Consider the following 55940-nt stretch of genomic DNA (forward strand, 5'->3'; position numbering starts at 1 on the left):
CGCCGTCTCGCACCAACTGCGCCTGCTGCGCGCGCACCGCGTCGTCACCGCGCGGCGCGCCGGGCGGATGGCCTACTACCGGCTCGCCGACGCCCACGTCCGCCTGCTCCTGGACGTCACGCTCGCGCACCTCGAGCACACCGGCCCCGAAACCGCTGTGGCACCGAGTGACCCCGCGCCCGTACCCGCTTCGGCCGTGAGCGGAGGCACCGCGCGATGACCTCCGCCACCGCACCCGGCGCCCCCGGCGGGCACCGGCACGACGACGAGCACACCGACCACGCCGACCACGCCGACCAAGCGCACGAGCACGAGCGCGACCACGAGCACGAGCAGAACCAGGGCCGCAAGCGGGGCCACGGTCACAGCCACGACCACGGCTCGGGCGGTCACGCAGGCCACTCGCACGGCGTCAGCGCCGACGCGGACCGCCGCTACCTGACCGCAGCCCTCGCCCTCATCGGCCTGTACATGCTGGTCGAGGTCGTCATCGGTGTCATCGCGCAGTCCCTGGCGCTGATCACCGACGCCGGCCACATGCTCACCGACGCGGTCTCCATCGTCCTCGCGCTGGTGGCGATGCGGCTCGCCGCACGCCCCGCGCGCGGCCGCTGGACGTACGGCCTCAAGCGCGCCGAGATCCTCTCCGCACAGGTCAACGGCATCACGCTGCTCCTCCTCGTCGTCTGGTTCACGTACGAGGCGGTCCGCCGCCTGATCTCCCCGCCCGACGTCGCGGGCGGCCTGGTCGTCGTCACCGCCGTCGCCGGCATCGTGATCAACGTCGCCGCGGCCTGGCTCATCAGCCGCGCCAACCGCACCAGCCTGAACGTCGAGGGCGCCTACCAGCACATCCTCAACGACCTGTGGGCGTTCATCGCCACCGCGATCTCCGGCGTCATCGTCCTGACCACCGGCTTCGCCCGCGCCGACGCCATCGCCTCGCTCGTCGTCGCAGGCCTCATGCTCAAGGCCGGCGTCGGACTCGTCCGCGAGTCCTGGAAGATCCTCCTCGAAGCCGCCCCCGCCGGCCTCGACCCCGACCTCATCGGCGGCGAACTCGCCGCCCAGGAAGGCGTCGCCGAAGTCCACGACCTGCACATCTGGACCATCACCTCCGGCTTCCCCGCCCTGTCCGCGCACGTCCTCGTCGACCCCGGGCACGACTGCCACGCCGTCCAGGTCACCCTGCAGCGCCTGCTGCGCGCACGCTGGGACATCGACCACACCACCCTCCAGGTCGACCACGCCCCGCCCGGCGTCTGGGAGATCGCCGACGCCCCTGGAGAAGCCGACGCGCACTGCGCCGACCCCCACGGCACCGTCCACCGGCCCACCGCGCCGCGGACCGTCCCCGAGGCTTGACCAACCGCTGACCCAACGCCGAACCGCGGGCCCGCCCCCACTGCCAGCATGAGCCGCATGCCGACCACCCAGCCGACCCCGCCCGCCTCGCCGGGCGAACCGGGCGGGCCCGCCGCACCGTACGCATCACCCCGCCCCGCCGGAACCCGGCCCGGGCAGCCGTACACCCCGGCCCTCACACCGGCGTCCGGCGCGGCACCCGCCGAGAACCTCGGCCCGACGCCGCGCCGGTCGCCCGCCAAGGTGCGCGCGCACTTCTACTCCCAGCCGCTCATCGTCCTCGCGCTCATCGTCGGATTCGTCCTGGTCGCGGCCGTCTACCTCATCGGCCTGCTCGGGAACGTGGTCAACCCCGGAGGGGGAGGCGGCAGCAAGGGCGTCAACCGCACCTCGTCCAACAGCCTGTGGATGAGCCGCCGCCGGCTCCGCCACGAACTGCGCGGCACCGACGCCGAATGGCGCGCCTGGGCCGACTCCCACCTGCGCGCCGCCATCGCCAAGGTCGAGGCCACCGACGCGAAACGCCGCGCCAAGGCCGACCCGTCCAAGCCGCCGCTCCCGCCGCCCAGCGTCTGCCTCGTCGCCGCCGACCGCCGCACCCTCACGGCCGCCGACGTCGACGCCCTCGTCCGCCCGCTCGGCTGGTACGTCGAGGTGGAGCACCGCGACCGGCAGATATGGGTCACCCGCAACGACGCGTGACCCCCCGACGGCGTCCAGGGCGCCTGCGACGCGGGGGAGCAGTCCGGAAGTCCTGCCGGGTGCCGGGGGCCTGCGCCGGGGCTTGACGGCCGTCCCTGGCACTCCCTGGCCCGCCAACGTGCGCGGCCTTGCCCCTCCGCGTGCCGCGCCGCGCCGCGCGCGGACGCCGTCGAGAGCCACCCACGCGAACGACGCTGAACCCCGGCGCCCGGTTTCAGGCAGCGCAGCCCCGGTACGCCCCAGGTCAGCCTCGCAATGCCTGGGGGCGCCTGGGGTCCCGCCCCTCGCGGGTGAGTACGAACGCGGATGCCACCGCACCTGCGGCGTCACGATGCTCGGAACATGCCCTCCACGACACCGCCGCCCCCGAGGCCTTCGAAGCCCCCGACGCCGTACACGCCGCCGACACAGCTCTGGTGGGCCCGGCCCGTTCCGGATATCCCCCTCGACCGCGGCGAACGACGCGACCCGACCGCGGATTTCGCTGTTGTGCTCGCCTGCGTCGTCGGGTTCCTGAGCAGCGGGTACCCCGTCGGCCTGCTGTTCTTCTCGATGTTGCCCCCCGACTCGTGCGAGCCGGGGTCGTGCGGAGGCGGAGTACGCCCCGAAACCGTCGTCCTCGCCCTGGGGTTCCTCGCCGAGATCGGCCTGGTCCTCGCGGCCGGCCAACTCTGGCGCCGCCGTCAGCGCGTCGCGCGGTGGGCCTGCGCGCTCGTCGCGCCGGCGATGCCGTGGCTCGCGCTGGGCGTCGTGACGGGGAAGGTGTAGCCGCCGCGCCCTCGCCCGGGGGACGGCCACAGGCACCGGCCCCCGCCGCGTCACGGCGGGCGTGGGACGCTGGCGCGGACCGGGCTGAATCCTTCCGGTACCCGCGCGCCTCTCATAGGCGTGCGGACGACAGGCGTCCGCCACCGTCTCCGGGAGGACCCCATGACCGCCGTCGTCATCGCCGCCGCGGCCGCCGCAGTGCTGCTGTGCGCGTGCACCCTCACCCTGCGCCGCCGCCGGAGGCGTTCGCGTGGCTGACCGGCACACCTGGCCCGGCGCGACCCTCGTCAGCGCGGCGCAGCAGGGCGACGCCGACGCGATCACCGCGCTCGTGCACGGCTCGTACCCGCACGTGCGCCGGTTCGCGCACTCGCTGTGCGCCACGCCCCAGGACGCGGAGGACGCCGCCCAGGAGGCGCTGATCATCCTCTACCGCAAGATCGGGATGCTGCGGGCGTCCGGGGCGCTGGCGTCGTGGATGTTCCGGATCGTCCGGAACGAATGCCTGCGCCGGGCCCGCTCGGTGGTCCACCGGGAACAGGTCTACGGCGTCGGTGCCGACGGCGCGTTCGACGGCCCGGGCGGCCCCGGCGGGACCGGCGGGACCGCGCGGTCGGCGGAGGAGGACGTGCTGGTGCGGCTGGACGCCGAACGCGTCGCGGCCGCCGTCGCCGCCCTGCCCGCCGACCAGCGGCAGGTGCTGATCATGCGCGACATCCAGGGCCTTCCCGGGCGTACCGTCGCCGACCGGCTCGGGCTCAGCACCCCCGCGATGAAGTCCCGCCTGCACCGCGCGCGTTCGGCGGTACGCGAGGCCCTGCGGGAGGAACCGTGGCCGGACGGGACCGGCCCCCGCGACGGGGCACGGGCAGGCGGGGAGGCCGACCCCCGCCGCCCGCTGCGGGACTGCCTGCACGGCGAGACGGAGACGGCGACCGCGACCGGCACTGGAGGCATCGATGCGTGAAATCACACTGGACAGCCCGGCCGCGGTGTCCGCCGCGGCCCACGACCCCGGCGGGACCGGTGCCGGGACGGCCCGTGGGCCCGCCCCCGACGCGGGGCCCGCGAAGGCGGGCATGCGCGAGCGCGTGCAGGAGCTCCCGGTCAAGGCCCGTACCGTCGCCGCCGTCGAGGGCGTGGTCGGGGCCGGGGCCGAAGGCCGCGAGGCCGTCACCGGGTCCGCGGACCCCACGTCGGCCGCCGTGCCGGCCGAACGCACACCCGCGCGCGGCGGGTTCGCGAGCGCGTCCGTCCCGCGTCACCTCGCCCGGGGCGCGGTCGGGTTCGGGGCGTTGGTCGCGTCGCTCGCCCTGCTGCCCGTCGTCGGGGTCGTGAGCCTGCTGCTCGCCCCCGTCGGGCTGGTCGCGCTGCGCGGCTGCCCGATGTGCTGGGCGATCGGCCTCGTCGAGACGATCTCGGCCGGCCGGCTGCGGCGCAGCTGCGAGAACGGGACGTGCGAACTGAAGCGCGCCACACGGTAGACGGCGTACACACGGATGCGGGGCCGCGGCCCACGACGGGCCCGGCCCCGCATCCGCCTCCGTATCCGCGTCCGTGTCGCGGACACGGCGTCTATCCGTCCGCGCGCGCCATCGTGACGAGTTCGAACTCCTCGATGCTCAGCAGCGTGACGTTCGCCTTCTTGAGCCCCTCGCCGCGCACCGCCGCCTGCGGCCCCCGGGACGCGATCATCGAGGCCTTGTCGCGGAACAGCGTGCCGACCATGCCCCGGCCCGCCGACCCGTTCATGAACAGCGTCGCGCCGACCAGCCCGTCGATGGCCTCCAGGCCGGGACGGCCCATCTCGTTGAACGTCGAGACGTACAGTGCGGCGTCCGACGGGGCGAACTCCACCCGCCCGGTGCGCAGCCATCCGCCGGGCCCGACCTGCGGCTGCGGGGTGAACGAGACGGCCTCCCACGCCTCCGTGGTCACCGTCGTGGCGAACGGCTGGAGCAGCTCCATCCGGCGCTCCCGCAGCATCTTGTCGCTCTCCGCGCGGGCGCTCTCGCTCTCCCACCACGAACCCATCAGCAGCTTGCCGACCTCGCGGTCCGCGAACAGCCCGAAGCGGCGGAAGCCGGCCTGGGCACGCAGCAGGTCCGGCGCCTCGCGCGAGAGTGCGTCGAGCGCCGCGCCGAGCTGCGCCGGGTCGCCGGTCACGTAGGTGGTGCGCACGTACATGGGTTCCTGCATGGCTCGTCCTTCTGTCGGGCCGGCGCGGCGTAGCGCCGGCTGCCTTCCCATGTGACGCCCGCGCGCGGTGAGCGGCAACGCAGGTGGCCCATGCGGGTGAGCCCGTCCCGCCCGACGGCGGCGTGGTCTCTGGGAGCGGGCGGAGCGCGCCGCGGGGCGGGGCCGCGAGCTCGGCCCCGCCCCGCGGCGGACGGGGGACGGGGGACGGTCAGGCTTCCTGCATGTCCATCGCCACGATCTCGTACTCCTCCAGCCCGATCAGCGAGGCCTGCATGCGCTGGAAGCCGTCGCCGCGGACCGCCGCCTGCGGGCCCCGGGCGGAGGCCAGGGCGTCCTGGTCGCGGAAGATCGTGCTGATCATCGCGCGGCCGGCCTTCGCGTTCATGAGCAGGGTCGCGGCGACGAGGCCGTCGATGGCCTCCAGTCCCGGGCGGCCCGCGTCGACGAAGGTCCGGGCGAACGTCCCGGCGTCCTTGGGGGCGAACTCGACGCGCCCCATGCGCGCGCCCGCGTCGGGCCCGAACCGCGGCGCGTCGGTGTACGAGACGACCTGCCACGCCTCGGTGGTGACCGTGGTGGCGAACGGCTGCAGCAGCTCCGTGCGGCGGTCCCGCAGGGCGGCGTCGCTCGCGTCGCGGGCGCTCTCGCTCTCCCACCACGAGCCCATCATGATCTTGCCGACCTCGCGGTCCGCGAACAGCCCGAAGCGCTGGTAGCCGGGCTGGCCGCGCAGCAGGCCCGGGGCGTCGCGGGTGATCGCGTCGAGCGCGGTGCCGATCCGGGCGGGGTCGCCGGTCGCGTAGGTGGTGCGCACGTACATGGGGTCCTGCATGGTGGTTCCTTCCTGGGCGGTGCGGCGGCGTCCCGCCGGCTGCCTCCCATCCGAAGCCACCCGGGGGGAACCGGCAAACGCCGCTGGGCCGTTCGGGCGCCGCCGCGCCGCCGCGCCGCTCGGCCGAACCGTCCGACCTGTCGCTGCTCGGCCTGGTGCGCCACAGGGCCCGGATCGAGCAGAACTGGTTCCGACGCGTCATGGCCGGACGGGACGTGACACCGCACTACCGCACCGCCGACGACCGCGACGCGGACCCGCTACGCGGACCCGCTACGCGACCGGACCGACGGGCGGATCAGGCAGTAGCGCGGAACCCGGCGGCCATCGATCAGGAGCAGGTTCCCAAGCAGGTTCCCAAGCAGGGTCTAACGCAGACGCAGCCCGAACGACTCGTCGCCCTCTTCGGTGCCGAAACAGCCCACTGTCGAGTAGCCGTCGTGGTGCGAGACGTCGATACTGTGGAACGTCGCGGTGGCGGGCGCCGCCGCCGACAGCACCGCTGCGGCGGCGGCCAACGTGAGGAACCAGACCTTGGTGATCTTCACGCCGGGTCCAACGCCGCGCGACGCACCAGGTCACGCGCGCGACGCACTCCGCCGGAGCGGGCGATGACCGGCCACTACTTGCTCCAGTGGAACTCGAAGCCATATGCGTCCGACAGGGTCAGGTGGTGGTCGTAGCCTTCGGCCTCCGGGCTGCGGAGTGCGACGTTCGTGCCGCCGGTGTGGGCGACATCGTCAGCCTGGGCGATGCCGCAGAAGGAGAGAGCGGCCCCTGTGAGGGCCAGGACCGCCAGAACGCGCCGCTTGTTGGTCATGCTCGATCAACGACGCTCAGCGGCGGCTGTCACGGCCTTTCCCCCGTGTGCAATGCGGGGCAGTCAGGGCTTGGGCGCGGGATGCGCGGGATGCGCGGGACGGCGTGCGGTGTCCCGGGCCCGTCCCGTGCCTCGCGCGTTCCCTCCGTGCGTGCCCGGCCACCCCGGCGGCCCTCGTCGGGGCGGGCGCCTGCCTAGACTCCGAGGGTGGACCTGACCATCCCGAACACCGACACCGCTGCCAGCGCCGCTCCCGATCCGGGCCCGGGCGTGGGCCCGGAGACCGCCGCGCGGGGCGAGGAGCGGCCCGATCTGGCTGCCGCCGACGCGGCGCTGGACGCCATCGGCGCGCTTGCCGACCCGGTACGCCGCGCGCTGTACCGGTTCGTGGCCGCCGCCGGGGCGCCGGTCGGGCGTGGGGAGGCCGCGGAGGCGGTCGGCGTGCAGCGCACCCTCGCGGCGCACCACCTGGACCGGCTCGTCGAGGCGGGACTGCTGGAGACCTCGTTCGCGCGCCCCGAGGGCCGCCGCGGTCCCGGGGCCGGGCGACCGGCGAAGCTGTACGCGCGGGCGAGGGACGCCGAGGCCAGCGTGTCGGTGCCGCCCCGGGCGTACGACACCGCGGGCCTGGTGCTGGCCGGGGCGCTGGACCTGCTGCGCGCGGACGCCGCGGTGGCGGCGTCGGCGCGCGAGGAGGGGCGCCTGGTGGGGGAGGCGTACCGGTCTCCGGGGTCGGGTGCGGCGGCGGAGGGCGGGACGGGGGCGGGCGGGTCGGTGGAGGCGCAGCGCGTCCGGGTGCTGCGGGCGCTGCGGGAGCAGGGGTACGAGCCGTACGACGACCCGGCGGACAAGGCCGACCTTGCGGGCGGCCTTGCGGACGGGGGCAGCGACGCCGCCACCGCCCTTGGGGCCACGCCTGGGGGCGATGCCGGGTCCGACGCCGGGTCCGTGGGTGTCCGCGGGCGGATCCTGTTGCGGAACTGCCCGTTCCACCGCTTGGCGGCGCAGTTCCCGCCGTTGGTGTGCGGCATGAACCTGGCGTTGCTCGACGGGGTGCTCGAGGGCGCGGGCGCGACGGGGTGGCGGGCGCGGATGGACGCGGCGGCGGGGCGGTGCTGTGTGGCGCTGGAGCCGGCCGACGACTGACCATGCGAACAGGGCTCGGACCGGGGGCTGCACGGGCGGGGGCAGGCCCACTTCTAAAAACAATCTCCATTGACATATTGGTGCGGGAGCTGATGACATGACGCCCATGCCGAACACGCCCGCGCCCACGCACCCGTCTGGCCACCACCTCGCGCAGCTCAACATCGCCCGCCTGCGCGCCCCCGTCGACTCCCCGCAACTCGCCGACTTCGTCGCCGCCCTGCCCGAGATGAACGCGCTCGCCGAGTCCTCGCCCGGCTTCGTGTGGCGGCTCCAGGAAGACCCCGACGACCCCCACGCCACCGTCACCCCGGCCGCGTTCGGCCCGGAGTACATCTTCACGATGTCCGTGTGGGAGGACGCCGACAGCCTGTGGGACTACGTCTACCGCAGCGGCCACCTCGACTTCCTGCGCCGCCGCCAGGACTGGTTCGCCGAGGTCGGCGAACGCTCCCAGGTCCTGTGGTGGATCCCCGCCGGCCACCTGCCCACCGAGCACGAAGGCGCCGAACGCCTCACCCACCTGCGCGAACACGGCCCCGGCCCCGAGGCGTTCACCTTCCGCCAGCGCTACCCGGCACCCGACGCCGCCCCGGCAACCGCCCACGCGACCGCCCAGGCGTCCTAACCCCTCCGGGCCCCGCCCCGAAGCCCCCGGCGCGCACGGTCCTCCAACCCCTGCCGCACGCGCCGGCCGCCGAAAACGCCGGCGGGCGGGCAAGGATGCACCTGACGCACCCTCACCCGCCCGCCGGCGGAACCCCGTTCAACCTCGCGGCAGCGGACTCAGCCCGCCTGCGCCCGCACCGCCCGCAGCCGCTCCGACCGCAGCTGCTCGTGCCAGCGGTCCTCCAGCGGCGTGAGCGGCACACCCGTCGCCCACGTCAGCAGCAGATCCGCGAGCCCCGGGTTCCGCGACATCACCGGCCCGTGCAGGTAGGTGCCCAGCACCCGGCCCGACCACGCGCCCTCCGTGCCGTCCCCGGTCCCGTTCCCGAACCCGGCCGTCACCCGGGCCAGCGGCTTCGCCCCGGCCCCCAGGTGCGTCACACCCTGGTGGTTCTCGAACCCGGACAGCGGCTGCAGCCCCAACTGCGGGTCCACGTCCGCCAGCACCTCGCCGACACACCGCCGGCCCACCGGACCGCGGCCCGACTTCACGTCCAGCAGCCCCAGACCCGGCTCCACCCGGTCCAGGTCGTCCACGAACTCGTGCCCGATGATCTGGTAGCCCGCGCACACCGCCAGCAGCGTCGCACCCCGGGACACGGCCTGACCCAGACCCGGGTCCTTCCGCAGCCGCTCCGCCGCCAACCGCTGCGGACGGTCCTCGCCGCCACCGATCAGGTAGATGTCCCCGGACGTCGGCACCGCCTGGTCCGACCGCACGTCGACCCGCTCCACGTCGATCCCGCGCAACCGCGCCCGACGCTCCACGATCAGCGCGTTGCCCTGGTCCCCGTACGTGCTCAGCAGGTCCGGGTAGATCCACACCAGGCGCAGCTTGCTCATCCCGATCGTCACGCCTGCGCCTCCTTGATGGTCCGGCGCAGCTGCTGGAACGCCGTGTAGTTCGCGATGACCTCGATCTGCCCCGGCGGGCACGCCGCGACCGCGTCCGCCAAGTGCTCGTGCACCGTGAACGTCAGCCCCGCCACGTCCAGCCGCACCGCCAGGTCGAGGCGGCGCTGCCCCAGCACGGCCAGCGGACGACCCGCCAGCTTCGTGTAGTCCACGTCCCACAGCCAGGAGGTGTCCTTGCCGTCCGCGTCCAACGCGTTCACCGACAGGATCACCGGCGCCGGCGCCGGGTCGATCAGCGAGAACGTCTCCAGCCACCCGGCCGGGTTCTTCGCCAGCAGCAGCCGCAGGTTCCGGCCCTGGTACGGCACCACGTCGTAACGCCCGGCCACCGCCGTCACGTTCTTCATCCGCGCCAGCGCCGCCGCCGTGTCCACGCCGAACACCGACGCCACCGCGGCCGCCGTCGTCGCGTTCGCCCGGTTCGCCCGGCCCGGCAGCTGCAGCTCCAACGGCCACACCGCCCCGTCCGGGTCCACCATCTCGTCGCCCACCAGCGACCACGTCACCTGCGGACGCCGGAAGTCGCAGTCACCGCAGAACCAGTCGTCGCCCGGACGGTTCATCACACCGCCGCAACTGGGGCAGGACCACGAGTCCTCCTGCCACATCTGCCCGGCCGCGACCCACACCACGTCCTTCGCCGACGACGCCGCCCACACCACCAGCGGGTCGTCCGCGTTCGCCACCAGCACCGCCTCGGTGCCGCGCAGGCCCTCGCGCCACTTCTCCGCCAGCATCCGCGTCTCCGCGGCCCGGTCCAACTGGTCGCGCGACAGGTTCAGCAGCACGATCGCCAGCGGATCCGCGTCCCGCGCCACCCCCGCCAGGTACTTCTCGTCGACCTCGATCACGCCGTACACCGCGTCGCCCGCACCCGCGAGCGCCGACGTGATACCGGCCGGCATGTTCGCGCCCAGCGCGTTCGAGACCACCGGGCCCGCGGCCCGCATCGCCTCCGCCACCAGCCGCGTCGTGGTCGTCTTGCCGTTCGTGCCCGACACGAGCACCACCTGCAGGTGATCGGCCAGCTGAGCCAGCAGGTCCGGGGCGATCCGCAGCGCGATCTTCCCGCCGATCACCGAACCACTGCCCTTGCCCGCACGCCGCGAGATCGCAGCCGTCACCCGGCTCGCGGTCACCGCCAGCTTGGCCCTCGGCGGCAACGCCTCAGGCCCGCGCGCGGGCCCTGCGCCCTGGCCCGGGACGGGAGTACCTGTCATCGGATGTGTACCCTCCAGCGGTCTCGCCCGCCGCCCCGGACCCCCACCGGGGTCGGGCGGCCGTTCCAGCGGACCCCACGCCCGGACGCCCGCCACCGGCCCGCCGCCCGCCGGCACCGCCCCGCATGCACCGCACGCCTGGCACACCCCGAGCCCGAACCGGAACCGACGCCCCGCGCAGGATCCGTATACGTCGCGCCAGCCTACCGAGATTGCGCCCCGCCGGTGGGACCCGGCAGGCCCCACACTCCTCGACCCGCCCGACCGGACCTGCGGCGACACCCGGCACGCACCCCCACCGAGGCCCACCGAGGCCCCCGCCAGGCCGCCCCCTAGGGTCACGCTGTGACCCAACCCGACGCCCCACGCGCGCGCTCTGCCCCGCGCGGGACGGCAGGAGTTCCCCTGACAGAACGGCCCGGACGACCCACCGGGCGCAGACGGGGACAACTGGCAGTGGGTCGTGACGGCGAACGAGCGGGCGGTCCACGGCGCGCGGCGGCATACGCACCAGAGACGAGGGCGCGCACGGATGAGGCACAGGGACGGACGCGGGTGGGGCGCTCACCGGGCATGCGGCGCATGCGCGTGGGCGCAACCGCGGGGTCCCGCGCGATCATCGCGAAAGCCGCCGCCATCGAGCCGATCGGCGCCCGCATCGGATCGCCCCCAACGGGCCGGCGCGCCCCTCGACCCGCTCGGCGCGTACTGGACGGCGCGGCGGTCCGCCCCGCTGTGGTCTCCCACGTGTGCGGATGCCCGTTCACGGCGGAGACGTGCGCCGGCGGCAGCCGTGGTGGCGGGGACGGCCGTGACCGCGAAAGCGACCGGATCAGTCGGTCAGTCCTCGTCCAGGCCGCCGAGGGCGACCGCCACCGCTGTGTCCACGACGGCCAGTGCTCCCAGGGCGACGATCCATCCGCGTTCGCGGGGGTCCAAGGCTCGCCAGCGGCCCATCGTGCCGGCGCCGTCGGCCACGTCGGCGGCGACTTGCAGCCACGCCCACTCGGCGGCGTTGTGGCCGCGGTCCAGGGCCCGCCACCAGCCTGCGGCGACCACCGTGTCGCGTATGCCCAGGCCGCGGGTCAGGGTGGACGCCTCCTTGCCCGCGCCGGCCGGGCGAGCCGGCAGGAGCCGGGGTGCGGCCTGCGGGGCGATCATCTGCGCCACACCCACCGCGATCCGCCCCGCCGCCAGCATCCGCGCCGCGCGTACCGCGGCGGCATGGCCCACCACGTGTCTGCCGCCCCCCATGCCCTCCGCCCTCCCTGCCCCGAACCGACACCCCGAGGGCACCGGACCTCGCGGCCCGACCGCCGCATCCCGCCCACTCTGCCCAACACGCGGCCCCGCCCGCACCCGGTTTCCCCGCACCCCGGAAGGACCTGTTCCGCATGACCGACGCACCCACGCCCGGACACCTCGACGAGACCCGCGCCTTCTACGACGCCATCGCCGAGCCCTACGCCGACCGCTACCGCGACATCCTCGACGACACGCCCCACGACCAGCAGGTCCTGGCGACGTTCGCCGATCATGTCCACGCCGCGCACGCGGGTTCCGGTTCCCGTGACGGGTCCGCGCCGCGCGTCGCCGACGTCGGCAGCGGGCCCGGGCAGGTCACCGCCTACCTCCACGGCCTCGGGCTCGACGTCACCGGCGTCGACCTGTCCCCGCGCATGGCCGCCCTCGCCGCACGCACCTTCCCGCACGTGCCGTTCACCGTCGGCACGCTCACCGCCCTGGACATCGCCGACGGCGCTCTCGCCGGCCTGTGCGCCTGGTACTCGACGATTCACCTGCCCGACGACGAACTCCCCGCCGCGTTCGCCGAGTTCCACCGCGTCCTCGCCCCCGGCGGCCACGCCCTGGTCGCGTTCCAGGCCGGCGACGTCCCGCTGCGCCTGGCCGAACCCTTCGGCAAGCCCGTCACCCTCGACTTCCGCCGCCGCGACCCCGACCACGTCGCCCGCCTCCTGGACGCCGCAGGGCTCACCGTCCACAGCCACGAGGTCCGCCTCCACGACAGCGACCTGGTCTCCGCCGTCCCCCAGGCGTACCTGATCGCCCGCAAGAGCTCCTGACCGTCCGCCCGGCCGCGACGGCGGGCTCGTCCGCGGATGGCCGCCGCCCCGGGCCCGTACCGGACGAAGGAGCGACCCGGTCAGTGGGACGCGCCGGCGGGCCTGTCCGAACCGTCCTGGTCCGGCGCGCCTGCCGGCCCGTCGGCCGGGCGCCGCAACGCCGCGTACCGCACCAAGGCGTCCCGGGAGTCGGGCACGAAGTCCCACCGTTGGACGGCGGCGGCAAGTTCTTCGTCGGCGAGCCACGTGTGCCAGGCGATCTCCGAGGGGTCGGGCGTGATCGTGTCGCCGAGCACGGCTTCGTGGAGGCCGAGCCAGTACGGGCTGATCGCGCCGTCGCACAGGAACTTGCCGAGGAAGCGCGCGTCGGTCCGCACGCCGAGCTCTTCGCTGATCTCTCGCGCGGCCGCCGCCTCGTAGGACTCCCCGATGTCCACGGCCCCGCCGACGAGCCAGTTGTAGTGCCCGGGAAAGCGGGAGGAGCCCGCGGGCCGCCGGTGCACGAGGATCCGGCCCTCGGTGTCGCGGCACACGGTCGTCGCTATGCGGTGCAGCCACCGGTTCCGGATGGCGTCGCCGCGTTCGACCACGCCCAGCACCCGGTCGTCCTCGTCCACCCGTTCGACAAGCTCGCCCATGGTCACCACCATCTCGGAAGGGCCGCCCGGAGGCGGCGTGTGTGCAGGGTGCGGATCAGGTGCGGCACGGGCGCACTTCCAGGGGATTGGCGGGCCCGCCGGGCCCGGCAGGCGGCCCGTGCGCGGTCTTCGGGGGCGCGGCGCCAGGACGCGCGGTCACGGGCAGGGGTGTTCGCTTCGGCGCCGCCGTTCGGCGGCCGACCGAGGGCAGACCGCGCAGGTCGCGCAGCGTGCCCGCGCACACCGCGGTGGGCAGCAGCAGCCCCGCGCCGATGCCGGCGCCGAGCGTGTGGAACCCGTCACCGGTGACCGAGGTGCCGAGGACGGACGCGCCACCGGTGGCACCGGCGGCGGCCAGCGTCCACACGCCCGCCCGGAGGCGGCCTGCGCCCGACGGCACGACGGCGTCCGCGCCGGCTACGCCCGCCGCGCGCCCGCCGGGCGGTACACCACCAGGCGGCGGCCCTTCGCGATCCGCAACTGGGACGCGCCCGGACGGACTTCGCCGTCGACCGCGAGCGGGGCGCCGGCCTGGATCTCGGTCAGGCGCATCGCACGCGCCGTCGAGGCCTCGTACACGCGCGAGCGGCCCAGCGTGCCCGACAGCACCGCCGCGACCAGCCGCGTCCGGGCCGCGGGCTTCGCGGCGTCGACCAGGCGGACGTCCAGCAGCCCGTCGTGCAGGTTCGGCCGGTACGCGGGCGCGAACCCCGGCGGCGCATAGGCCCCGTTGCCCAGGAACAGCAGCCACACCGACCGGGCCCGCCCGTTCACCCGCAGCTTCACCGGCCGGGCGTCCCGCAGGACCGCGACCAGGCCGACCAGCATCGCCGGCCACTTCCCGATCCGGCCCTGCATCGCCTCACGCGCCCGCACCAGGTCCGGGTAGACCCCGATCGAGAAGGTGTTGAGGAACACCTCCGGCTCCGTCGCGCTCATCGGCCCGAAGTCGAACGTGCGGTCCCGCGCGATCTCCGCGACGTCGACCAGCACCGCCTCCCCGGCCCGCACCGCCCGCGCCGTGTCCTCCAGGCGCTGCAGCCCCAGGTCGCCCGCGAAGTGGTTGAGCGTCCCGGCGGGGAACACGGCGAGGGGACGCCCGTACTCGAGGGCGATCTTCGCCGCCGCGTTGATCGTCCCGTCGCCGCCCGCCACACCCAGCACGACGGCCTCGGACGCCGCCTGGCGCAGCATCGCCATCAGGTCCGAACCCGCGTCGGGGTGCCCGTCCGGGTCCTCGGCCGCGGCGTCGGACGGCTGCCGCGCCCCGTCAGGGGAATCACCGGCCTCGGCGCCGGGGCCGCGTTCGACGACCTTCGCCAGCGGCAGCAGCTCCCGCAGCCGCGGCGCGATCTCCCCTTCCGGGCCCGCCGACGCGTTGACCACGACCACCAGGCCGTCGCCGTCCGCCAGCAGCGGCACGGGCACCCGAGGGGCCGGCGCGAACGCCGCCTCCACCGGACGCCGCGGCCACCACCGCAGCGTCACCGCCGCCAACCCGGCGCCGAGCGCCGCGCCCGCCAGCACGTCGCCGGGGTAGTGCACGCCGGTGTAGACCCGCGACAGCGCCACCCCGCCCGCGAGCACCCCGGCCGCCGCGCCCATCGACCGCGACTCCAGCGCCACCCCGGTCGCGAACGCCGCCGCCGACGCCGCGTGCCCCGACGGGAACGACGTCGTCCACGGCTGCCGCGCCAGCCTGCGCACCTCCGGCACCAGGTCGATCACCGGCCGCGGGCGCCGCGTCCAGCTCTTCAGCACCACGTTCGTCACCGTGGACGCCAGCGCCACCGACCCCAGCCCGCGCAACGCCGCACGACGCCCCGAACGCCCGCCCGACAACGCCATCGACCCGGCCGCCACGACCCACAGCCGCGAATGGTTCGCCGACCGCGACAGCGCGGGCAACGCCCGGTTCGCCCACGGGACGTGGTGCTCCGCCAGCCACGCGAACGCCCGGTGGTCCAGCTCGTGCACCCGCCCCAGCAGACCGCCGCCGGACGCGGCCCGGCCCGGCACCGCGTGCGTCCACGGCGCGGCGACCCGCGCCACCGCCCGCTCCAGACCCGCCGGAACGCCCTTCCCCGGCCCGGGCGTCGTGGGGCGTGCCGCCGGACGTGGCGCCGGCCGCGCCGCCGTGGGGACCACGCGCCCGCCGCCCGGCGACCAGCCGTGCCGCCGCGCCCGGCGCAGCGTCCACCGCCCGGCGTGCCGCCCCGCCTCCTCGATCGCGCCGACCGCACCCGCCACCCCGGCGGCCATCCCCGCGACGCCGGCCAGCGCGTCGAGGAACACCGCGCCGTCGCCTGCGGCATGCCGCCCGTGCGCCGCCTTGCCCGCTGCTGCCGTGCCGTGTGCCATGCGCCGCCCTGTGCCCCGACCTGTCCGTGAATCCGTCACCCGTGAGTACCCCGACGCGGGGACCGAACCGACGTCCGCCCCGTGCCCGTGCCCGTGCCTGTCGCCGGGTGCCCTGACGGGCGCCGACCCGCGGCCCGGAACGCTCCCGGGCCCGGAGCGCGTCCGCGGGATCCCGCCTGACCCGTGCCGCTACCCGCGATCGGGGAGACCACCCGCACCACCCGAACCGTCCGCACCGTCACCGGCCCGGCACACCGGACAAAGCGCCCGACAGCCGCTCCAGCTCGTCCCGGTACTCGATCACCCCGGACCACTCCTGCGGCCACGCGTCCACGCCGTGCCAGACGCCCGCGAACGCCCCGGCCAGCGCCGCGATCGAGTCCGAGTCGCCGGACGTCGCGGCCGCACGGGCCACCGTGTCCACCGGGGAGTCCTCGTACAGCAGGAAGCACAGCAGCCCGGTCGCGAACGCCTCCTCGGCGATCCACCCCGCCCCCGTCGCCTGGCACGGGTCGCTGCGCCGGTCCGCGCGCAGCAGCGCCGCGTCGAGGCGGTCCAGCACACCCAGGCACTCGTCCCAGCCGCGCGCGATGAACGCCTCCGGCGTCGTCCCGAACGGGCCCCGCCACAGCTCGTCCCCGAGCCAGTCCCCGTGGTAGACCTCCCGCTGCGCCGCGGCGTGCGCGCGCAGGTAGGCCGGCAGGTCGCGCGGGCCGACCCCGGCGCGCAGCGCGTGGACGGCGGCCGCGGTCAGGTCGGACGCGGCCAGCGCCGTCGGGTGCCCGTGGGTGAGCGCGGACTGCAGCTGCGACGCGCCGCACCGGTCCGCCTCCGAGACGCCGTCCAGCAGCCCGACGGGGGTGACGCGCATGTTCGCGCCGCAGCCCTTCGAGCCGCGCACCGTGGCCTTTTCCCACGCCATCCCGGTCGCGAGATTCCGGCACGCCTTCAAACAGGTGTTGCCGGGGGCGCGGTTGTTGTCGGGGGAGTCCCACCAGGCCAGGAACCGGCCGCGCAGCCGCGGGTTCAGGCGCTGCGGGGTGAGCGCGTGGCCGTCCTCGCGCGCCGACACCAGGGCGTCGGCGACGGCGAGCGCCATCTGCGTGTCGTCGGTGACCATGGCCACGCCCCCGTGCACCGGGAGTTCGCGGGGGCCCGGCACGTCGTGGCGCCGCATGATCTCCGCGTACGACAGGAACTCCGTCGGCGCCCCCATCGCGTCCCCGTACGCCAGCCCGAACACCGAGCCCGCAACCGCCCCGTACGCCACACCGGCCCCCTTTCGGCGGCACCGCCCGGCGCCGCTCGCGGCAGCGTAACGCCCCCGGGGCCGCGCCCGGCGCGCATAACCGTGCCCGCTACGGGCGAAAAGACCAGCATGGACGTCCTGAGCAGCCGCATCCTCCTGCGGCCCACCGACCTGGAGCGCAGCCGCGCGTTCTACCGCGACGTCCTGGGACTGGCGGTGTACCGCGAGTTCGGGACGGATCCGCACCGCGGCACGGTGTTCTTCCTCGGCGGCGGCTACCTGGAGGTCTCCTCCGGCTCCGACACGGGCCCGACCCCCGCCACCCAGCTGTGGATCCAGGTCCGCGACCTGGCCGCCGCCCACAAGCACCTCGCCGAACGCGGCGCCGTGATCCTCCGCGAACCGGCCCGCGAGCCGTGGGGCCTCGACGAGATGTGGATCGCCGACCCCGACGGCCTGCGCATCTGCGTCGTCGAAGTCCCCGAAGACCACCCGATCCGCTACCGCCCGCAAACCTGACGGCCGCCACCCGGCGCGACCGCGGACCGGACACGCGTCGGCCGGGCGGGCGGGACGCGGCGGTGGCGGGGGCCCCACGTCAGGGTCCGGCCGCCACCGCGGCGCGCGGGTCACCCCCGCCGCGGCGACATCCGCCCGGCCGGGGCCGGGCCGGTCAGCCCAGCAGGCCCAGCAAACGCCCGGCCTGCCGCTCCGCGGTGCCGGGCGGGTTCCGCGGGTGGTCCGGGTCGTCGAAGGCCAGCAGGAACAGCCACACGAGCGCGAGGAGCCGCCGGCAGTCGCGCAGCCGGGCCGTCTCCGCCGCGGTGAGGTCCGCCTGTTCCAGGAACGCCGTGACGTCGAGCGGGTGGTCGACCCAGGCCGACACGTGCTCGGTGATCTCCGCCAGCTCGAACGCCCGGTCGCTGCGGCCGGACTCCTCGAAGTCGACGACGCGGACCCACGTCCCGTCCCACAGGTAGTTGGCCAGGTTGCCGTCGCCGGGGCCGAACACGGCCGGCACCGGCGGCTCCCCGCCGTGCTCCAGGCCGGAGCGGGCCAGCCACGCCAGGCCCTGCTCCTTCGCCCGGGACACGGGCCCGTCGTCCGGGCGCGGGGGCGGGCCGGTGGACCACGCGCGGACCTGCGCGGCGAGTTCGCCGGGCAGGCCGGGTCTGCGGGGGAGCCGGTGGAGGATCCGTGGCGGGACCGCCCGGTGCAGTGTGCCGACGGCGTCCGCGAACGCCGCCAGCTGCCGGGCGTCCAGGACGCGCCCGCGCAGGGGGTCGCCGGGCAGGCGGGACATGGCGATGGCGGGGACGGCGGCGTCGGGGTCCGCCCGCCGGGGTTCGGCGGCGAGGCCGGGGGCGTGCGCGTGGAGCAGGGTCAGCGCGCGCCACTCCCGCACGCACCGCTCCCGCCCGGGTTCCCGGGCGGTGTCGGTGTAGCGCTTGACCACGATCGCCGGGCCCAGGTCGACCATGTGGGTGCTCCACCGATCGGGCCGCTCGGAACTCATGGGAGGCGATCCTGCCAGGGGCCGGGCGGCGTCGGTGCTCCTGGCGGCTCGGCGCCTCGACGCCACACCCCGGCGGGGCGGGCCTGGGGGGCCGCCCCGCCGGGGTGTGGCGCGGGGGTCAGCCCCGTTGGTCCTCGGCTGCTTCCGCGGCGGCGGCGAGGGCGGTGGGGAGGGCGCCCCAGAGGAGTTCGGTGAGGTAGACGGTGAGCTCGGGGCGTTCGCAGGGGTTTTCCTCGAGCCACCAGTCGCCGCAGGCCTGGACCATGCCGACGATGGCGTGGGCCCAGGCGCGGGCCAGGACGCCGGTGCTGCCGGTGGGGTCGAAGGAGCGGGCGAGTTCCTCGCCGACGCGGCGCTGGTAGGCGGTCACGTGGCCGTGGACGTCGGCGGACTCGGCGCCGGCGCGGTGCAGGAGGAACCGGTACACCTGCGGGTTGGCCTCGATGTGGGCCAGGTAGGTGTCGATGGTCGCCTGGACGCGGGCGCGCGGGGTGTGGTGGTGCTCGGGGCTGACCGCGGCGCGGATGACGAGCGCGAGCTCCTCGGTGTGCCGTTCGGCGAGCGCCCGGTACAGGCCGTCCTTGTCGCCGAAGTGCCGGTACAGGATCGGCTTGGTGATGCCGGCCTCGGCGGCGATGGTGTTCATCGAGGCGTCGGGGCCGTCCCGCATGACGACGCGGTCTGCCGCGTCGAGGAGCTCGAGGCGGCGCAGCGCCGAGCGCCCGGTGGCCGGGGGAGCCGCGCCCGCGGCTGTCCCGGACGGTGTCACGGCTGTGGACTCGTTGTGCGTCATGCGCCCCTTCGCCGACCCTTGGATCGTGGCGTCGCGTGGCCGCGGCGCCTGGTGGTTCTCGTTCGTCATCGTGTTCGCGTGCGTGTTCGTTTTTCGTGTTCAGGATGCGTTCTACACCTTGACAGAGGTTACCAGGAGTAACACACTGCGGGTTACCCATCGGTAACAGCGTGGAGTCCGTCCCGACCCCCACGCCACACCACCGCAGCGCATCACACCACCAACCACCGCAGGGAGCCAGACCCGATGAGCGCATTCTCCCTCCAGCTCACCGACGACCAGCGCACCGTCCGCGACTGGGTCCACACCTTCGCCGCCGACGTCCTGCGCCCGGCCGCGGCGGAATGGGACGAACGCGAGGAAACCCCCTGGCCCATCCTCCAGGAGGCCGCCAAGATCGGCCTGTACTCCCTCGACTTCTTCTCCACCCAGGCCTTCGACCCCACCGGCCTCGGCATCCCCCTCACCATGGAAGAACTCTTCTGGGGCGACGCCGGCCTCGGCCTCTCCATCGTCGGCACCACCCTCGCCGCCGCCGGCGTCGTCGCCAGCGGCACCCCCGAACAGGTCGCCACCTGGGCCCCCCAGATGTTCGGCACCCCCGACGACGTCAAGGTCGCCGCCTTCTGCTCCTCCGAACCCGACGCCGGCTCCGACGTCTCCGCCATGCGCACCCGCGCCACCTGGGACGAAGCCACCGGCGAATGGGTCCTCAACGGCGTCAAGACCTGGGCCACCAACGGCGGCATCGCCCACATCCACATCGTCGTCGCCACCCTCGACCCCACCCTCGGCGCCCGCGGCCAGGCCAGCTTCGTCGTACCCCCCGGCACCCCCGGCCTCCGCCAGGGCCAGAAGTTCAAGAAACACGGCATCCGCGCCTCCCACACCGCCGAGGTCATCCTCGACAACGTCCGCGTCCCCGCCGACTGCATCCTCGGCGGCAAGGACAAGATCGACGAACGCCTCGCCCGCGCCCGCGAAGGCGGCCGCGCCGGACGCAGCAACGCCGCCATGGCCACCTTCGAGTCCTCCCGCCCCGCCGTCGGCGCCCAGGCCGTCGGCATCGCCCGCGCCGCCTACGAGTACGCCCTCGACTACGCCAAGACCCGCGAGCAGTTCGGCCGCCCCATCATCGACAACCAGGCCGTCGCCTTCACCCTCGCCGACATGCGCACCCGCATCGACGCCGCCCGCCTCCTCGTCTGGCGCGCCTCCTGGATGGCCACCACCGGACAGTCGTTCGACGCCGCCGAAGGCTCCATGTCCAAGCTCTACGCCGGCGAGACCGCCAAGTGGGTCACCACCAACGCCATGCAGATCCTCGGAGGCAACGGCTTCACCCGCGAGTACCCCGTCGAACGCATGCACCGCGACAGCGCCATCTACACGATCTTCGAAGGCACCAGCGAGATCCAGCGCCTCGTCATCGCCCGCACCATCTCCGGCGTCCCCATCCGCTGACCCGCCGGCCGACCGTCGGACACCCCGTCCGCCGACCCGCCGGCCCACCCAGCCAGCGCCGCCACACCGGGCCCCGGCCGCCACACGCGGCCGGGGCCCCCGCGCGATCCCCGTGAGATGCCCGCGCCACGGGCGGAGAGTGGCAACGACACCCCAGGGGGGACACCCGCCCCGGGAGGTGCGCGATGACCTTCGTCCAACTCATCGACTGCAAGACCGAACACCTCGACGACATGAACCGCCTGCTGGACAACTGGCTCGACCAGACCCAGGGCCGCCGCACCGCCACGCACGCCATCGTCGGCTCCGACCGCTCCGACAAGGCCCACGTCGTCGAGATCGTGGAGTTCCCCTCCTACGAGGAGGCGATGCGCAACTCCGCCCTCCCGGAGACCGACCGCATCTTCCGCGAAATGGTCGCCCTGTGCGAGGAACCGCCGACCTTCACCGACCTCGACATCGTCCGCGACGACCAGCTCAACAAGGCCCTGTGCCGCGAGATGTTCGACTGCGTCACCCGCGGCGACCTCGACGGCATGGAACGCCTGTTCGCCGAGGACTACCACGACCACGACCCCATCAACGCCACCGACACCATCGGCGCCAAGGCGATACGCGAAGAGTGCGCAGGCTGGATGGCCGCGTTCGACTTCGCCTTCACCATCGACCGCCAACTCGCCGACGGCGACGAGGTCGCCACCCGCTGGACGTGGACCGGCACCCACACCGGCGACTTCATGGGCATGCCCGCCACCGGCAGGACCGTCACGATGAGCGGCTGCACGACCTTCCGCATCGAGGACGGCAGGATCAAGGAAGGCTGGTGGGACTGGGACGCCCTCGGCATGATGCGCCAGCTCAGCGCCACGCCCGGCTGACCACCAGCGCCCGTCAGCGCCCGGGCCGACGCGAATCCGGGTCCGGCAACGGCTCGGGCGCCGGATCCGGCGGCAGCGGATCCGGATACGGATTCGGCAACGGAGCAGGCCCCGGCGCGGGACCCGGCGACGGGAACGGATCAGGCGGCCACGGCCCGGGCGGCCCCGTCGGCTCCGGCGGACTCGGCGGATGCGTCACGACAACCTCCACACACGCAGGGGACCCACCCCACGCCCGACCCGATACCCGCCAACCCGCCACCCCACCCCACCCGCTGCGCCACACGGCACCGCGGGGGAGCGCGGCACAGCCCGGACCCGTGTACAGCCTCGGCGTACGGACGCGCCGCCGCGCCCGTACACGGGTCCAGCAGCGCACCGGCCGGCGCGCCCGCCAGCAGGCCCACGGGCTCCGGCAGCGCCTACCTCACCGCGCCAGCGGCGAACGCCCCAACGCCTCCGCCGCCGCCACCACCGACGCGTCCAGGTACACCGACGTCGTCGACACGTCCCCGTGCCCCAAGATGTCCGCCACCGTCCCCACGTCCGCCCCCGCCTGACGCAACAGCACCGTCGCCGCCGTGTGCCGCAACCCGTGCGGCGTCACCGCCTGCCGCAACCCCGCCGGCATCAACCGCACATGCCGCGCCACCATCCGCTGCACGTCCCGCGGACACATCCGCCGACCCCGCACCGTCACCACCAGCGCCCGCGCCGCGTCCGCCCGCACCTCCACCGGATCCGACGCCGGGGGAGCGGGCCGCTCACCCTCCCGGTACGCCGCGAGCGCCGCCACCAGCGCCTCCGACAGCGGCACGTCCCGCGCCTTCCCGCCCTTGCCCCGCCGGATGTGCAGCACCCACCCGCCGCCGTCGCCCGACAACGGCCGCACGTCGTCCGCATTCGCCGCGCACAGCTCGGACACCCGCGGACCCGTCTCCGTCAGCAGCCGCAGGATCACCTCGTCCCGCAACGCCAGCCGCTGATCCGCCCGCACCCGGCCCGACACCGCCCCCGGCAGGGCCGGCGGCGACTCCCGCAGCGCGACCGCCTCCTCCACGGACAGGCCCAGCCGCGCGCCCTTCGCCCGCGTCGGCACCCGCACCGCCGCCACCAGCTCCATCGGGTCCGCGCGCACATACCCCGACTGCCGCGCCCACCGGAACAGCCCCCGCACCGACGCCAGCCACCGCGCCCGCGCGTGCAGCCCCCGCCCCGGCACGTCCTCCCCGTCCGCCCCGATCTTCCGCCCCCGCGAAAACCGCAGGTCCGGCGCGTTCGCGATCCGCACCACCGCCAGCTCCACATCGGACGACTCCACGTCGTCCAACACCACCGACGACCCCACCAGCCGCGCGAACTCCTCGACATCGCGCACATACGCCGACGCCGTCGACGCCGCCAACGCCCCCATGGCCACCCGTAACGCCAGCACGTCCGCGTACTCGCGCACCGCCGCGCCCACCTCGACCCGGCTCAGCTCCCTCGGCGCCGCCACACCCGTCCCTTTCCGTCCAGCCGTACCGCCCGAACCCTCCGGCGGGGGAGCTCAGTCCTCCGCGCCCGGCACCGGCGCCACGAACAACGACTGCGCCACCGACCCGAACAACCCGGCCTCGTCGAACAACCGCGTCCGCGCCACACCGACCCCGGCGTCACCCAGCTCCATCGCCGAATCCAGGCACAACCACTCCGCCACCGGCGTCCGCAGCAGATGAATGCTCAGATCCAGGTTCGGCCACACGAACCGCCGCGAATCCAACTCCGCACCGATCCCCGAACCCGTGTCCGCGACCAGCACCACCCGCTCCAACGGCCGCGGTTCCTCACCCGCCACCAACGCCCGCGGGCACCGCACCCACGCCACCGCCGGACCCGGGTACCGGAACGACCCCGACACGAACCGCCAGTCCAACGCCCGCCCGTACCCGAACCGCCGCGCCAACGGGCCCTGCGGCTCCGCCGGAACACCCGCCGGAACCGCCGCCGGCGCCAACGCGCCCGCCGGCAGGCCCGGGACCTTCGCCGCCCGTACCCGCCACAGCTGCGCCGACAGGCACACCCGCCCGTCGACACTCAGCTCCCCGGCGACCAGCTGCACACTGCGCCCGTCCCGGACCACCCGCACCCCGACCCGCACCTCACCCACCGGCACCGGCCCCAGGAACTCCACCGTGATCCGCGCCGGGACCAGCTCCGGGCGCGGCGCCAGGCGCTCCATCCGGCCGGCCAGCAACGCCGACGGCGGGCCGCCGTGCTGCTGCTCCAGGCTCCACGGCCCCTGCGTCAGCTCCGACGCCGAGAACCGCTCACCGCCCAGCGGGACGTAGAACGCCCCGTCCCCGCCGCCCTCGTCGACCGGGACCCCCGCGCTCGCACCCGCACCCGTGCCCGCGTCCGGACCCGTGTCCGCGAAGCCACCCGACACCGCCACCACCCCCGCGCACCCGCGACCAACGCCCCACCGGACGACTCACCGAGCGCATCCCATCACAACCGGACCCCACCCGGCCGTGGATCACCCGACCCGCGCGCCCCGACGCCTACCCTGACCAGAAAGCCGCAAAATCGGTTAATACGCGCAAACAAGACACCAGGCGCAGGAGACCCCCATGACCCCTCAGGTCCCCATCACCTCCAACCCGCTCCCCGGCATCGGCACCCAGTACATCCTCACCACCCAAGGCGGCCGCGCCCTCAGCATCGTCGCCGCCCGCGACGGACGCCGCAGCCTCGCCATCTTCGAAATCGACGACCCCGACGCCTGCGGACCCGGCGTACGCCTCACCCCCGCCGAAGCCACCGCCCTCGCCGAACTCCTCACCGCCGACTAGCCCCCAACGCCCCCAACGCCCTCACCGCCCGACCCCACGCCGACCCGGAGCCGCGCACCAGCCCATGCACCCCGCCACACTGCTCATCCAACTCGGCGCCGTCATCCTCGGACTCTCCGTCCTCGGCCGCCTCGCCGCCCGCATCGGCATGTCACCCATCCCGCTCTACCTCCTCGGCGGACTCGCCTTCGGCCACGGCGGCATCCTCACCCTCGCCCAGAGCGACGGCTTCATCTCCGTCGGCGCCGACATCGGCGTCATCCTCCTGCTGCTCCTCCTCGGCCTCGAGTACAACGCCGGCGAACTCGTCACCAACCTCCGCGCCGGAGCCCCCGCCGGCGCCCTCGACCTCGTCCTCAACGCCACCCCCGGCCTCCTCGCCGGACTCCTCCTCGGCCTCGGCCCCGTCGGCTCCGTCGCCCTCGGCGGCGTCACCTGGATCTCCTCCTCCGGCGTCATCGCCAAAGTCCTCGCCGACCTCGGCCGCCTCGGCAACCGCGAAACCCCCACCGTGCTCAGCGTCCTCGTCCTCGAGGACCTCGCCATGGCCCTCTACCTGCCCATCCTCACCGCACTGCTCGCGGGCGTCGGCCTCCTGGGCGGCACCGTCACCGTCCTCATCGCCCTCGCGACCATCGCCACCGTGCTCTACATCGCACTACGCCACGGACCCCTCGTGTCCAAGGCCCTCTCCAGCGACGAACCCGAGTTCCTCCTCCTCGGCGTCCTCGGGCTGACCCTCCTCGTCGCCGGACTCGCCGACAAACTCCAGGTCTCCGCCGCCGTCGGCGCGTTCCTCGTCGGCATCGCCATCTCCGACGAGGTCGCCGAACACGCCCAGAACCTCCTCACCCCGCTCCGCGACCTCTTCGCCGCCGTCTTCTTCGTCTTCTTCGGCCTCTCCACCGACCCCGCCGACCTGCCGCCCGTGCTCCTCCCCGCGACGCTCCTCGCCGTCGCCACCACGGTCACCAAGGTCGCCACCGGCTACTGGGCCGCCCGCCGCGCCGGCATCGCCAAACCCGGCAGCTACCGCGCCGGCGGCGAACTCGTCGCCCGCGGCGAGTTCTCCATCGTCATCGCCGGCCTCGCCGTCGCCGCCGGCACCGACAGCCGCCTCGGCCCCCTCGCCACCGCCTACGTCCTCATCCTCGTCACGACCGGACCCCTCGCCGCCCGGTACGCCGAACCCGCACTCCGCGCCGTCTTCGGGCCACGACCCGCCGCCCGACCCGTGCCCGTACCGGACGAACTCGACCTGCTTCCCTGAGCCTCGGGACGGCTCCCCGCGCCTCAGCCCTCGTGCGACACCACCACGCGCCCGAAGGCCCGGCCCGAGGCATGCCACGCCAACGCCCCGTCCACCTCGCCGAACCCGAACACCCGGTCCACCACCGGCCGCAGCCCGTGCACCTCCACCGCACCCATCAGCGACACCAGCTGCGCCCGACTCCCGACCGCGACACCGCGCACCCCCACGCCCGAGTCGAACAGCAGCCGCGCGTCCACCGGCGGACCCGTCACCGCGTCCCCGACCCGGTAGCCCACATACGCCACCTCACCGCCCAGCGCGCCCGCACGCAGCGACTCCGCCACCGAACCCGCCACGTCCACCACCAGCTCGGCGCCCCGGCCCCCGGTCAACTCCCGCACCTCCGCGGGCCAGTCGCCCCTCCGGTCCAGCACATGGTGCGCACCCAGCGCCCGCAGCCGCCCCGCCTTGCCCGCCACGTCACCGGACGTCACCACCACCCGCGCACCCGCGAGCGCCGCCAGCCTGACCACCGCCAGGCTCACCCCGCCCGTGCCCAGCGCGACGACCGTCTCGCCCGGCAGCACCCGCCGACCGCCCGTCAGCGCATTCCACGCCGTCAGCCAGCCCAGCGGCAGCGCCACCGCCTCCTCGTACGACAGATGCCCCGGCAGACGCACCAGCGCCGACTCCGCCACCACGGCGTACTCGGCCAGCGCACCGTCCACCGAGCCGCCCAGCTGCGCCGCGTACGCCACCGCGAACGGCCCGTCCAGCCAGTGCGGGAACACCGTCAACGCCACCCGGTCGCCCTCCGCGACCCCCGACACGCCCGCGCCGACCGCGACGACCTCGCCCACGCCCTCACAGCCCGCCACCACACCCTCCGCGAGGGGGAGGGGATAGTCGGCCTCGCGGACGAGCGTGTCGCGGAACCCGACCGCGTTGGCGCGCATCCGCACCAGCGCCTGGCCGGGGCCGGGCTCGGGCACCGCGTGCTCGCGCCGGGCCAGGCCGAAGGGGGCGGCGCCGGGGGAGAGGTGGTAGCTGCGCATGGTGGAGGCCGCCTTCCGGTCGGTGTCGGGGACGGCCGTGACCGGGGCGGCGAGGGCGCAGGACTCGCGAACAGGGCTGACAGGCATGGGAAATCCACTCCTCGGGGGAAGGGAACGTCGGGAAGAGGGGGACGGGGCCGGCGCCGGTGGGGCCGCCTCGTCGACGAACCACATCCTGCGTCCGGCACGGGACGCCCTCAATTCCCACCTGGGTATCGCCGCGCTCGACGCGCTAGAACTGTGCGGTGACCACCAGGACCTCCGTACACCCGCACGACAGGCGCGACGCACACGCTTCGCACGACACGCACGAGGCGTTCCCCGGCGAACTGCGCCGCCGCCGCGCCTCCCGCCGCCTCAGCCAGCTCGAGCTCGCACTCCGCGCGGGGACCACGCAGCGCCACGTCAGCTACATGGAACGCGGCCGCGCCCGGCCCGGGCGGGCGATGGTCATCCGCATCGCCGAGTCCCTCGAACTGCCGCTGCGCGACCGCAACCTGCTGCTGCACTCGGCCGGCTACGCGCCCGCGTACCCCGAGTCCAGGATCGACGAGCCGCTGCTGCGGCCGGTGCGGGACGCCCTCGAGGGGGTGCTGCGCGGACACATGCCGTACCCGGCGATGGTGCTGCGGCCGTACGGCGAAGTGATCGCCGCCAACCCGGCGCTCGAGGTCCTGACCGAGGGCGCGGCGGCCGAACTCCTGGAACCGCCGGTCAACATGCTGCGGCTGATGCTGCACCCCGACGGCATGGCGCGCCGGGTCGTCAACGCGGCGGAGTGGGGGAGGCACGTCACGGACAACATGCGCGCGCACGCGGCGCGGAACCCGGACCCTCGGCTGGACGCGTTCATCGAGGAGCTCAGCGGCTACCTGCCGCCGCTCGACGAACCGGGGGCGGACCACCTGGGGTTCGCGGCGCCGATGCGGCTGCGGACGGGGGGAGGGGAGCTGCGGCTGCTGACGACGCTGACGTCGTTCGCCACGTCGCTGGACATCACGCTGGCGGAACTGCACCTGGAGGCGTTCCTGCCGGCGGACGAGGAGAGCGCGGCGATCCTGCGGGAACGGGCCGAACGGCACGCACACGAAAGCCGTGTCGTGTAATCGGCATTACACGACACGGTTGCAGGGAACCTCAAAAGCCCTCCGGGGAGGGCCTGTTCGCACCATCGTGACACAGCACGGCGCGGGGCGCGCGGTGAACGCCCGGGTTGGGGGCGGGTGGTGGGCCGGACCCCTTCAAGATCGTTTCGGACGTCTCCGGGGCGGGCCGGATGAGCCAGGGGATCTGTGCGCAGGCGCGGGTCGGCGCCGGGCCGACTGTGTTGTGTGCGCCGACGCCACGCCACGCCTGCGCGCTGACGCACGCCGGAACGCGCGATCCGGTTCGCTGTTCGCTGCAGGTGCGGCCCGCACGCAACGGCCGTGCACCCAGGGCCTGCGATCCCACGCCGGAACGCATTATCGGCGAACCGCGGAAGGCGCCGAAACCCGCTCCACACCAGCCTGTTCGCGCCTTCCCCGGTTCGCCGATAATGCACATTATGTCAAGTAGTGCGGACGGAGCCCCGGACGAGCCCTCCTCCGACACCCCTCCTCGAACCCTCCTCGTGGGGGCCGGGGGCCCCCCCCGCGCCCCCGCCCCCCCCCCCCCCCCCCCCCCCCCCCGGCCCCCCCCCGGGCCCCCCCCCCCCCCGGCCCCCCCGGCGGAGCGGGCTCTCCGCCCGTCAGCCCGTCGGCAGCCCGAGCCCGTAGAACCGCACGTCGTACGGCCCCACCGACTCCGCCTCGCCGCCCACGATCAGGTCCCGCGGTTCCGCCACGCCCGCCGCCCGCGCGGTCGCCACCAGCATCTCGGCCAGTGCGCGCCCGTCGGCGGCCCCTGGCCCGCCCGCGTCGACGCGCCAGCGCGGGTCGTACGCGTCCGGCCACACCTCGTCCAGCAGCCGCGGATGGTCGGCCGGCTGCCCCCAGCCCAGCGCCCGCAGGTCGAGCTCCGGCGCGTACTCGTTGGCGAACGTCGCCAGCCCGAGGCTGCCGCGTGCGTCGATGTCGAACAGCAGCGGGGCGCCGGAGCCCGCGCCGCGCCCGTACACGGGCATGGAGATGCCGTGTCCCAGCGCGAGGGTCTCCGCCGCGACGGTGTCGAGGAACCCGCCCACCGACCGCACCACGGTGTCCCAGCTCTGCGCGTACCAGCCCCCGGGGAAGCCGAGGCCGCCGTTGCGCGGGTCGCGGTTGGCGCCGAAGTAGCCGTCGATCGAGTACTCCTCGCCCACGCCCAGCCGCCAGAACCAGTTCTCGATCGGGCCGGTGGGCATGAGCACCAGTTCCGGTCCCCCGCGCCCGGCGCGCAGTTCGAGGGAGTCCGGCTCGCCGCGCCAGCGCAGGTACGGGGCGCCCCACGGGGCGGTCGGACCGTACATCGGGCCCAGCGAGCCGTGGCTGCCGATGACGGTGGGCTCCCCCAGGACGTCGGTCAGCAGGCCGCGTACGGCGCGGAACAGCGCGGCGTCCAGGGCGGGTTCGCCCGCGGGCGAGGCCGCGAGCGGGACCGCCAGCTCGAGGTAGGTCTCCCCCGACGTGTGACGCTCCGTCAGGCGGTCGACGGGCCGCAGCCGCGCGGTGGAGCCCGGGGCGCCGCCCCAGTGGCCGGTGTCGGCGACGGGTCCGTCGGGTGTGTCGCGCCAGGTCCAGCCGAGGTCCGCGACGAGGGCGCGTGCGCCGGTGTCGGTCCAGCCTCCCGCGTCGGCGTCCGTGAGGCGCCGGGCGACCCCGGCGATGTCGATGGCGTCGTCGCCGGCGTTGTCGATGTCCGCGGCGGCGTCCGCGGGTCCCCGAGAGTCGTTCATGCGTCCATCCAAGCGTGCGCCTCTCCCCCACGCCGGGACGGCGGCCGCACGCCCCGGCCGCGCCGCGGGACCGCCGCCGTGCCGGTGCCCGTCGGTGGCGCCTCCACTGCGAGGCGTACCCGCCGCAGGTCGGGGCCGTGCCGGCCGTGAGCGGCGTGTTTGGTTGGTGCCGCGGGACCTGGCACTTTCGGGCGGATTTCAGGGCTTCGCCTACCCGAGGCCCCGGACCCGTTCTATCGTCGGCCCGATCGGTGTCACCCGACGGAAGGGGCCGGCCGTGACCCGACGAGGTATGGGTGCCGCACGGGTGGGCCAGGCTCTGGGGCTGGTCCCTCGGCAGGTCAGGCTGGCTGCGCGGGCGGGGTTGCTGGACCAGCACGAGGACGGGTCGTTCGACGCCGAGTGTGTGGCGCGGGCGGCCGCGGACCAGCGGCGGTTCCTGGACGCGCTGCACCGTGAGGAGCCGCTCAGCGCGCGGCAGGCGGCGGCGCGGTTGCACATCAGCAGGGAGCGGTTCCGGCGGGTCGCGCGTACTGCCGAACTCCCGGTCGTGGAGCGGCAGTGGCTGCGGCGGGACGGCCGGGACCTGGAGGTCTGCTACTACCGGACGGCGGACGTGGACGCGCTGCTCCCCCACGTCGTGGCGGACATCGAGCTGCGCGCGGCGGCGGCGGTCGTCGCGCGGTCGCAGGCTGCCGCGAAGGCCGCGCGTACGCGTGCCAGGAACCGTGAACGTGCTTACTCGGCGCGGCAGTTGCTGAGCATGCGCCGTCCGGGTACGGCAGGTGACCCGGTCGAAACGGTTCTGTGGGCGGTGGCGCTGGGTGCGGCGCACGGGAGTTTGGCGCCGCGGCTGCGCCGGTTCCGGGACGACACGCGGGCGTTGGCGCTGGCGGAGCTGGTGGCGCAGGCGCGGTTGAAGCCGGCCGAGGTGGAGGCGATGGCGCTGGAGGCGTTGGGCCCGGCGTTGCGTGCGCTGCCGCTGCTTGTACGTCCGGCGGAGGTCGCGGGGCGGTTGGGGGTGCCGGCGTTGCGGGTGGCGGAGCACATTCCGGCGTTGCACGGCTATATCGCGCGGACCACTCTCGAGGAGCTGGCGCAGGTGCCGCCGGGGTGGTTGCTGATGCTGCGGGGCGACCAGGAGCTGACGCGGGTGTCGGCGATGTGGGCGCGGGAGCAGGAGCGGGCGTGGGAGGTCGCGCAGGAGCGTGCGGACGCGGTGCTGCGCGACGCGGAGCGTGCGGTGGCGCGGTTGTCGGACGAGGCTGTGGCGGACCTGTTCGGGTTGGACGCGGGGTTGGTGGCGGAGTTGCGGCCGCGGCGGGGGCGGTGGGCGGCGGCGTATGTGGAGCAGTTGCTGCGGGCGCGTCCGGCGTGGTTGGCGGACGACGCGTCGGCGCGTGACGAGGTGGCGCGGCGGGCCGCGGCGCGGGAGGCGCGGCGGTTGGGGTGGCGGCGGGCGTGGGCGCATGTGTTCGGGGTGCCGGTGGAGGCGGTTCCGGAGTCGGTGGGGCGGCCGTCGCCGGCGGCGGTGCGTGCGGCGTTGGCGGCTCCTCCGGTGTGGGCGCGGCGGGGCTGATCGCAGCGCGCGCTCGGGTCAGCCGGTGACGGCGGCGATGCCGTCGAGGACGTGGCGCAGGCCGGTGTCGAAGGCGGTGGCGGGGTCGGGTGTCTTGGCGCCGGCGACGATGCGGGCGACGGCCGGGTAGCGGCCGGTGGCGAGCATGCGGGTGAGGTAGGGGCCGACGCTGGTCTGCCATTGGCGTTTGTCGAGGCCGGTGGCGCGGTGGGCGCGGCGTTCGGCGATTTCGCGGCGGACGGCTCCGGCGGTGTAGGCGTGGAGGGTGCCGACGGCGCCGAAGGCGGCGTCGGGGTCGGCGAGTCCGGGGTGCCGGGCGGCGGCGGCGAGGGCCGCGTCGAGGGTGGTGAGTGCGGCGGGGCCGAGGTGGGGGCGGCCGCCGAGCAGGTCGGCGAACCATTCGTGGCGTAGGGCGGCGTCGCGCATGTGGTGGGCGTGGGCGTGGAGGGTGGTGCGCCAGTCGGCGGCCGGGGGGTCGTGGGCGAGGGCGTCGGCGATCTCGGCGTGGACGGCTTCGGCCATGAGGTCGAGGAGTTCGTCCTTGGTGGAGAGGTAGCCGTAGAGGCGCATGGGGCCGGCGTCGAGAGCGGCGGCGACTTTGCGGACGGAGACGGCGTCGAGGCCGTCGGTGTCGGCGAGGGTCATGGCGGCGCGGACGATGCGGTCGCGGCTGAGGGGTGCGGGGCTGGGGCGTTCGGCGGGTTCGGGTCGCTCCCAGATGAGGGTGGCGGGTTCGGGCTCGGGTGTGTCGGTGCGTCTGCGTGTGGTCATGGGCCTCTCCGCTGGTGCGGTGTCGTGGTGCGGGTGCTCGCCCGCCTCGTGTGATACATCGTATCTGTCGATACAGTGTATCGATGAGTACGCCGTATCGCCGACCGAGTTCGACCGAGAGGGAGGCAGCCATGCCCGCGACCCGCCCGACTCCCCGCCCCGACCACCCCCGCATCGCGATCGCCGGCGGCGGCCCCGGCGGCCTCGTCCTCGCCCGCGTGCTGCACCTGCACGGGATCCCCGCCACCGTCTACGAGCGCGAGGCCTCGAGGGAGGCCCGCGGGCAGGGCGGCATGCTCGACCTGCACCCCGGCACCGGGCAGCGCGCCTTGGACGAGGCGGGCCTGACCGACGCGTTCCTGGCCGTCGCGCGCCGCGAGGGCCAGGACATGGCGATGGTCGACCCGTCCGGCACCGTCCTGTTCCGCCACGACACCGCCGACGACGCGCCCCTGGAACGCCCCGAGGTCGACCGCGCCGACCTGCGCCGCATCCTGCTGGACTCGCTGCCGCCCGACACCGTCGCCTGGGGCCGGCGGCTCACCCACGCGACGCCGCTCCCCCGCGGCGGACACCGCCTGCACTTCTCCGACGGCACGCACGCCGACTGCGACCTGCTGGTCGGCGCGGACGGCGCCCACTCCCGCGTCCGGCCGCTGCTCACCGACGTCCGCCCCTCGCACGGCGGCACCATCACCGTCGAGCTCGGCATCCCCGACGCCGCGCGCACCCACCCGCACCTCGCCGCGCTGGTCGGACGCGGCAACTACTGGGCGATCGGCCCGCAGAAGGTGCTGTCGGCGCAGGCCAACGGCGACGGCCGCATCCGCGTCTACGCGACGCTGCGCGGCGGCGAGGACTGGTTCACCGCCTCCGGCCTCGCCGACGCCGCCCCGGCGCGGGCGCGGCACCTCGTGGCGGACCTGTTCGCCGGCTGGGCGCCGCAGTTCGCCGAGCTCGTGCACGCGTGCGACGACACGGTCGTGCCGCGTCCGACGTACGTGCTCCCGGTGGGCCTCACCTGGGACCCGGTTCCGGGCGTGACCCTCCTCGGCGACGCCGCGCACCTGATGCCCCCGGTCGGCCAGGGCGCCAACCTCGCGATGCTGGACGGCGCCGAACTGGCCCTGGCCCTCGCCGCGACGGGCGACGTCGAGGAGGCCGTACGGCGGTACGAGCAGCCGATGTTCCCCCGCGCCGCGAAGGCCGCCCGCGAGAGCGCCGCGGCCGTGGACGCCCTGCTCTCCGACGAGGGCGCGGCGGGCATGCTCCGCTTCTTCGGCCTCGAGGCGGCTGTCTGACCAAAGTGCGGGTCAGCGCACCGAGTCGCGGGCGACGGCGAGGAGTTCGGGCAGGGTGCCGGCGAAGTCGGGGAAGAGGTGGAGGGCGACGGCCCACGCGTCGGCGTCGTCGCCGAGGTGCGTGCGGGTCAGGGCGCGCAGGCGGGCGTACAGGCGCGGGTCCGGGGATGCCTGGGGGGCGGCGTATGGCTGCTGCTGTCGGGCGAGCCGGGCGGTGTAGCGGCTCAGCCGGCGCGCGCGGGTGACGATGTCGACCGGGGCGGCGTGGAGGTGCGGCGGGCTTGGGGGGGACCACCGGTCCAGGGGTGCGCGGCTGATCTCGGCGATGCGGAACCGGGGGCTGCGTGTGCGTTCGTCGGCGAGGTATCCGACGGCGGCCTCGGGGAGCAGGTCGTCGTCGGCGGCGCGGGCCAGGGCGTCCCACGGGAGGACGAGGTGGTCGCGCACATAGTCGGAGATGAGCCGGTGCGGCGGTTCGCCGGCGCGGAGCCGGGCGATGAGGGTGGTGCCGTCGGGGTCGTTCCCGGGCGCGTGGGCGCGCAGGACGGCGGCGCGTACGGCGGGCGGGCGGTCGGGGGCCCAGTTGAGCAGCTGCTGGGCCATGAGCGGGTCGAGGTAGGGCGCGGTGGCGGCGGCCGTGGCCTCGGTGGCGCAGGCGAGGAGGGTGAGCAGTGCGCGCCGGGCGTTGCTCGGTCCGGGCAGGGCGCGTAGGGCGGGCTCCGGTGGGGTCAAGGGCCGGAGAGGTTCGGGGTGGGCGGCGACGTCGGCGACGAGTTCGCGGACGGTGCCCGGGAAGTCCGGGACGAGGCGGTAGGCGGTGAGGAGGGCTGCCGGGTCGCCGTCCCAGGGCGCGCAGGCGTCGGCGAGGGCGGCGAGGGCTTCGGTGTCGTCGACGGGGATCTCGGCGAGGACGGTCAGTGCGGGGCTTACCTCGGTGAGGACACGGTCGAGCGGCCACCAACGGCCTGGGATGCCGCGTCGCAGGAGGTGTCTGAGGAGTGCGGGTCCGCGGGCGGCGTCCGGGGTGGTAAGGGTCTCGAACGGCAGGTGGGGGGCCGCGTCGATGGTGGCGAGGGCGTCGTACCGGAGTGCTTCGGCGACGATGTGCGGCGGGCAGTCCGGGTGTGCGGCGAGGGCGGTGAGTTCCCCGCGGCGTGCCGGGTTGTGGGCGCGGGTGTAGCGCTGGTAGTCGGCCCACAGGCGGTCCCAGTCCAGGGATGGCGTGGGGCGCGGGTCAGCGCCGCCGCAGCGGAGTTGGCGGAGGAGGTCCGCTGTGCGGGGGTCTGGCCAGGCGTCGGGGTCGCGGTGGGCGGCGACGTGCGCGGCCGGGTCGGGGGCCGCGAGGGCGTCGCGGACGAGGGCGCTGATCCCGGGGTGGAGGTGCTCGACACCGGCGGCGATGCCGGGTAGGTGGCGGCCCTGGCCGTGGCGGAGGGCGGCGGTGAACAGGTCCAGCACGACCGGGGTGGGCATCAGCCGGGCGCCGTGGTCGGCGGCGAGGCGCACCGCGTGGGGGAACGGGCTGCGGGCGACGGTGATCGGGTCGGTGGGCGCGTAGGCGGCGCAGGCGTCGGCGAGTCCGCCGTCGTCGTGCCAGCCGGGGGTGTGCGGGTCGATGTGGTCGAAGATGCGGGCGACGGCGGTCGCGTCGGTGGCGGCGACGGCCTGGAGGACGGCGGCCGCGTTGTCGGGGCGGACCAGGGTGGTCAGGCGGGTGACGATGTCGGGGCGCCAGGCGCCGTGGGCGTCGAACAGCGCTGCGGTGCCGTCTTCGTCGGCGAGGGCGGCGGCCGCGGTGCGGGGGTCGAGGTGGAGTGTGTCGGCGAAGAGCGTGGTGAGTTGCGGGCGGAAGCGTGCGACGAGTGCCTTCCGGACCTCGGGTGGTGCGAGGCGTAGTGCGCAGACGAGTTCGAGCATGCGGTTCCCCCGTAGCCCGTTGGGCCGGTGTCAGGCGTCCATGAGTTCGGCGGCGACGAGGGCGGCGAGGTCGGTGCAGGCTTCGCGGTGTTGTTTGGTGACGGTGCCGATGCATTCGACGGGGGGTCGGACGCGGCGCAGGCCCATGGCCTGGGCGGCGTTCTCGACGGATTTGACGGCGCCGGCGGTGTCGTTGCCGCCGTGGACGTAGAGGCCGTAGGGCTTGTGGTGGAGGGCTCCGGTGTCGAGGTAGAGGAGCTGGTCGAACCAGTGTTTGAGGGCGCCGGACATGTAGCCGATGTTGGCGGGGGTGCCCAGGAGGTAGGCGTCGGCCTGGAGGGCTTCGACGGGTGAGCACAGGAGGGCGGGGCGGACCTGGACGTCGACGCCGGTGATGTCGGGGTCGCGGGCGCCGGTGAGGGCGGCGTCGAGGAGTTCGGCGAGGTTGGGCGAGGGGGTGTGGTGGACCACGAGCAAGACCGCCACGCGGGGTGCTCCTTCGTCGGGCCGGGTTCGGGTGGCCGCATCTTCTCAGGGTCGTGGGGGGCCGGTGGGTTCGGCGGTGGGTTGGGCCGGAGGGGTGGCGGGACTACGGCACGAGTGTGATAAGCGGCAAATACACCCTTTTGCCACTACCCCGATCGCGCTGCGGTTTGTCACGATAGATGCACTTTCTGTGATCTTCGTGATCCCGCGTCGTTCCACCGTCCCCGTTGTCCCGTTGTCCCGAAGTTGTCCCCGTCCCACATCCGCACGACGTGCGCCGGCCCGCCGGACGCACCGCACACAGGAGTTCACCGTGGTTCTGTCCATCTCCGGAGTCCTGCTGCTCGGCGTCATCGCCTTCCTGTTCTTCCGCAAGGACGGCATGAAGATCTCCCACGCCCTGGTGTGCGCGCTCTTCGGCTTCTATCTGGCCAGCACCGCGATCGCCCCGCACATCAAAGCCAGCGGGAACAGCCTCGCGAGCCTGCTCGGCGGCCTGAACTTCTGACCCGCGGCGCGCCCGGCCTCCCACGCCCGGCCCGCCCGTCCCGCACCACCACCTCCCGCACCGCAGCGGCCCCGACTCGACGACGAGCCGGGGCCTCCTGCGTACCCCCTCGCGTCGACCGCGTGCGCCTACGCGCACGCCCGCACGTTGACAGGAGCACCCCCGTGCCGTCCCCCCTGCCGCCCACCGCCCCCGCCCTGACCCGCCGCGTCGCCTCCGCGACCCGCAGCGGACTCGCCGCCACGAAGGCGACGTTCGCCTCCGGACGCAGCTCCGCGCAGCGCGTGCGCGGGCACGCCCGCGACATGTTCGCGCCGCTCATCCACCTCGGGCGCGGGCTGCGCCGCGAGGTGGCGTGGGCGCGCACCTGGTGGAAGGAGGCGCCGACGGACAAGCGGAAGGCCGCGCTGGTGGGCGTGGCGGCGTCGCTGGTGCTGCTGTACTTCCTGCCGTTCGGGCCGTTCCTGGCACTCGGCGGGGTGATGGCCGGCGCGGCGTGGATGGGCCGGGAGAAGGGGCCCGCGCCGGAGCCGGGCCCGCCGCCCGGGGACGGCCGGCTGCAGGCGATCTACAACGGCCTGGTGCCGCACCTGGCCGACGCGCACGACCCGGCGGGGCCGTTCGTGCCGGGCGGGCAGTGGAAGCAGGCGTTCGAGCACCACGAGTTCGAGGGCGACCAGCTGACCCGGCTCGAGCTGCGCTACTCGCCGTACTTCGCGGACGACGACCCCGAGGCGCGGCAGCGGATCGAGCGGGTCGTGGAGGCGAAGGCGGGGCGGGCGCGCGAGTACCTGTACGGGTGGGACACGGAGAACAACCGGCTGACGGTGGCGGCGCTGCCGCCGCTGCCGGGCCCGGTGCCGGCGCAGCACTACGCGACCGCGGTGTGCGAGATCGTGCTGGGGTTCACGGACGCGACGTCGACGGACCGGCTGATCCCGGTGGCGCTCGACCCGACGCAGCCGGGCCCGCCGTCCCACCAGCTGCCGCCGGTGATCTGGCGGACCGGGACCCGCACGAACGCGCCGCACCTGCTGGCGGTCGCCGGCCCGGCGGCGGGCAAGACGACGCTGCTGCGCACGATCGCCGTGCAGGCGCTGCGGGACGGCGACGTCATCGTGGTGGACGCGACCGGGTCCGGCGACTTCGCGTGCCTGTCGGGGCGGCGCGGGGTGCTGCGGGTGGACGCGAGCGCGCAGGGGGCGCGGGAGACGCTGACGTGGCTGCGGCACGAGGCGGCGCGGCGCGCGGAGGCGATCGGGGCGGCGAAGGCGGCGGGCACGCCGGTGCCGGAGGACGCGCGGCGGCCGCTGTGGGTGCTGCTGGACGAGCCGGCGGAGCTGCTGGGCGAGGACGGCGAGGGCGAACTGCTGGAGCTGCTGGACCTGCCGGTGCGGCTGGGGCGGACGACGCACATCAGCCTGGTGGCGACGGCGCGTCCGGGGCAGCTGGAGCGGCTCCCCTCGGGGCTGCTGGGCGAGACGCACACGCGGCTGACGCTCGGCCCGTTGGAGCCTGAGGCGCTGCACGCGGCGTTGGGGTCGGCGCCGGGGATCACGGGCGGGGACGGGATGCCGGCCGGGCGGGGGTACGCGCGGGTCGGGGCGGGCCCGGTGATCCGGATCCAGACGCCGTACACGCCGGACCCGCTCGAGGACGACACGCCGGACGGGGAGCGGGCGCGGATCCTGGCGCTGCTGCCGGAGCCGGTGGCGAGCGCGGCGGCGGGTCTCGGGGGTTCTGTGGGTTCTGTGGGGTTTGTGGGTGCCGCGGGTTCCGGCGCCGCGGGTGCGGGGGCGGGTTCCGCGGGCAGCGTCGAGGGGACGGGGGGTCCGCTGTCGCTGGCGAAGGCGCCGTGACGCGGCACTGACCCGCTGGCGGATGCTGCGTGCGGCGCGTCCGCCAGCGGCCGACCGCTTCCGCCCCGGACTGATCGGTACTGATCGGTTCGGGGCGGTCGCGTGTATACGGATCCACCCGTACGCGCCCGCGTACGCCCATCCGTGCATGAATCAGCCGAACCCGCCGCATGCGCGCGCGAGGAACGCCATGATGGTGCGGCACAGCGCGCCCCGGCCGCGGGAACCGACGGCTCCCGGGGGCGGCGCGCACGCATGCCCCGAGCCCGAAATATTCACTCGCAAGAGTGAGCCGGCACCCGGCACCGCCTGAGCACCACCTGCCCGCAACCCCGCTCGCCCGACGACAGCGCGCCGCACCGCGGCCGTTTTTTGGACGTGGACGCCCGTGTTCGACCTCGCGAACCTCACCCCCAGCGACCTGGTCGTGTGCGGTTCCGACCTGCGCCAGGCGACCGCCGCCGCCACCACGCCCGACGAGGCCGCCCGCGCGCTAGCCCACCACCTGCGCGCCGCGTTCCGCGACCCGGTCACCGAACGCGCCCAGCTGTCACTCGTCCGCGTGTACGTGACCGCGCGCGACACGGCCGCGCGGCCGGGACTCACCGGCCACGCCGCCCCCGGCGCGGAGCAGGGCACGGGCGAGGACGGCGCGGACGGCGCGGACTTAGGCGGACGCGTCCTCGAACTCCTCGGCTCCGACGGCGCGGCGCCCGGACCGGGGCACCCCGGCGCACCGGAACGCGTGCGGCTGCCGGCACCGGCTACGGCACCCGCACCGACCCCGGCTTCGTCTCCACGCGCCGACTGGACGGCGGGCCCTTCCGACGGCCCGGGCGCCGCACTCCCCCGCATCCCCGAACCCCTGTCCCCACCGGGCCCGTTCCCGCCCACCGGCACCGGCGAACCGCCGTGGGTGCACGCGGCGGCGCTGACCGAACCGCCCACCGCGGACACGGTCGACTGGACGCCGCCGGTGCCGGACGTGACCTCGAGCGGGTCGTGGGCGACGGGACCGGCGGCGGGAGCCGTACCGCAGCCGCCGGCACCCGGGGGCTTCCGCCCGGACCCGCGCGCCGCGTCCACGGAACTCCCCCAGCCGTCCCGCGACCCGGGCACCGCGGCGCCGTCCGCACAGGGCCGCCCCGCCGAGGGCACCAACGGCGTCGGCTCCCCAGGAGGCCCGCCGCACGCACAGCCGACACCCGCGCCCGTGCCCCGGCCGCCGAGCACCCCCGCCCAGGGCACCACGAACGGCGTTGCCCCACCGGGGAATTCGCCACAGGCGGGGATGACGCCCGGGTGGGGGCACGTGCCTGTCACCGCAGGCCCGACCAGCGGCGCTCCGGACACCGGGATTCCGCAGCCGCCCGCCGGCGGCTCCTCCTCGCCCGCCGCCGAAGGCCCGACGCCGGGGGCACCGCCCGGACCTGCATCCGCAGGCGTGTCGCCCGACAGCGCCGCACGGACCGACGCCGGCGAGATGGGCGTGACCGCCGCCGGCTCCGCGCCCGCTCCCGTCGGGATCCCGCAGCCGCCGTCCCTTGGCGGTTCCGCCTTGCCCGCCGTCGAAGGCCCGACGCCAGGGCCACCACCACCCGGCCACGCATCCGCAGGCACGTCGGCCGACAGCGCCGCATGGCCCGCCGCGGGCACGGTGGACATGACCATCGCCGGCTCCGGGCCCGTCCCCCTCGGGATCCCGCGGCCGCCTCGCGCAGGCGGGGATTCCGCGGCGGCCGGGCGAACGTGGGCCGAGGCACCCGCCGCCGCCGGCCCGATCGGCGATCCGTCGACGGAAAGCACCGGGTGGGGGGCCGAACACCCCACGCGCCCGGACGACGCTGCGCCTGGCGTCCCCACCCCGATCGCTCAGCCGCCACGCCCAGGCGAGGATTCCGCCCCGGTCGGGCCGACATGGGCCGATGTGCCCGCTGCGGGCCCGTCCGGGGACGCGCCTGGCGTGTCAACGACGGGGATCCCGCAGCCGCCACGCCCAGTTGGGGATGTCGACCCCGTCGGGCCGACGTCGGCCGATCTGCCGGCCGCTGCGAGCCCGATCGGCGCTGCGTCGGCGGACAGCACCGGGTGGGGGGCCGAGGACCCCACGCGCCGTGCCGACGCCGCGCCCGGCCTTCCGATCGCGGGGATTCCCCAGCCGCTCCCGCCCGCCCCTCCAGCCGCCGCAGTGTCCCCGCGCGCCGAAGTACCGGCCGCCGGGCCACGGTTCGCGCCGTCCGTGCCGTGGGCCGACGACGACGTCGTGCCGCCCACCGAGGGGGTCACCGCGTTCTCCGCGAGCGTCGGGGCGCGGCCGCTCGGTGCGGCGGGGGGCGACGGGGCGTTGCATCCCGCGTTCGAGGCCGTGTTGCGGCAGCTCGGGGTGCTGGGTGCTCCTGCCGCGCCCGGGGGTGGGGGTGGGGGCGGGCTTCCCGTGCCGGTGGCGGGTGGGGCCGGGCCGGGTGGGATGTCCGGGACCGGGGCGTATCCCGCGACCTTCGCCGGGGCTCCGCGCGTCGGCGCCGCGTCGGGAACGTCGGGCGGCCCGGCCCCGGTGGCCATCCCCGGGCCGACGCCCGGTTCGCTGCCCGGCGTGTCGGCCGTGACCGGCACCGCGACGGTCGCCGCCACCTCCGCCGACCTGGTCGCGGGAACGGTGACCGGTCTTCCGCCGGGGCTCGGGCCGGGTCCCGTCGCCGGGGGTCCGGGCGGTGGCGGGACGGTGTCCGGTGTGCCGCTGCGGGGCGCGTACGCCGTCCCCGCGCCTCCGCCGGCGGTCGTGCTGCCGGGGCCCACCTCGCCCGCGGCGTCGAGCCCGGTCGTTCCGTCGGTCCTGTCGGCTCCGTCGGGCGGGCCCGCGCCGCTCGCCGAGGCGTCGCAGGACGGGGCGTGCGACGTCGAGTCGGACCGTTACGCGATCGCGCACATCCCCGACCCGCACACCGGCCTGCACGGCGTCCGCACGGTGCTCGGCTATGCGGGCACGCTGCCGGACGGCGAGGTGTTCGCCGTGGTGCTGTTCACCGGCCGGCACATCCCGGCGCCGGCGGCGGAGCTGCTGCGTTCGCTCGCGGCGGCGTCCCGGCTGGCGCTGCTCCCGGCACCCGCGACGCCGGCGCCGACGCCGCGGGACGGCATGCTGGCGGCGGCGCGCCTGGACGCGTTGGAGCAGCTGCTCGCGGCGACGGAGGACACCACCGTCGAGCAGGCCCGCACGGTGGCGACGTACCGGGGCCGGGTGCGCACCCAGGCCGAGCAGCTGCGCCTGAAGCAGCAGCGGCTCGAGCAGGAGACGAACATCGTCGAGACCCTCTACCGCGTCGGCCAGCAGCTGACGAGTGGTCTGGACCTGGACGCGGTGGTGCAGACGGCGACCGACGCGGCGACGAAGGTGATCGTGGCGGAGCACGGGCTGCTGCTGTACCGGGACGCGGACTGCGAGGCGGGGGCGGAGGGCGCGGACGGGATCCGCTTTGCGGTGTCGTCGCGCGCGTCGGCGGCGCATCCGCTGCTGCCGGATCCGATGGTGCGGCTGACGGGCGCGCACGTGGCGGCGTCGGTGGTGCGGTGCGGGGACCTGGCGGACTATCCGGGGCGCGGGCACCAGGCGCCGGTGGCGTGGTCGCCGGACGCGTTGCCGGTGCGCAGCTACATGGCGGTGCCGGTGGTGTCGCGGGGTGGGGAGCCGCTGGGGTCGTTCGCGTTCTCGCACTCGAAGCCGGACATCTTCACGGAGCGGGACGAGCAGCTGGCGCTGGGCATCGCGGCGCAGGCGGCGTCGGCGATCGAGAACGCGCGGTTGTACCGGCGGGAGCGGGACACGGCGGTGCGGCTGCAGCGCAGTCTGCTGCCGCCGGAGCTGCCGGACATCGACACGCTGGAGGTCGCGTGCCGGTACCTGCCGGGGGCGCGGGGCACGCAGGTGGGTGGTGACTGGTTCGACGTGATCCCGTTGTCGGCGGGGCGGGTCGCGCTGGTGATCGGGGACGTGATGGGGCGCGGGCTGTCGGCGGCGGCGGTGATGGGGCAGCTGCGGGTGGCGGTGCGGGCGTACGCGGTGATGGATCTGCCGCCGGCGCAGGTGATGCGGCATCTGAACCGGTTGTTGGCGGGGATGGGGTCGGACGAGCAGATCACGACGTGCGTGTACGCGGTGTACGACCCGGGGCACGCGGCGATCCGCTGGTCGAACGCGGGGCATCTGCCGCCGGCGCTGGTGTCGGCGGACGGCGAGGTGCGGCTGCTGGACGACGACCTGGGGGTGCCGTTGGGGGTGGAGGGGACGGCGTTCGAGGACGCGGAGATCGCGTTCACGGCGGCGGACCGGCTGCTGCTGTACACGGACGGGCTGGTGGAGCGGCACGACGCGTCGTTGACGGACCGGTTGCGGGCGTTCACGGGGCACATGGCCGCGCACATGGGGGGTGCGGCGCGGCACCGGGACGGGGTGCAGGACGCGTGCGACCGGCTGCTGGGGTCGATGCTGACGGGGCGCGAGCACGACGACGTGGCGCTGCTGCTGGTGCGGGCGTGCGGGGTGCGGGAGCGTTCGGGGTCGTTGGAGCTGCCGCCGTCGCCGCGGGCGGCGCGTGAGGCGCGGTCGTTCACGCGGGGGACGTTGGCGCGGTGGGGGCTGGACGGGTTGGTGGACGCGGCCTGTTCGGTGGTGACGGAGCTGGTGGCGAACGCGGTGGAGCACGCGCGTACGCCGATGGAGCTGCGGTTGCGGCACCGGTCGGGGCGGCTGGTGGTGCAGGTGGCGGACCACGACGGGCGGCTGCCGCGGCGGATCACGGCGGCGGAGGGGGACGAGCGGCACCGGGGGCTGATGATCGTGGCGGCGTTGGCGGCGGACTGGGGGGTGCGGCCGACGGACGCGGGGAAGGTCGTGTGGGCGGAGCTGACGGACCGGGCGTGAGGGCGATCGGATCTGACCGATATGTATCCTGCACGCCGGTGGTTGTGGCGGTGTTTGCGTCCGTGAACCGACCGTTTTGCGCGGGCATTGAGGCCCAAAAAGACACAACGCGCATCCGAGATGTGATGAAAAGCCCGAATACGGGTAGTTACCTCGGCGATGCAGCGTCCCGGGTTCGTGTTGCCCGGCACAACCGGGAATCTTCGGGGCCTGCGGCACGTTGATCGAACGAACGAGGCAGCCACGGCTGTCCAGTGGACATCAAGCCCAGGAGGCACGATTTCATGAGTGAGCGAGCTCTCCGCGGCACGCGCCTCGGCGCCACCAGCTACGAGACCGACCGTGGAATCGACCTTGCCCCGCGGCGGACCGTCGAATACGCGTGTCCGCGCGGCCACCGCTTCGAGATGCCGTTCTCCGTCGAGGCGGAGATCCCCCCGGTCTGGGAGTGCCGCAGCTGCGGCATGGTCGCCCAGCTGGTGGACGGCGCCCCGCCGGAGGAGAAGAAGAACAAGCCCGCGCGTACGCACTGGGACATGCTGATGGAGCGCCGCACCCGCGAGGAGCTGGAAGAGGTCCTCGCCGAACGCCTGGCCGTCCTCCGGTCCGGCGGCATCGACCTCCACCACGACCCGCGCGACAACCGCAAGACCGCCTGACCCACCCGCCCCGCCCACGACGCGGAAAGGCCCGGGCCGCACGGAGCACGACTCCGAAGCGGCCCGGGCCTTCGTACGTCCTGGGGGCGGGCGTGGGCTGTGTCGGGGGTCCTGTCCCCCCGGCGCCCCGCTTCGCCGTGCTCGCGGCCGTGACCGTCCCCGGACAGCGGAACGGGGCCGGACGTCTCCGCCCGGCCCCGTTCTCGTTTCCGCTTTTCGTATCCGTCAGCCGGTGAGACGACCCGGCCCCGGGGCGTCGTCCTGCGGGCGCCACACGCGGGCGTCGTCCGGGTCGATGACCTCGCCCTGGACGACCTTGCCGTCCTGGGCGTGCATGCGGACCTGCTCGCGGACCTGCCACGCGGCGCCGCCGACCTTGGTGCGGCGGACGACCTGGCCCGCCACCGTGCCGCCGATCAGACGGCGGACCAGCGGCCGGGTGAACGGCAGGACGCACAGCAGGCCCAGCACATCCGAGATGAACCCGGGGATCATCAGGAGCACGCCGCCGAGGACCACCAGCCCGGCGTCCGCCGCCGCGCGTCCCGGATCGGCCGGGGTGCCGCCCGGCACCGGTGCGGGGCCCGCGCCGGACGCGGGGTAGCCGGCGGCCTGCATCGCGGCCTCGGTGGAGGCGCGCAGCTTCAGCAGCGCGCGTCGGCCCTCGTAGCGGATCGCCAGCGCGCCGGCGATCACGCCCGCGAGCAGGAGCAGCACGGTGTTGCCGACGCCGATCGCGGTGCTGACGCGGCTCATCAGGTAGATCTCGGCGATCGGGAACGCGACGAGCGGGATGAGGACGGCTGCGCGACGCATCGGGGACGGGTCTCCTTCCGGTCCGGCGGGCGCGGCGGGCGGGTGCCCGCCGCGTGGCCGGACATCCCCGTTCCCGGGGCGGGTGGGAACCGCTTCCGGGACCGGGGCCTGTTCTTTCTGCTGTATGTAGTGACGCTTCAGCCGCGCTCGGTGTTCCCGGCGGCCTTGTCACCCGCGCCACTTTGGGCGTCGGCCCCGGCGTCGCGCGGCTTGCCGATCTTCTTGACGCGCTCGGCCTGGCGGCCCGCGCCCCACGCGGTGACGCGCCACAGCGCCTCGACGAGGATCGCGCGGCTCATCTTGCTGTTGCCCCGCTCGCGCTCGACGAACGTGATCGGCACCTCGACGACGCGGAAGCCCTTCTTGACCGCGCGCCACGCCAGGTCGACCTGGAAGCAGTACCCCGCGGAGGCGACGGTGTCCATGTCGATGCCGAGCAGCGTCTCCTTGCGGAACGCGCGGAACCCGCCGGTGATGTCGCGCAGCTCCAGGCCGAGCATCGTGCGCGAGTAGAAGCTGCCGCCGCGCGAGATGAACTTGCGGCTCGCGGGCCAGTTGACGATCGCGCCGCCCGGCACCCAGCGGGAACCGAGGACCAGGTCGGCGTCGCGGACGGCCTCCAGCAGGCGCGGGAGCTGCTCGGGCTGGTGGGAGCCGTCGGCGTCCATCTCGACGAGGATGTCGTAGCCGCGGTCGATGCCCCAGTGGAACCCGGCCAGGTAGGCGGCGCCGAGGCCCTCCTTGCCCTTGCGGTGCAGGACCTGGACGTGCGGGTCGTGCTCGGCGATCCCGTCGGCGATGGCGCCGGTGCCGTCGGGGCTGTTGTCGTCCGCGATCAGGACGTCGACCTCGGGAGTGGCGGCGCGGACCCGGCCCACGATCTCGGCGATGTTCTCGGCCTCGTTGTAGGTGGGGATGATGACGAGCACCTTGCCCAGGTCCCCGAGGCTGAACGTAGCGGGCTGGTGCGGCGTGCTCACATCGTCTCCTTCATGGGATTGCGTCGGCTGCGACCGTACAACGTCGCGGGCTTGCCCGTGGTTGCGCGCCCACCCTGAGACACGAGGCGCCGGTCCCGCGCGCCGCCCCACGCTCCCTCTGTGGCCGACCCCTACCCGGCTTGCGACCCGACAGTCGCCCGTCCCCGCCGCCGCGGCACCGCAGCGCCCTCGACGACGATGCGTCACGCGAACGAGCGACCTGAACACAACGTTTCGGCACGGGCCGTCGCGCTGGGCGACCTCGGGGGGAACACCGGGCGCCGAGTGTTCGCTCTGGTGCGCCCCCACGGAGCAACCGCGCGCCGGGCCCCGCTGTCACGAAGCAGGGGTGGCGGGGGCTGGCGTTCCGACAGCATGGCCCCATGACGCGAGACACAGCGACGCACGACGAACGAATCCAGGTTCTGGAGGCGGAGGCGTTCCGCACCGGCCGTACCCTGGCCGAGTACAGCCAACAGCTCAAGACCATCAGCGAGGCACAGATCACCGGGTTCCGGAACATCGACTCCCTGGCCGACGCCATCGGCGCGCCCGGGGACCGCAGCATCGCCGAGCGCCTGGACACCGTCGAACGCGTCATGACCGAACGGCTGGATGCCGTCGACGGGCGTTTGAACGGCCTCGACGGGCGCCTTGACGACGTCAACGGGCGTCTTGACGGCCTCGACGGGCGACTTGACGGCCTCGATGGGCGTTTGAACGGCCTCGACGGTCGTCTTGACGGCGTTGAACGCCTCCTCTTCGCGCTCGCCCGCGCCCAGGGCATCGACCCGGACGACCTGGCCGGCTGACCGGCCGCGCCGCGCGGGTGTCCGGACCGGTTCGGGGCCGGCTCATGCGTGGCGTCTGTGTTCCGCTCTCTCGTCGGGCGTTCGTCGGGTGGGGCCCGGCCGTCCTTCGGGCCGGCGCCGGACCGGCTGGCTGCGCGGTCGCGGGGCCGTTGTCTACTGGGCGGCCGGGTCCCCCCGGGTCGCACCGTCCGGCGGGTCGGCGCTCGCGGGCGGCGCGGCAGGCGCACGGGTGCTGCCGCGTCGGCCCGCTCCCCCGGGGTCGTGCGCGCGGGGCCGGGTCTGGCGTCGGGCGGCCCGCGGCGGGTGCCGTGGGGCGCCGTGGGCCCGGTGGCGCGCACGGTTCCCGGGAGGTTTTCCCGGTCGGTCGTCCTGCGGTGGACGGGAGCGAACGTAGCGGGCGGGGCGGGCGGGGTGTCAACACCGCCGTGACCTGGGGTGTTGTCGTGTTCGTGCTGGTCAGGCCGGGGTGCGGGGCGGGTGCGGGCGTGGGTGGCGGCGGCGGATCGACCGCCGTTCGGCGCAGTGGTCACCCGTTCGGCCGCGCGTCGGCGCCCGTCCGGCGGACGCCGTGCGCAGCGGGGCGGGTGGGGTCAGGCGACGCAGCCGGTGAAGGCGGGGGCGAGGACGGCGTCGGTGCGGGTGCGGCCGGTCTCGGCGGCGGCGATGGCGAGGCGGCGGACGGCCTCGGTGAGGGTGGCCTGGTCGAGGGTGTAGGGCAGGCGCAGGTGGCGTTCGAAGGCGCCGGTGGTGCCGAACAGGGTGCCGGGGGCGACGCGCAGGCCGTGGCGTCCGGCGGCCTCGGCCAGGACGGTCGTGGAGAGGCTGTCGGTGTGCGCCCACAGGGACAGTCCGCCGGGCGGGGTGTGGAACGTCCAGTCGGGCAGGTGGGTGCGGAGCAGCCCGGCGAGGTGGTCGCGGGCGTCGCGGATGCCGGGGAGGCGTTCGTCGAGGATGGCGTCGGCGTGGTCGGCGATCAGGTAGTGCAGGACGAGCTGGTCGAGCACGGGGGCGGCGACGTCGAGCCCGGCGCGGGTGCTGACGAGGCGGCGGACCAGGTCGGGGGTGCCGCGGATCCAGCCGATGCGCAGGCCGCCCCAGAACGACTTGCCGGCGGAGCCGATGGTGACGACGGTGCCGCTGCGGTCGTGCGCGGCCATCGGCGCGGGGTGGTCGGGGTGCGGGAGGCGCGGGACGTCGAGCGCGAGGTCGGCGCAGGTCTCGTCGGCGACGAGGGTGGTGCCGGTGGAGCGGGCGAGGTCGATGAGGGTGCGGCGGGTGTCGGGGTCGGCGAGGTGGCCGGTGGGGTTCTGGTAGTCGGGGATGAGGTACGCGGCGCGGGGTCCGGCGGCGCGGAGGGCGTCGTGCCAGGCGGGGAGGTCCCAGCCGTGCTCGCCCATGGGGACGGGCACGGTGCGGCCGCCCTGGGCGCGGATGGCTTCGAGGGCGTTGGCGTAGGTGGGTGACTCGACGGCGACGCGGTCGCCGGGGTGCAGGAGGGTCCGCAGCACGAGCACCCAGGCGGACAGCGCGCCGCTGGTGACGATGATCTGGTCGGGCGTGGTGGGGGCGCCGCGGCGGGTGTAGCGCTCGGCGATCGTCTCGCGCAGGAGCGGCAGGCCGGCGGGGTGGTAGCCGTGCGCGGCGGTGTACGCGGGGAGCGCGTCGGCGGCGTCGGCCACGGCGCGGTGGAGGTGGCGGCCGGGCCCGGGGAGGGCGGCGACGGCGAGGTCGATGGTGCCGGTCAGGGTGGTGGGCACCAGGGCGCGGGTGGGCGGCTCGGGGTGGTGCGTGGGGAGCGCGGTCCACGAGCCGGAGCCCCGGCGGGAGATCAGGTAGCCGTCGGTGCGCAGCAGGTCGTAGGCGGCGGCGACGGTGGTGCGGGAGACGCCGAGGCGGTCGGCGAGGCCGCGTTCGGCGGGGAGCCGGGCGGTGAGCGGGAGGCGGCCGTCGAGGACGAGCGCGCGGATGCGTTCGGCGAGCGCGCGGTAGGCGGGCGTGCCGCCGGGTCCGGGCCGCGCCGCGGCGGGGAGGACGGCCGTGGCCGTGGTGGCGGGGCGCAGGAGGTCGGCCAGGCGGGCGCTGCTGACGGTGAGGTGCTGGGTGCTCATCAGTCCACTCCTGTGCGATTGGCCGTGGATTAAGGGGCCGCTTGGCGAGAGTCTCTCACCAATGGCCCCTTTTCGGGGAGCCGGGTGCGGGAGGGGCGCGGACAGGTGGACTGGTTGTTGGGGCGACGGCTCGTGCAGTTGTACGCCGGCCTGGGGCTGTACGGGTTCAGCATGGCGCTGATGATCCGCGCCGGGCTCGGCCTGGATCCGTGGGACGTGTTCCACCAGGGGCTGCAGGAGCGTACGCCGCTGAGCTTCGGCACGGTCACGGTGGTGGTGGGCGCGGCGGTGCTGCTGCTGTGGTGGCCGCTGCGGCAGTGGCCGGGCCTGGGCACGGTGTCCAACGTCGTGGTGATCGGCGTGTCCGTCGACGCGTCGCTGGCGGTCCTGCCGGACGCGGACGGGCTCGCGTGGCAGTCGGTGTTCATGGTCGCGTCGGTGGTGCTGAACGCGGTGGCGGGCGGCATGTACATCGGCGCGCGGTTCGGCGCGGGCCCCCGCGACGGGCTCATGACCGGCCTGGTGGCCCGCACCGGGCGGTCGGTGCGCCTGGTGCGGACCTGCATCGAGGTGAGCGTCCTGGCCGCCGGACTGGCACTGGGCGGGTCGGCCGGCGTGGGCACGGTGGTGTACGCGCTGGGGATCGGGCCGCTGGTGCAGATCTTCCTGCCGCTGTTCACGGTCCCGAAGCGGGACGCGGACGCGGCTCCCGCCGCGGGCCCGGTGCCGGACGCCCGGCCGGGCCCCGCCCTGGACGTGCCGGAGCCCGGCCGGGTCGCGGCCGGGCTCGCGGAGACGGGCGGTGTGGCGGTGCCGGCCGGTCAGGCGCCGGGCAGCCAGTAGGCGTGGACCTGGCTCACGACCGGCTCGGGCGCCTGGCCCCCGGGCGGCGGGGCCACGCCTACCTCGGCCGCGATGGGCATCATGCGGGCCTGGAAGGCCTCGAGCGCGTCGGTGGACTCCCACAGGTCGCTGATCTGCATGCCGCCGTCGACGGGCACGGCGACGTGCGCGAGACAGCCGGCGAAGATGCCGGGCGCGTGCTTCTGCAGCGCGGCGTTGAGGGTGTCGTACTGGTCGGTGCTCATGGGCACGGTCATCTGGAACAGGACGGCCACGGGGCCTCCGCAACGGTGAGTCGGTACGAACGGAACGGGGCGCGGCCTCCGCGGGCCGTCGGCGGCCGGGCCGTGCCCGGTCGCCGACGCCCGGCGGGGGCGCCCCGTGGTCCCACTGTCCCCCCGCCCCGGGCTGTTTTCGCGACGCAGCCCCGCACTGTCCGCCATACGGAGCACCCCGCGCCCGGGTCCCGGCGGCGGGCGCCCGCGCCGGCTCAGGCCGGCCGAACGCCGCGTCCGGCGATCAGGTCGGCGGCGAGGCGGGGCAGGGCGGTGCCGATGGGCTCGCGGACGACCGCGGTGGCGAGGTCGTCGTACGGCGTCGGGTGGGCGTTGACGACGACCAGGTCCGCGCCGGACTCGACGGCGGCCGCGCACAGGCCCGCGGCCGGTTCGACGACCAGCGACGAGCCGACCGCGAGCAGCAGGTCGCAGCCGCGGGCGAGCGCGGTGGCGTGGCCGAAGACCGCGCGGTCGAGGTGGTCGCCGAAGAACACCGCGTCGGGCACGAGGAGGCCCCCGCAGTCCCGGCAGGCCGGCTCGGGGCGGCTGGGGCCCGCGCGGCGGACGAGGGCGAGGACCTCGGGGGTGGGACGGCGGTGCCCGCAGACGCAGCGGGTGGTCGCGACGGTGCCGTGGACCTCCAGGACCGTCGCGGGTGTGGAGCCCGCCGCCTGGTGGAGGCCGTCGACGTTCTGCGTGACGACGCCCCGCAGCAGGCCCGCGTGTTCGAGGTCGACGAGGGCGCGGTGCGCGGCGTTCGGGGCGGGCGCGTGGTCGTAGGCGTCGGCGCACATGTCCCAGAACCTGCGGCGCGCGGTCGGGTCGGTCAGGAACGCCTTGCGGGTGACGCTGCGCACCGCGCCGGGGTCGCGGGCCCAGACGCCGTCGGGGCTGCGGAAGTCGGGGACGCCGGAGTCGGTCGAGATGCCGGCGCCGGTGAGGGCGACGACGCGCTGGTAGGTGTCGGGCACGGCGCCGCACGGTAGCGGGGCCGCCGCGCGGGGCGCGACCGATGAGCCGCCGGGTACGGCCGGGCGGCCCGGGACGGGCCTCGCGGCGGGGGCGGCGGCGGGGGCGGCGATCATCCACTTTGCGATGCCAGGACCGTCGTTCGGGATGTCCGCGGAGGGTGATCAAGGGGCCGCCGTATTCTGGAATTTTTCTCCCGCGGGCGCGAATTCCAAAAAGCCGGATGCCGTCTTGATCCTTTTCTTCGGCGGGCATTCGAAAGCTCAGGCGAAGCTCAAATCCCGAAATTCGATCTCGGGAATTCGCTTTCCTCGTCGCAGCACCCGGCCGGCCGCGGCCGGGGGTAACGGGAGGAGCGTAAAGATGCGCGGAAAAACCCGGTACGGAGCACTCGCGGGCGTGCTCGCCCTCGGCGCCGGCCTGCTGCTCGCCCCGTCGGCGAGCGCGAGCGAGCAGTCGCCGACGGGCTGCCCGCCGGACACCTGGTACAAGGTGACCCAGGTCAAGCTCTCCTACGAGGCGGTCGGCAACACGGCCGGCAAGTACAACTCGAGCGGCAGCAACGCGATCCTGCGCTACGACCTGACCACCACGAAGTCCAAGACCACGGGCTGGGAGTTCTCCGGCGGCGGGTCGCTGAGCTGGGGCATCGGCCAGGTCGAGGCCAAGACCAGCTACAACGTGCAGTGGAGCACCACCACCGGCGTGACGGTGGCCAACACCATCAACGTGCCGGGCCACAGCTACGGCTACACCACGCCCAAGATCGAGCGCCGCAGGTTCGTCATCGACAAGTACCAGGACACCGCCTCCTGCGGGGCGCGTTTCCTGTACACGATGGGCACCCTGAACGCGATCACCGCATTCCCGTTCTTCTCCGAGTGCACCGCGAGGTCGGCCTGTACGCCCAAGCCGTGACCTGAGCCGTGGGACCGGCGGTTTTTCCGCCGGTCCCGCGGGTGATTTCCGGAATCCGATTTCGGCGCGAAAGGGAATAGCGGTGAAACGGCAGGGTGGGTGGCGGAGCGGTGCCCGGAAAAGGCGCCGAACGGTGTGCGTAATAGCCGCGGCGGTCCTCGCGGGCCCGGCTCTCGCGGGCTGCGGCGGAGGCGGCGGCGGAAACGCGGGGAACGCGGGGAACGCGGAGAGCACAGCGCCGCGCGGCATCGTGGTGGAGGTGGACGGCGACATCCTCGTCCTCGACCGGACGGACGCCGAGCCGCGCACGGTCGTGGCGCGCCCCGACGGCGTCGACGTCGCCGCGGGCCGCCTGGCCGCCGACTTCGCGGGCCGCAGGCAGCTCCCCGCGGGCGACCTGGTCGGGCTGCGCGACGGCACGCTCATCTCGGTCGTCGTCGGCAAGCCGGAGGAGGCGGTGCTGCTCGCGCCGGCCAGCAGCTGGTTCGCGGGCGCCGACGGCACGGTGGTGTGGGCGGTCACGCAGGCGCCGCCCGACCAGGCGTGCGCGGGCGAGCAGGTCCCCGAGCCGCTGAGGCGGCAGTTCGCCATGAACGACTTCGCCCCGAACGGCCGCCCGGGCCGGCACGCCGTGGTGCTGCCGTGCGGCTTCGAGCCGGTCGCCGACACCCCGCAGGGCGTCGTCGCGCAGCGGGCCACCGCCGCGGCCCCGCGCCCGGCGCTGGTCGTGATGGACAGGCAGGGCACGGCCGCCGCGGCGACCGTCACCGAGGACGGCGAGGCGCTCGCCGCCGCCGGCACCCGCGTGGTGTGGAAGGACAACGGCTGCGCCCGGGAGCCGTGCACGCAGGTGTACGACACCGCCAAGGGCCGCTCGGCGCCGCTGCCCGCGTGCGCGGCGGGCCCGGTCGCCGGGCGGGGCGTCATCGACGCGACGGGCCGACGCTACGCGGGCATCGTGCGTGCCGCCGACGGCAGCCGCCTGGCTGTCCTGGACCTCGACGGCGGCACCTGCACCGACCTCGGGCCCGTCGGCCTCACCCCCGCCGACAACGACCTCGACCACGCCGTCGCGGCGAGCTGGTCGGGCGCGAACCTCCTCGTCCTCGACAGCAGGACGGGCGCGCTGACCAGCCACAACGCCGCGACCCACCGCACCGAGACGCGGGCCAGGCCGCTCCGGATCACCGAGGGGGCGCAGGTCTGGGGCGCGCTGCCGGCGTAAGCCGCGTTCGCTGACGTCCGCGGACGCGCCGGGCGGCGGGAGGAGTTGGAGGTCGACTGCCCGGTGGTGCTGACGGACGACGCGGGCGCCACGGTCGGCACGGCGAACGTCGTCATGCTGGTGCGGCCCCGTCGCGCGGCGGGCTGACCCCGCCCCGGCTCGGTCCGCGCTATGCGACGCCGAGCAGGCGCAGCACCGCCGTCGTGGCGGCCGCCGCGATGACGACGAGCGGGAACGGGGCCCGCCGCAGGACGAGCACGCCGGCCACCGCGACCCCGGCCGGGCGGGCGTACCCCGCGAAGCCGTGCCCCTGCGTCACGGCGGAACTCGCCACCAGCGCGGTGAGCAGCACGGTCGCGGCGACGGCGAGGAGGGCCTGCGCCCGGTCGGGCAGCTGGACGCGGCCGTGCAGGACGGGGCCGGCGAGGCGGAACGCGAACGTCCCCGCGGCCAGGGCGGCGATGGCGTAGAGCGGGAGCATCAGCGGGCCTTCCTCGGGGACGCGGACGGTGCGAGCGGTGCGGGCGGTGCGGGCGGTGCCGACTGGGTGGCCGGGGTGGCACGCCCCGGCTGGAGGGTCGGTGGCGGCGCCTGGGCCGGGGACGACGCGGGCAGGGCCTCGGGCTCGGCGGGGGTGTGCGGGCGCGGCGTCTCGGCGTCCCGCGCGGCGGGTTCGGGGGCGTCGGAGGCCGGGGCGGCGGCCTGGTCCTTGCCGGGCGCGCGTCGGCCCAGGGCGAGTGCGAGGCCGCTCAGGGCGAGCAGCACGGGGACGCCTGCGGGCAGGAACGGCGCGGCGGCCAGGCTCACGGCGGCGCCGGCGAGGGCCGCGCGGCGGGTGGCCGGTTCGGCGGCCAGGGTGGGCCACACCAGGGCGAGCAGGACGGCGGGGAACGCGGCGTCCAGGCCCAGCGCGTCGGTGTCGCCGATGGCGCTCCCGGCGGCGGCGCCGGCGACGACGGCGAGGTTCCAGGCGGTGAACAGCGCGATGCCGCACGTCCAGAACACGGCGCGGCGGCGGGCCGGGTCGGTCTCCTGGAGGGCGAAGGCGACGTTCTCGTCGGTGGTGAGGTGGGCGCCGATCACGCGGCGGAGCGGGCCGCGTCCGAGGGTGTCGGAGACGGCGAACCCGAAGGCGAGCAGGCGGGTGTTGAGGACGAGCCCGGTCGCGACGGCCGCGGCGGGGCCGCCGCCGGAGAGCACGACGCCGACGGCGGCGAACTGCGCGCCCCCGGCGAAGACGAGCACGGACATGGCCACGGGGATCCACCAGGCCAGCCCGCCGGACACCGCGATGGCGCCGAACGAGGCGCCCACAAGGGCGTCCGCGACGCAGACCAGGGCGATGTCGCGGACGGTCGCGCGGTCGAGGGTGTGCCAGGGGGCCCACGAGGGTGTTCGCCATATCGAACGCATGGCCCGTAGAATGAACGCCAGAGTGAGTGTTCGTCAAGGCGAACACCTAGACCGCTGGAGCGAACGCATGGTGGATGGCCCCGAGGCACCGGCCCGCACGCACGACGACGACGGCACGGCGGCGCGCGGACGGACGCGGTCCCGACGGGGCCGGGGAGCGGCGGAGGCCGCCCCGGCGCCGGAAGCGCCCCGAGGCGCCGCGGACGGGACCGCGTCCCCGGACGCCGCCGCGGCGAGCCCTGCCACGGACCCGGCCCCGACGGACCCCGAAGGCAACACCGCCCCGCACTCCTGGGACGACGACGTCGCCGGCCCCGCGTACCGCCGCGCCGCGGGCCCCGTGCACTCCTCCCCGCAGGACGTCGTCGCGCAGATCGCCGCCGCCGTGCGCCGCGAACGCGAGCGCGCCGGCGTGTCCCTGACCGAGCTCGCGCGCCGCGCCGGGATCGCGAAGTCCACGCTGTCCCAGCTCGAGTCCGGCGCCGGGAACCCGAGCGTGGAGGTGCTGTGGGCGCTCGGCACCGCGCTGGGCGTCCCGTTCAGCCGCCTCGTCGACCCGCCGCGCCCCCGGGTGCGGGTGGTGCGCGCGGGCGAGGGCCAGGCCACGTACTCGGAGCGCGCCGACTACGCGGTGACGCTGCTGGCGTCCTGCCCGCCGAACGCCCGCCGCGACCTGTTCCGCATCACCGCCCAGCCGGGCGACGCGCGCACCTCGGAGCCGCACATCCCCGGGTCCGTCGAACACGTGTGGATCGGCGCGGGGCGTGCGCTCGTCGGGCCCGCGGACGACCCCGTCGAGCTGGGCCCCGGCGACTACATCGCCTACGCGGGCGACGCCCCGCACGTGTTCCGCGCGCTCGAGCCGGGGACGACGGCGGTCATCGTGATGGAGCACGTCTGACGCCGCACGTCTAGCGTCGCGGTCTGACGAGCACCTCGGACGCACGCGCGCCCGGGCAGCGCGGCGGACGCCGGACCGGCGGCCGGGCGGGCCGGCCGCCAAGCGCCCGCAGCCGCGCGAGGAGTTCGCGCCTCGCGCTCCCCGCCTGCGTGAGCGCGCGATCGGTAGGCCCGCGCCGGCCGGCCGCTCGGCCGGCGGCAGCCGCGAGGGCCGCAGCCGCGCCCGACCGCGCGGGGCGGTGCGCGCGAACCGCGGGGTCGGGCGACTCCCGCGACTCAGGCGACGCCGAGCTGCGCCCGGGCCGCGTCCACCGTCTGGGCCAGCAGCACGGCGATCGTCATCGGGCCGACGCCGCCCGGCACCGGGGTGATCAGGCCCGCGCGCAGGCGCGCCGTCTCGAAGGCGACGTCGCCGATGTTGCCCGGGCTGTAGCCGGCGTCGACGACGACCGCGCCGGGCTTGATGTCCTCCCCCGCGATGAACCGCGGCCGGCCGACGGCGGCGACCAGGACGTCCGCCTCGCGCACGATCGACCGCAGGTCCTTCGTCCGCGAATGGCAGTACGTCACCGTGGCGTTCCGGCCCAGCAGCAGCATGCCCGCGGGCTTGCCGAGGATCGCGCTGCGGCCCACCACGACGGCGTGCCGGCCGGCCAGGTCGACGTCGTACGCGTCCAGCAGCCGCAGGATCCCGCCCGGCGTGCACGACACGAACCCGGGCAGCCCGAACGCCATCGCCGCGAACGAGTGCATGGTGACGCCGTCGACGTCCTTGCCCGGCGCGATCGCCTCGAACGCGGCGCGCTCGTCGATGTGGTCGCCGACGGGGTGCTGCAGCAGGATGCCGTGCACCGACGGGTCGGCCGACAGCCCCTCGACCGCCTCGACGAGGCCGGCCGTGCTGATCGACGCGGGCAGCGGGACGTGCCGCGACTCGATGCCGGCCTGGGCGCAGCGGTTCCGCTTCATGCGGACGTAGGTGACGGACGCCGGGTCCTCGCCGACCAGCACGGTCGCGATGCAGGGCGCGGTCCCGGTGCGTTCGGTGAGCTCCGCGGCGGCGGCC

The 55940-nt window shown here is 75.2% G+C and carries 54 protein-coding genes and 1 pseudogene (2 of these 55 cut by a window edge); 27 read left to right on the forward strand and 28 right to left on the reverse strand.

Annotated elements, in window-relative coordinates:
- The 6 genes from QI554_RS23625 to QI554_RS43410 all read left to right on the forward strand — a co-directional run.
- Window positions 1–220, forward strand: partial view of an ArsR/SmtB family transcription factor gene (locus tag QI554_RS23625; protein ID WP_281472209.1) — the final stretch only. The gene continues 242 nt to the left of window position 1, outside the view; the window shows 220 of its 462 coding nt (coding positions 243–462); its start codon lies off the left edge, out of view; the stop codon is at window positions 218–220.
- Window positions 217–1365, forward strand: coding sequence for a cation diffusion facilitator family transporter (locus QI554_RS23630; protein ID WP_281472210.1), 1149 nt, complete (start codon window positions 217–219; stop codon window positions 1363–1365). Before QI554_RS23625 ends, QI554_RS23630 begins: the two co-directional genes overlap by 4 nt.
- A 57-nt stretch (window positions 1366–1422) precedes the next feature.
- Window positions 1423–2067, forward strand: coding sequence for a hypothetical protein (locus QI554_RS23635; RefSeq protein ID WP_281472211.1), 645 nt, complete (start codon window positions 1423–1425; stop codon window positions 2065–2067).
- Window positions 2068–2409: 342 nt separating this feature from the next.
- Window positions 2410–2835 (forward strand): hypothetical protein, encoded by a 426-nt coding sequence (locus QI554_RS23640; RefSeq protein WP_281472212.1) that lies wholly within the window; start codon window positions 2410–2412, stop codon window positions 2833–2835.
- 250 nt (window positions 2836–3085) lie between these two features.
- Entirely contained in the window at window positions 3086–3802 is a 717-nt protein-coding gene (locus QI554_RS23645; RefSeq protein WP_281472213.1) for an RNA polymerase sigma factor, read from the forward strand.
- Window positions 3795–4319 carry a hypothetical protein gene (locus QI554_RS43410; protein WP_343230811.1) on the forward strand — a complete coding sequence of 175 codons (525 nt, stop codon included), beginning with the start codon at window positions 3795–3797 and terminating at the stop codon, window positions 4317–4319. The genes QI554_RS23645 and QI554_RS43410 overlap by 8 nt, the downstream gene beginning before the upstream one ends.
- Window positions 4320–4410: 91 nt before the next feature.
- Here the strand turns inward: QI554_RS43410 and QI554_RS23655 are convergent, their stop codons facing one another.
- Together QI554_RS23655 and QI554_RS23660 are read right to left on the reverse strand one after the other, a co-directional pair.
- A complete protein-coding gene (locus tag QI554_RS23655) occupies window positions 4411–5034 on the reverse strand; it encodes an antibiotic biosynthesis monooxygenase (RefSeq protein ID WP_281472214.1) in 624 nt (207 codons plus the stop codon).
- A gap of 208 nt (window positions 5035–5242) precedes the next feature.
- Window positions 5243–5866, reverse strand: a complete 624-nt coding sequence (locus QI554_RS23660; RefSeq protein WP_281472215.1) for a hypothetical protein — start codon at window positions 5864–5866, stop codon at window positions 5243–5245.
- An 83-nt stretch (window positions 5867–5949) separates the two neighbouring features.
- On the opposite strand from QI554_RS23660, the pseudogene QI554_RS23665 reads away from it, so the two are divergent.
- Window positions 5950–6156 (forward strand): annotated as a pseudogene (locus QI554_RS23665) (mycothiol transferase); the annotation flags it as partial.
- Window positions 6157–6234: 78 nt separating this feature from the next.
- Here the strand turns inward: QI554_RS23665 and QI554_RS23670 are convergent.
- Together QI554_RS23670 and QI554_RS23675 are read right to left on the reverse strand one after the other, a co-directional pair.
- Window positions 6235–6414, reverse strand: coding sequence for a hypothetical protein (locus QI554_RS23670; RefSeq protein ID WP_281472216.1), 180 nt, complete (start codon window positions 6412–6414; stop codon window positions 6235–6237).
- Window positions 6415–6488: 74 nt separating this feature from the next.
- The gene (locus QI554_RS23675; protein ID WP_281472217.1) at window positions 6489–6686 is read right to left on the reverse strand and encodes a hypothetical protein; all 198 of its coding nucleotides are present in this window, start codon (window positions 6684–6686) and stop codon (window positions 6489–6491) included.
- Between the two features lie 207 nt (window positions 6687–6893).
- On the opposite strand from QI554_RS23675, the gene QI554_RS23680 reads away from it, so the two are divergent.
- Together QI554_RS23680 and QI554_RS23685 are read left to right on the forward strand one after the other, a co-directional pair.
- Window positions 6894–7832: a helix-turn-helix transcriptional regulator gene (locus QI554_RS23680; protein WP_343230812.1), complete on the forward strand. Its 939-nt coding sequence runs from the start codon at window positions 6894–6896 to the stop codon at window positions 7830–7832.
- A gap of 97 nt (window positions 7833–7929) precedes the next feature.
- Window positions 7930–8460, forward strand: coding sequence for a DUF3291 domain-containing protein (locus QI554_RS23685; protein ID WP_281472218.1), 531 nt, complete (start codon window positions 7930–7932; stop codon window positions 8458–8460).
- Between the two features lie 158 nt (window positions 8461–8618).
- On the opposite strand, the gene QI554_RS23690 is transcribed toward QI554_RS23685, so the two are convergent.
- The 3 genes from QI554_RS23690 to QI554_RS23700 form a co-directional block, all read right to left on the reverse strand.
- On the reverse strand, window positions 8619–9344 hold the full coding sequence (locus QI554_RS23690; protein WP_425528036.1) for a type 1 glutamine amidotransferase: 726 nt from the start codon (window positions 9342–9344) through the stop codon (window positions 8619–8621).
- Between the two features lie 8 nt (window positions 9345–9352).
- The gene (locus QI554_RS23695) at window positions 9353–10636 is read right to left on the reverse strand and encodes a MurT ligase domain-containing protein (RefSeq protein ID WP_281472219.1); all 1284 of its coding nucleotides are present in this window, start codon (window positions 10634–10636) and stop codon (window positions 9353–9355) included.
- Between the two features lie 840 nt (window positions 10637–11476).
- Window positions 11477–11890 carry a hypothetical protein gene (locus tag QI554_RS23700; protein WP_281472220.1) on the reverse strand — a complete coding sequence of 138 codons (414 nt, stop codon included), beginning with the start codon at window positions 11888–11890 and terminating at the stop codon, window positions 11477–11479.
- 140 nt (window positions 11891–12030) lie between these two features.
- On the opposite strand from QI554_RS23700, the gene QI554_RS23705 reads away from it, so the two are divergent.
- Entirely contained in the window at window positions 12031–12720 is a 690-nt protein-coding gene (locus QI554_RS23705; protein ID WP_281472221.1) for a class I SAM-dependent DNA methyltransferase, read from the forward strand.
- Between the two features lie 80 nt (window positions 12721–12800).
- On the opposite strand, the gene QI554_RS23710 is transcribed toward QI554_RS23705, so the two are convergent.
- The 4 genes from QI554_RS23710 to QI554_RS23725 all read right to left on the reverse strand — a co-directional run bounded on the left by QI554_RS23710 (window position 12801) and on the right by QI554_RS23725 (window position 16989).
- Window positions 12801–13358, reverse strand: a complete 558-nt coding sequence (locus QI554_RS23710) for an NUDIX hydrolase (protein WP_281472222.1) — start codon at window positions 13356–13358, stop codon at window positions 12801–12803.
- 55 nt (window positions 13359–13413) lie between these two features.
- Window positions 13414–13758: a hypothetical protein gene (locus QI554_RS23715; protein ID WP_281472223.1), complete on the reverse strand. Its 345-nt coding sequence runs from the start codon at window positions 13756–13758 to the stop codon at window positions 13414–13416.
- Between the two features lie 17 nt (window positions 13759–13775).
- Window positions 13776–15719 carry a bifunctional phosphatase PAP2/diacylglycerol kinase family protein gene (locus QI554_RS23720; protein WP_281472224.1) on the reverse strand — a complete coding sequence of 648 codons (1944 nt, stop codon included), beginning with the start codon at window positions 15717–15719 and terminating at the stop codon, window positions 13776–13778.
- A 238-nt stretch (window positions 15720–15957) separates the two neighbouring features.
- The gene (locus QI554_RS23725; protein ID WP_281472225.1) at window positions 15958–16989 is read right to left on the reverse strand and encodes an ADP-ribosylglycohydrolase family protein; all 1032 of its coding nucleotides are present in this window, start codon (window positions 16987–16989) and stop codon (window positions 15958–15960) included.
- A 108-nt stretch (window positions 16990–17097) separates the two neighbouring features.
- Here QI554_RS23725 and QI554_RS23730 point away from each other — a divergent pair, with 108 nt between their 5' ends.
- Window positions 17098–17487 (forward strand): VOC family protein, encoded by a 390-nt coding sequence (locus QI554_RS23730; protein ID WP_281472226.1) that lies wholly within the window; start codon window positions 17098–17100, stop codon window positions 17485–17487.
- Between the two features lie 154 nt (window positions 17488–17641).
- Here the strand turns inward: QI554_RS23730 and QI554_RS23735 are convergent, their stop codons facing one another.
- Entirely contained in the window at window positions 17642–18484 is an 843-nt protein-coding gene (locus tag QI554_RS23735) for a phosphotransferase family protein (RefSeq protein WP_281472227.1), read from the reverse strand.
- 118 nt (window positions 18485–18602) lie between these two features.
- Window positions 18603–19277, reverse strand: coding sequence for a TetR family transcriptional regulator (locus QI554_RS23740; RefSeq protein ID WP_281472228.1), 675 nt, complete (start codon window positions 19275–19277; stop codon window positions 18603–18605).
- 246 nt (window positions 19278–19523) lie between these two features.
- Between QI554_RS23740 and QI554_RS23745 the strand changes: the two genes are divergently transcribed.
- Entirely contained in the window at window positions 19524–20741 is a 1218-nt protein-coding gene (locus QI554_RS23745) for an acyl-CoA dehydrogenase family protein (protein WP_281472229.1), read from the forward strand.
- Window positions 20742–20926: 185 nt separating this feature from the next.
- A complete protein-coding gene (locus tag QI554_RS23750) occupies window positions 20927–21619 on the forward strand; it encodes an ester cyclase (protein WP_281472230.1) in 693 nt (230 codons plus the stop codon).
- Window positions 21620–22046: 427 nt separating this feature from the next.
- Here QI554_RS23750 and QI554_RS23755 read toward each other — a convergent pair whose 3' ends face one another.
- Both QI554_RS23755 and QI554_RS23760 read right to left on the reverse strand, forming a co-directional pair.
- On the reverse strand, window positions 22047–23117 hold the full coding sequence (locus QI554_RS23755; protein WP_281472231.1) for a tyrosine-type recombinase/integrase: 1071 nt from the start codon (window positions 23115–23117) through the stop codon (window positions 22047–22049).
- A 51-nt stretch (window positions 23118–23168) separates the two neighbouring features.
- Window positions 23169–24047: a thioesterase family protein gene (locus QI554_RS23760; protein WP_281472232.1), complete on the reverse strand. Its 879-nt coding sequence runs from the start codon at window positions 24045–24047 to the stop codon at window positions 23169–23171.
- 184 nt (window positions 24048–24231) lie between these two features.
- Here QI554_RS23760 and QI554_RS23765 point away from each other — a divergent pair, with 184 nt between their 5' ends.
- Together QI554_RS23765 and QI554_RS23770 are read left to right on the forward strand one after the other, a co-directional pair.
- Complete coding sequence (locus QI554_RS23765) at window positions 24232–24453, forward strand: cation:proton antiporter regulatory subunit (protein ID WP_281472233.1); 222 nt, start codon at window positions 24232–24234, stop codon at window positions 24451–24453.
- Window positions 24454–24517: 64 nt separating this feature from the next.
- A complete protein-coding gene (locus QI554_RS23770) occupies window positions 24518–25723 on the forward strand; it encodes a cation:proton antiporter (protein ID WP_281472234.1) in 1206 nt (401 codons plus the stop codon).
- 23 nt (window positions 25724–25746) lie between these two features.
- Here QI554_RS23770 and QI554_RS23775 read toward each other — a convergent pair whose 3' ends face one another.
- Window positions 25747–26847 carry a zinc-dependent alcohol dehydrogenase family protein gene (locus QI554_RS23775; protein ID WP_281472235.1) on the reverse strand — a complete coding sequence of 367 codons (1101 nt, stop codon included), beginning with the start codon at window positions 26845–26847 and terminating at the stop codon, window positions 25747–25749.
- Between the two features lie 242 nt (window positions 26848–27089).
- On the opposite strand from QI554_RS23775, the gene QI554_RS23780 reads away from it, so the two are divergent.
- Window positions 27090–27866: an MmyB family transcriptional regulator gene (locus QI554_RS23780; RefSeq protein WP_281472263.1), complete on the forward strand. Its 777-nt coding sequence runs from the start codon at window positions 27090–27092 to the stop codon at window positions 27864–27866.
- Between the two features lie 623 nt (window positions 27867–28489).
- Here QI554_RS23780 and QI554_RS23785 read toward each other — a convergent pair.
- Window positions 28490–29614 carry a hypothetical protein gene (locus QI554_RS23785; RefSeq protein ID WP_281472236.1) on the reverse strand — a complete coding sequence of 375 codons (1125 nt, stop codon included), beginning with the start codon at window positions 29612–29614 and terminating at the stop codon, window positions 28490–28492.
- Window positions 29615–29891: 277 nt separating this feature from the next.
- Between QI554_RS23785 and QI554_RS23790 the strand changes: the two genes are divergently transcribed.
- Window positions 29892–31193: a hypothetical protein gene (locus QI554_RS23790; RefSeq protein WP_281472237.1), complete on the forward strand. Its 1302-nt coding sequence runs from the start codon at window positions 29892–29894 to the stop codon at window positions 31191–31193.
- Between the two features lie 18 nt (window positions 31194–31211).
- Here QI554_RS23790 and QI554_RS23795 read toward each other — a convergent pair whose 3' ends face one another.
- Entirely contained in the window at window positions 31212–31964 is a 753-nt protein-coding gene (locus tag QI554_RS23795; protein ID WP_281472238.1) for a TetR/AcrR family transcriptional regulator, read from the reverse strand.
- Window positions 31965–32095: 131 nt separating this feature from the next.
- On the opposite strand from QI554_RS23795, the gene QI554_RS23800 reads away from it, so the two are divergent.
- The gene (locus QI554_RS23800) at window positions 32096–33265 is read left to right on the forward strand and encodes an FAD-dependent oxidoreductase (protein ID WP_281472239.1); all 1170 of its coding nucleotides are present in this window, start codon (window positions 32096–32098) and stop codon (window positions 33263–33265) included.
- A gap of 12 nt (window positions 33266–33277) precedes the next feature.
- Here the strand turns inward: QI554_RS23800 and QI554_RS23805 are convergent, their stop codons facing one another.
- Window positions 33278–35182: a hypothetical protein gene (locus QI554_RS23805; protein WP_281472240.1), complete on the reverse strand. Its 1905-nt coding sequence runs from the start codon at window positions 35180–35182 to the stop codon at window positions 33278–33280.
- A 30-nt stretch (window positions 35183–35212) separates the two neighbouring features.
- Entirely contained in the window at window positions 35213–35668 is a 456-nt protein-coding gene (locus QI554_RS23810; protein ID WP_281472241.1) for a flavodoxin family protein, read from the reverse strand.
- Between the two features lie 313 nt (window positions 35669–35981).
- On the opposite strand from QI554_RS23810, the gene QI554_RS23815 reads away from it, so the two are divergent.
- The 4 genes from QI554_RS23815 to QI554_RS23830 all read left to right on the forward strand — a co-directional run bounded on the left by QI554_RS23815 (window position 35982) and on the right by QI554_RS23830 (window position 43612).
- A complete protein-coding gene (locus QI554_RS23815) occupies window positions 35982–36176 on the forward strand; it encodes a hypothetical protein (RefSeq protein WP_235057015.1) in 195 nt (64 codons plus the stop codon).
- 164 nt (window positions 36177–36340) lie between these two features.
- Window positions 36341–38035 (forward strand): hypothetical protein, encoded by a 1695-nt coding sequence (locus tag QI554_RS23820; RefSeq protein ID WP_281472242.1) that lies wholly within the window; start codon window positions 36341–36343, stop codon window positions 38033–38035.
- A gap of 388 nt (window positions 38036–38423) precedes the next feature.
- The gene (locus tag QI554_RS23825) at window positions 38424–42953 is read left to right on the forward strand and encodes an ATP-binding SpoIIE family protein phosphatase (RefSeq protein WP_281472243.1); all 4530 of its coding nucleotides are present in this window, start codon (window positions 38424–38426) and stop codon (window positions 42951–42953) included.
- A gap of 284 nt (window positions 42954–43237) precedes the next feature.
- Window positions 43238–43612, forward strand: coding sequence for an RNA polymerase-binding protein RbpA (locus QI554_RS23830; protein ID WP_281472244.1), 375 nt, complete (start codon window positions 43238–43240; stop codon window positions 43610–43612).
- A gap of 225 nt (window positions 43613–43837) precedes the next feature.
- Here QI554_RS23830 and QI554_RS23835 read toward each other — a convergent pair whose 3' ends face one another.
- Window positions 43838–44428, reverse strand: coding sequence for an FxsA family protein (locus tag QI554_RS23835; RefSeq protein WP_281472245.1), 591 nt, complete (start codon window positions 44426–44428; stop codon window positions 43838–43840).
- A gap of 137 nt (window positions 44429–44565) precedes the next feature.
- On the reverse strand, window positions 44566–45408 hold the full coding sequence (locus tag QI554_RS23840; protein ID WP_281472246.1) for a polyprenol monophosphomannose synthase: 843 nt from the start codon (window positions 45406–45408) through the stop codon (window positions 44566–44568).
- A gap of 383 nt (window positions 45409–45791) precedes the next feature.
- Here QI554_RS23840 and QI554_RS23845 point away from each other — a divergent pair, with 383 nt between their 5' ends.
- Window positions 45792–46220 (forward strand): hypothetical protein, encoded by a 429-nt coding sequence (locus QI554_RS23845; RefSeq protein ID WP_281472247.1) that lies wholly within the window; start codon window positions 45792–45794, stop codon window positions 46218–46220.
- A 590-nt stretch (window positions 46221–46810) separates the two neighbouring features.
- On the opposite strand, the gene yczR is transcribed toward QI554_RS23845, so the two are convergent.
- Window positions 46811–48328 carry a MocR-like transcription factor YczR gene (gene yczR, locus QI554_RS23850; RefSeq protein WP_281472248.1) on the reverse strand — a complete coding sequence of 506 codons (1518 nt, stop codon included), beginning with the start codon at window positions 48326–48328 and terminating at the stop codon, window positions 46811–46813.
- Between the two features lie 105 nt (window positions 48329–48433).
- Here yczR and yczE point away from each other — a divergent pair, with 105 nt between their 5' ends.
- Complete coding sequence (gene yczE / locus QI554_RS23855; RefSeq protein ID WP_425528034.1) at window positions 48434–49171, forward strand: membrane protein YczE; 738 nt, start codon at window positions 48434–48436, stop codon at window positions 49169–49171.
- Here yczE and QI554_RS23860 read toward each other — a convergent pair.
- Window positions 49150–49446, reverse strand: coding sequence for a hypothetical protein (locus QI554_RS23860; RefSeq protein ID WP_281472249.1), 297 nt, complete (start codon window positions 49444–49446; stop codon window positions 49150–49152). The two genes, yczE and QI554_RS23860, sit on opposite strands and share 22 nt — an antisense overlap.
- Window positions 49447–49661: 215 nt before the next feature.
- The gene (locus tag QI554_RS23865) at window positions 49662–50420 is read right to left on the reverse strand and encodes an SIR2 family NAD-dependent protein deacylase (RefSeq protein ID WP_281472250.1); all 759 of its coding nucleotides are present in this window, start codon (window positions 50418–50420) and stop codon (window positions 49662–49664) included.
- 361 nt (window positions 50421–50781) lie between these two features.
- On the opposite strand from QI554_RS23865, the gene QI554_RS23870 reads away from it, so the two are divergent.
- On the forward strand, window positions 50782–51336 hold the full coding sequence (locus QI554_RS23870) for a hypothetical protein (RefSeq protein ID WP_281472251.1): 555 nt from the start codon (window positions 50782–50784) through the stop codon (window positions 51334–51336).
- 259 nt (window positions 51337–51595) lie between these two features.
- Window positions 51596–52561: a hypothetical protein gene (locus QI554_RS23875; protein WP_281472252.1), complete on the forward strand. Its 966-nt coding sequence runs from the start codon at window positions 51596–51598 to the stop codon at window positions 52559–52561.
- 169 nt (window positions 52562–52730) lie between these two features.
- Here the strand turns inward: QI554_RS23875 and QI554_RS23880 are convergent, their stop codons facing one another.
- On the reverse strand, window positions 52731–53042 hold the full coding sequence (locus QI554_RS23880; protein ID WP_281472253.1) for an AzlD domain-containing protein: 312 nt from the start codon (window positions 53040–53042) through the stop codon (window positions 52731–52733).
- Window positions 53042–53974, reverse strand: coding sequence for an AzlC family ABC transporter permease (locus QI554_RS23885; protein WP_425528035.1), 933 nt, complete (start codon window positions 53972–53974; stop codon window positions 53042–53044). Before QI554_RS23885 ends, QI554_RS23880 begins: the two co-directional genes overlap by 1 nt.
- A gap of 340 nt (window positions 53975–54314) precedes the next feature.
- Here QI554_RS23885 and QI554_RS23890 point away from each other — a divergent pair, with 340 nt between their 5' ends.
- A complete protein-coding gene (locus QI554_RS23890) occupies window positions 54315–54875 on the forward strand; it encodes a helix-turn-helix domain-containing protein (RefSeq protein WP_281472265.1) in 561 nt (186 codons plus the stop codon).
- Window positions 54876–55150: 275 nt separating this feature from the next.
- On the opposite strand, the gene QI554_RS23895 is transcribed toward QI554_RS23890, so the two are convergent.
- Window positions 55151–55940 carry the 3' portion of a bifunctional 5,10-methylenetetrahydrofolate dehydrogenase/5,10-methenyltetrahydrofolate cyclohydrolase gene (locus tag QI554_RS23895; protein ID WP_281472266.1) on the reverse strand. Its footprint extends 44 nt past the window's final position, so 790 of the gene's 834 nt are visible here — the last part of the coding sequence; its start codon lies beyond the right edge, outside the window; the stop codon is at window positions 55151–55153.

It is taken from the genome of Yinghuangia seranimata, from assembly GCF_029953285.1.
In the GTDB taxonomy this organism is placed as follows: domain Bacteria; phylum Actinomycetota; class Actinomycetes; order Streptomycetales; family Streptomycetaceae; genus Yinghuangia; species Yinghuangia seranimata.

Bases quoted from the DNA above. Each gene is read 5' to 3' on its own strand.
- QI554_RS23805 (WP_281472240.1), bottom strand. From the start codon at position 35,182: ATGCTCGAACTCGTCTGCGCACTACGCCTCGCACCACCCGAGGTCCGG.
- QI554_RS23720 (WP_281472224.1), bottom strand. From the start codon at position 15,719: ATGGCACACGGCACGGCAGCAGCGGGCAAGGCGGCGCACGGGCGGCAT.
- QI554_RS23870 (WP_281472251.1), top strand. From the start codon at position 50,782: ATGCGCGGAAAAACCCGGTACGGAGCACTCGCGGGCGTGCTCGCCCTC.
- QI554_RS23695 (WP_281472219.1), bottom strand. From the start codon at position 10,636: ATGACAGGTACTCCCGTCCCGGGCCAGGGCGCAGGGCCCGCGCGCGGG.
- QI554_RS23745 (WP_281472229.1), top strand. From the start codon at position 19,524: ATGAGCGCATTCTCCCTCCAGCTCACCGACGACCAGCGCACCGTCCGC.
- QI554_RS43410 (WP_343230811.1), top strand. From the start codon at position 3,795: ATGCGTGAAATCACACTGGACAGCCCGGCCGCGGTGTCCGCCGCGGCC.
- QI554_RS23885 (WP_425528035.1), bottom strand. From the start codon at position 53,974: ATGCGTTCGATATGGCGAACACCCTCGTGGGCCCCCTGGCACACCCTC.
- QI554_RS23690 (WP_425528036.1), bottom strand. From the start codon at position 9,344: ATGAGCAAGCTGCGCCTGGTGTGGATCTACCCGGACCTGCTGAGCACG.
- QI554_RS23640 (WP_281472212.1), top strand. From the start codon at position 2,410: ATGCCCTCCACGACACCGCCGCCCCCGAGGCCTTCGAAGCCCCCGACG.
- QI554_RS23770 (WP_281472234.1), top strand. From the start codon at position 24,518: ATGCACCCCGCCACACTGCTCATCCAACTCGGCGCCGTCATCCTCGGA.
- QI554_RS23730 (WP_281472226.1), top strand. From the start codon at position 17,098: ATGGACGTCCTGAGCAGCCGCATCCTCCTGCGGCCCACCGACCTGGAG.
- QI554_RS23775 (WP_281472235.1), bottom strand. From the start codon at position 26,847: ATGCCTGTCAGCCCTGTTCGCGAGTCCTGCGCCCTCGCCGCCCCGGTC.
- yczR (WP_281472248.1), bottom strand. From the start codon at position 48,328: ATGAGCACCCAGCACCTCACCGTCAGCAGCGCCCGCCTGGCCGACCTC.
- QI554_RS23735 (WP_281472227.1), bottom strand. From the start codon at position 18,484: ATGAGTTCCGAGCGGCCCGATCGGTGGAGCACCCACATGGTCGACCTG.
- QI554_RS23630 (WP_281472210.1), top strand. From the start codon at position 217: ATGACCTCCGCCACCGCACCCGGCGCCCCCGGCGGGCACCGGCACGAC.
- QI554_RS23685 (WP_281472218.1), top strand. From the start codon at position 7,930: ATGACGCCCATGCCGAACACGCCCGCGCCCACGCACCCGTCTGGCCAC.
- QI554_RS23765 (WP_281472233.1), top strand. From the start codon at position 24,232: ATGACCCCTCAGGTCCCCATCACCTCCAACCCGCTCCCCGGCATCGGC.
- QI554_RS23800 (WP_281472239.1), top strand. From the start codon at position 32,096: ATGCCCGCGACCCGCCCGACTCCCCGCCCCGACCACCCCCGCATCGCG.
- QI554_RS23845 (WP_281472247.1), top strand. From the start codon at position 45,792: ATGACGCGAGACACAGCGACGCACGACGAACGAATCCAGGTTCTGGAG.
- QI554_RS23795 (WP_281472238.1), bottom strand. From the start codon at position 31,964: ATGACCACACGCAGACGCACCGACACACCCGAGCCCGAACCCGCCACC.
- QI554_RS23635 (WP_281472211.1), top strand. From the start codon at position 1,423: ATGCCGACCACCCAGCCGACCCCGCCCGCCTCGCCGGGCGAACCGGGC.
- QI554_RS23830 (WP_281472244.1), top strand. From the start codon at position 43,238: ATGAGTGAGCGAGCTCTCCGCGGCACGCGCCTCGGCGCCACCAGCTAC.
- QI554_RS23835 (WP_281472245.1), bottom strand. From the start codon at position 44,428: ATGCGTCGCGCAGCCGTCCTCATCCCGCTCGTCGCGTTCCCGATCGCC.
- QI554_RS23655 (WP_281472214.1), bottom strand. From the start codon at position 5,034: ATGCAGGAACCCATGTACGTGCGCACCACCTACGTGACCGGCGACCCG.
- QI554_RS23675 (WP_281472217.1), bottom strand. From the start codon at position 6,686: ATGACCAACAAGCGGCGCGTTCTGGCGGTCCTGGCCCTCACAGGGGCC.
- QI554_RS23740 (WP_281472228.1), bottom strand. From the start codon at position 19,277: ATGACGCACAACGAGTCCACAGCCGTGACACCGTCCGGGACAGCCGCG.
- QI554_RS23880 (WP_281472253.1), bottom strand. From the start codon at position 53,042: ATGCTCCCGCTCTACGCCATCGCCGCCCTGGCCGCGGGGACGTTCGCG.
- QI554_RS23785 (WP_281472236.1), bottom strand. From the start codon at position 29,614: ATGAACGACTCTCGGGGACCCGCGGACGCCGCCGCGGACATCGACAAC.
- QI554_RS23660 (WP_281472215.1), bottom strand. From the start codon at position 5,866: ATGCAGGACCCCATGTACGTGCGCACCACCTACGCGACCGGCGACCCC.
- QI554_RS23710 (WP_281472222.1), bottom strand. From the start codon at position 13,358: ATGGGCGAGCTTGTCGAACGGGTGGACGAGGACGACCGGGTGCTGGGC.
- QI554_RS23750 (WP_281472230.1), top strand. From the start codon at position 20,927: ATGACCTTCGTCCAACTCATCGACTGCAAGACCGAACACCTCGACGAC.
- QI554_RS23700 (WP_281472220.1), bottom strand. From the start codon at position 11,890: ATGGGGGGCGGCAGACACGTGGTGGGCCATGCCGCCGCGGTACGCGCG.
- QI554_RS23705 (WP_281472221.1), top strand. From the start codon at position 12,031: ATGACCGACGCACCCACGCCCGGACACCTCGACGAGACCCGCGCCTTC.